The sequence below is a fragment of the Psychrobacter sp. CX97 genome, from assembly GCF_057396285.1.
The window spans coordinates 1-57,671 of record NZ_JBXYJE010000003.1 but is presented as its reverse complement, the minus strand read 5'-3'; the positions used below and the strand labels follow the sequence as shown (position 1 = coordinate 57,671).

At 39.8% G+C, this 57,671-nt stretch carries 56 protein-coding genes, 1 tRNA gene, 1 pseudogene and 1 riboswitch; of the genes and pseudogenes, 23 read left to right on the top strand and 35 right to left on the bottom strand.

Going from position 1 to position 57,671, the window contains the following annotated elements; translation table 11 throughout:
* Nucleotides 1-41: 41 nt before the first annotated feature.
* The gene (locus tag AC2SLL_RS03245) at nucleotides 42-797 is read left to right on the top strand and encodes an SDR family NAD(P)-dependent oxidoreductase (protein ID WP_486530245.1); all 756 of its coding nucleotides are present in this window, start codon (nucleotides 42-44) and stop codon (nucleotides 795-797) included.
* Nucleotides 798-833: 36 nt separating this feature from the next.
* Here AC2SLL_RS03245 and AC2SLL_RS03240 read toward each other — a convergent pair whose 3' ends face one another.
* The 6 genes from AC2SLL_RS03240 to AC2SLL_RS03215 all read right to left on the bottom strand — a co-directional run bounded on the left by AC2SLL_RS03240 (nucleotide 834) and on the right by AC2SLL_RS03215 (nucleotide 6,174).
* Nucleotides 834-1,565 (bottom strand): hypothetical protein, encoded by a 732-nt coding sequence (locus AC2SLL_RS03240; RefSeq protein ID WP_486530244.1) that lies wholly within the window; start codon nucleotides 1,563-1,565, stop codon nucleotides 834-836.
* Nucleotides 1,565-2,017: an acyl-CoA thioesterase gene (locus AC2SLL_RS03235; RefSeq protein ID WP_486530243.1), complete on the bottom strand. Its 453-nt coding sequence runs from the start codon at nucleotides 2,015-2,017 to the stop codon at nucleotides 1,565-1,567. The genes AC2SLL_RS03240 and AC2SLL_RS03235 overlap by 1 nt, the downstream gene beginning before the upstream one ends.
* Nucleotides 2,018-2,059: 42 nt before the next feature.
* Nucleotides 2,060-2,875, bottom strand: a complete 816-nt coding sequence (locus AC2SLL_RS03230; protein WP_486530242.1) for a uroporphyrinogen-III synthase — start codon at nucleotides 2,873-2,875, stop codon at nucleotides 2,060-2,062.
* Nucleotides 2,876-2,985: 110 nt separating this feature from the next.
* Nucleotides 2,986-4,002, bottom strand: a complete 1,017-nt coding sequence (gene hemC / locus AC2SLL_RS03225; RefSeq protein WP_486530241.1) for a hydroxymethylbilane synthase — start codon at nucleotides 4,000-4,002, stop codon at nucleotides 2,986-2,988.
* 150 nt (nucleotides 4,003-4,152) lie between these two features.
* Nucleotides 4,153-4,890, bottom strand: a complete 738-nt coding sequence (locus AC2SLL_RS03220; protein ID WP_486530240.1) for a LytR/AlgR family response regulator transcription factor — start codon at nucleotides 4,888-4,890, stop codon at nucleotides 4,153-4,155.
* A gap of 90 nt (nucleotides 4,891-4,980) precedes the next feature.
* Nucleotides 4,981-6,174, bottom strand: coding sequence for a histidine kinase (locus AC2SLL_RS03215; protein WP_486530239.1), 1,194 nt, complete (start codon nucleotides 6,172-6,174; stop codon nucleotides 4,981-4,983).
* 129 nt (nucleotides 6,175-6,303) lie between these two features.
* Here AC2SLL_RS03215 and argH point away from each other — a divergent pair, with 129 nt between their 5' ends.
* Both argH and AC2SLL_RS03205 read left to right on the top strand, forming a co-directional pair.
* A complete protein-coding gene (gene argH, locus AC2SLL_RS03210; RefSeq protein ID WP_486530422.1) occupies nucleotides 6,304-7,686 on the top strand; it encodes an argininosuccinate lyase in 1,383 nt (460 codons plus the stop codon).
* A 56-nt stretch (nucleotides 7,687-7,742) separates the two neighbouring features.
* Entirely contained in the window at nucleotides 7,743-8,036 is a 294-nt protein-coding gene (locus tag AC2SLL_RS03205) for an oxidative damage protection protein (RefSeq protein ID WP_486530238.1), read from the top strand.
* 122 nt (nucleotides 8,037-8,158) lie between these two features.
* On the opposite strand, the gene phoU is transcribed toward AC2SLL_RS03205, so the two are convergent.
* From phoU to pstS, 5 genes are all read right to left on the bottom strand, one after another.
* The gene (gene phoU, locus AC2SLL_RS03200; protein WP_486530237.1) at nucleotides 8,159-8,908 is read right to left on the bottom strand and encodes a phosphate signaling complex protein PhoU; all 750 of its coding nucleotides are present in this window, start codon (nucleotides 8,906-8,908) and stop codon (nucleotides 8,159-8,161) included.
* Nucleotides 8,909-9,103: 195 nt separating this feature from the next.
* Nucleotides 9,104-10,024: a phosphate ABC transporter ATP-binding protein PstB gene (pstB, locus tag AC2SLL_RS03195; protein WP_486530236.1), complete on the bottom strand. Its 921-nt coding sequence runs from the start codon at nucleotides 10,022-10,024 to the stop codon at nucleotides 9,104-9,106.
* Nucleotides 10,025-10,083: 59 nt separating this feature from the next.
* On the bottom strand, nucleotides 10,084-11,001 hold the full coding sequence (gene pstA / locus AC2SLL_RS03190) for a phosphate ABC transporter permease PstA (protein WP_486530235.1): 918 nt from the start codon (nucleotides 10,999-11,001) through the stop codon (nucleotides 10,084-10,086).
* Nucleotides 11,002-11,082: 81 nt separating this feature from the next.
* Nucleotides 11,083-12,033, bottom strand: a complete 951-nt coding sequence (gene pstC / locus AC2SLL_RS03185) for a phosphate ABC transporter permease subunit PstC (RefSeq protein WP_486530234.1) — start codon at nucleotides 12,031-12,033, stop codon at nucleotides 11,083-11,085.
* Nucleotides 12,034-12,164: 131 nt separating this feature from the next.
* Entirely contained in the window at nucleotides 12,165-13,343 is a 1,179-nt protein-coding gene (gene pstS / locus AC2SLL_RS03180; protein WP_486530233.1) for a phosphate ABC transporter substrate-binding protein PstS, read from the bottom strand.
* A gap of 735 nt (nucleotides 13,344-14,078) precedes the next feature.
* On the opposite strand from pstS, the gene AC2SLL_RS03175 reads away from it, so the two are divergent.
* Nucleotides 14,079-14,441 (top strand): septal ring lytic transglycosylase RlpA family protein, encoded by a 363-nt coding sequence (locus tag AC2SLL_RS03175; RefSeq protein WP_486530232.1) that lies wholly within the window; start codon nucleotides 14,079-14,081, stop codon nucleotides 14,439-14,441.
* 136 nt (nucleotides 14,442-14,577) lie between these two features.
* Nucleotides 14,578-14,704, top strand: a riboswitch (TPP riboswitch).
* A gap of 197 nt (nucleotides 14,705-14,901) precedes the next feature.
* Nucleotides 14,902-16,929: a phosphomethylpyrimidine synthase ThiC gene (thiC, locus tag AC2SLL_RS03170; protein WP_486530231.1), complete on the top strand. Its 2,028-nt coding sequence runs from the start codon at nucleotides 14,902-14,904 to the stop codon at nucleotides 16,927-16,929.
* 184 nt (nucleotides 16,930-17,113) lie between these two features.
* Here thiC and AC2SLL_RS03165 read toward each other — a convergent pair whose 3' ends face one another.
* The 8 genes from AC2SLL_RS03165 to hisF form a co-directional block, all read right to left on the bottom strand.
* A complete protein-coding gene (locus AC2SLL_RS03165; RefSeq protein WP_486530230.1) occupies nucleotides 17,114-18,004 on the bottom strand; it encodes a fructose bisphosphate aldolase in 891 nt (296 codons plus the stop codon).
* Nucleotides 18,005-18,378: 374 nt separating this feature from the next.
* Nucleotides 18,379-20,226, bottom strand: a complete 1,848-nt coding sequence (gene glmS / locus AC2SLL_RS03160; protein ID WP_486530229.1) for a glutamine--fructose-6-phosphate transaminase (isomerizing) — start codon at nucleotides 20,224-20,226, stop codon at nucleotides 18,379-18,381.
* Between the two features lie 72 nt (nucleotides 20,227-20,298).
* Complete coding sequence (gene glmU / locus AC2SLL_RS03155; RefSeq protein ID WP_486530228.1) at nucleotides 20,299-21,666, bottom strand: bifunctional UDP-N-acetylglucosamine diphosphorylase/glucosamine-1-phosphate N-acetyltransferase GlmU; 1,368 nt, start codon at nucleotides 21,664-21,666, stop codon at nucleotides 20,299-20,301.
* Between the two features lie 132 nt (nucleotides 21,667-21,798).
* Nucleotides 21,799-22,413, bottom strand: a complete 615-nt coding sequence (locus tag AC2SLL_RS03150) for a phosphatidylglycerophosphatase A family protein (RefSeq protein WP_486530227.1) — start codon at nucleotides 22,411-22,413, stop codon at nucleotides 21,799-21,801.
* 130 nt (nucleotides 22,414-22,543) lie between these two features.
* The gene (thiL, locus tag AC2SLL_RS03145; RefSeq protein ID WP_486530226.1) at nucleotides 22,544-23,593 is read right to left on the bottom strand and encodes a thiamine-phosphate kinase; all 1,050 of its coding nucleotides are present in this window, start codon (nucleotides 23,591-23,593) and stop codon (nucleotides 22,544-22,546) included.
* Between the two features lie 7 nt (nucleotides 23,594-23,600).
* Complete coding sequence (nusB, locus tag AC2SLL_RS03140; RefSeq protein WP_486530225.1) at nucleotides 23,601-24,317, bottom strand: transcription antitermination factor NusB; 717 nt, start codon at nucleotides 24,315-24,317, stop codon at nucleotides 23,601-23,603.
* Nucleotides 24,318-24,553: 236 nt separating this feature from the next.
* Nucleotides 24,554-25,087 carry a 6,7-dimethyl-8-ribityllumazine synthase gene (gene ribH / locus AC2SLL_RS03135; protein WP_486530224.1) on the bottom strand — a complete coding sequence of 178 codons (534 nt, stop codon included), beginning with the start codon at nucleotides 25,085-25,087 and terminating at the stop codon, nucleotides 24,554-24,556.
* Nucleotides 25,088-25,296: 209 nt separating this feature from the next.
* Nucleotides 25,297-26,070, bottom strand: coding sequence for an imidazole glycerol phosphate synthase subunit HisF (gene hisF, locus AC2SLL_RS03130; protein WP_486530223.1), 774 nt, complete (start codon nucleotides 26,068-26,070; stop codon nucleotides 25,297-25,299).
* Nucleotides 26,071-26,325: 255 nt separating this feature from the next.
* Between hisF and AC2SLL_RS03125 the strand changes: the two genes are divergently transcribed.
* The 5 genes and pseudogenes from AC2SLL_RS03125 to AC2SLL_RS03105 all read left to right on the top strand — a co-directional run bounded on the left by AC2SLL_RS03125 (nucleotide 26,326) and on the right by AC2SLL_RS03105 (nucleotide 30,399).
* Nucleotides 26,326-26,985 carry a LysE family translocator gene (locus AC2SLL_RS03125; RefSeq protein ID WP_486530222.1) on the top strand — a complete coding sequence of 220 codons (660 nt, stop codon included), beginning with the start codon at nucleotides 26,326-26,328 and terminating at the stop codon, nucleotides 26,983-26,985.
* A 221-nt stretch (nucleotides 26,986-27,206) separates the two neighbouring features.
* Nucleotides 27,207-27,371, top strand: a pseudogene (locus AC2SLL_RS03120) (NAD(P)-dependent alcohol dehydrogenase); the annotation flags it as partial.
* Between the two features lie 476 nt (nucleotides 27,372-27,847).
* Nucleotides 27,848-29,089 (top strand): homoserine kinase, encoded by a 1,242-nt coding sequence (locus tag AC2SLL_RS03115; RefSeq protein WP_486530221.1) that lies wholly within the window; start codon nucleotides 27,848-27,850, stop codon nucleotides 29,087-29,089.
* A gap of 141 nt (nucleotides 29,090-29,230) precedes the next feature.
* A complete protein-coding gene (locus tag AC2SLL_RS03110) occupies nucleotides 29,231-29,470 on the top strand; it encodes a hypothetical protein (protein ID WP_486530220.1) in 240 nt (79 codons plus the stop codon).
* 14 nt (nucleotides 29,471-29,484) lie between these two features.
* Nucleotides 29,485-30,399 (top strand): class II glutamine amidotransferase, encoded by a 915-nt coding sequence (locus tag AC2SLL_RS03105; RefSeq protein WP_486530219.1) that lies wholly within the window; start codon nucleotides 29,485-29,487, stop codon nucleotides 30,397-30,399.
* Nucleotides 30,400-30,416: 17 nt separating this feature from the next.
* On the opposite strand, the gene AC2SLL_RS03100 is transcribed toward AC2SLL_RS03105, so the two are convergent.
* The 4 genes from AC2SLL_RS03100 to AC2SLL_RS03085 all read right to left on the bottom strand — a co-directional run bounded on the left by AC2SLL_RS03100 (nucleotide 30,417) and on the right by AC2SLL_RS03085 (nucleotide 33,211).
* Nucleotides 30,417-30,965, bottom strand: coding sequence for a YchJ family protein (locus AC2SLL_RS03100; RefSeq protein ID WP_486530218.1), 549 nt, complete (start codon nucleotides 30,963-30,965; stop codon nucleotides 30,417-30,419).
* A 154-nt stretch (nucleotides 30,966-31,119) separates the two neighbouring features.
* Complete coding sequence (locus AC2SLL_RS03095; RefSeq protein ID WP_486530217.1) at nucleotides 31,120-31,494, bottom strand: DUF2147 domain-containing protein; 375 nt, start codon at nucleotides 31,492-31,494, stop codon at nucleotides 31,120-31,122.
* Nucleotides 31,495-31,834: 340 nt separating this feature from the next.
* Nucleotides 31,835-32,137: a hypothetical protein gene (locus AC2SLL_RS03090; RefSeq protein WP_486530216.1), complete on the bottom strand. Its 303-nt coding sequence runs from the start codon at nucleotides 32,135-32,137 to the stop codon at nucleotides 31,835-31,837.
* Nucleotides 32,138-32,242: 105 nt separating this feature from the next.
* On the bottom strand, nucleotides 32,243-33,211 hold the full coding sequence (locus AC2SLL_RS03085) for a DNA/RNA non-specific endonuclease (RefSeq protein ID WP_486530215.1): 969 nt from the start codon (nucleotides 33,209-33,211) through the stop codon (nucleotides 32,243-32,245).
* 271 nt (nucleotides 33,212-33,482) lie between these two features.
* On the opposite strand from AC2SLL_RS03085, the gene AC2SLL_RS03080 reads away from it, so the two are divergent.
* Nucleotides 33,483-33,573: transfer RNA gene (locus AC2SLL_RS03080), tRNA-Ser, on the top strand.
* A gap of 369 nt (nucleotides 33,574-33,942) precedes the next feature.
* Here AC2SLL_RS03080 and AC2SLL_RS03075 read toward each other — a convergent pair.
* A complete protein-coding gene (locus tag AC2SLL_RS03075) occupies nucleotides 33,943-34,656 on the bottom strand; it encodes an RluA family pseudouridine synthase (protein WP_486530214.1) in 714 nt (237 codons plus the stop codon).
* Between the two features lie 301 nt (nucleotides 34,657-34,957).
* Between AC2SLL_RS03075 and trxA the strand changes: the two genes are divergently transcribed.
* Entirely contained in the window at nucleotides 34,958-35,284 is a 327-nt protein-coding gene (trxA, locus tag AC2SLL_RS03070; RefSeq protein ID WP_486530213.1) for a thioredoxin, read from the top strand.
* 895 nt (nucleotides 35,285-36,179) lie between these two features.
* The gene (gene rho / locus AC2SLL_RS03065; protein WP_486530421.1) at nucleotides 36,180-37,448 is read left to right on the top strand and encodes a transcription termination factor Rho; all 1,269 of its coding nucleotides are present in this window, start codon (nucleotides 36,180-36,182) and stop codon (nucleotides 37,446-37,448) included.
* Between the two features lie 215 nt (nucleotides 37,449-37,663).
* Here rho and ypfJ read toward each other — a convergent pair whose 3' ends face one another.
* Nucleotides 37,664-38,545 carry a KPN_02809 family neutral zinc metallopeptidase gene (gene ypfJ / locus AC2SLL_RS03060; protein ID WP_486530212.1) on the bottom strand — a complete coding sequence of 294 codons (882 nt, stop codon included), beginning with the start codon at nucleotides 38,543-38,545 and terminating at the stop codon, nucleotides 37,664-37,666.
* Nucleotides 38,546-38,874: 329 nt separating this feature from the next.
* Here ypfJ and AC2SLL_RS03055 point away from each other — a divergent pair, with 329 nt between their 5' ends.
* Nucleotides 38,875-39,234 carry a hypothetical protein gene (locus AC2SLL_RS03055; RefSeq protein WP_486530211.1) on the top strand — a complete coding sequence of 120 codons (360 nt, stop codon included), beginning with the start codon at nucleotides 38,875-38,877 and terminating at the stop codon, nucleotides 39,232-39,234.
* 222 nt (nucleotides 39,235-39,456) lie between these two features.
* On the opposite strand, the gene AC2SLL_RS03050 is transcribed toward AC2SLL_RS03055, so the two are convergent.
* The 5 genes from AC2SLL_RS03050 to rpmI all read right to left on the bottom strand — a co-directional run bounded on the left by AC2SLL_RS03050 (nucleotide 39,457) and on the right by rpmI (nucleotide 44,641).
* Nucleotides 39,457-39,756, bottom strand: coding sequence for an integration host factor subunit alpha (locus tag AC2SLL_RS03050; RefSeq protein WP_486530210.1), 300 nt, complete (start codon nucleotides 39,754-39,756; stop codon nucleotides 39,457-39,459).
* Nucleotides 39,757-39,865: 109 nt separating this feature from the next.
* A complete protein-coding gene (gene pheT / locus AC2SLL_RS03045; RefSeq protein ID WP_486530209.1) occupies nucleotides 39,866-42,280 on the bottom strand; it encodes a phenylalanine--tRNA ligase subunit beta in 2,415 nt (804 codons plus the stop codon).
* A 146-nt stretch (nucleotides 42,281-42,426) separates the two neighbouring features.
* Nucleotides 42,427-43,437: a phenylalanine--tRNA ligase subunit alpha gene (gene pheS, locus AC2SLL_RS03040; RefSeq protein WP_486530420.1), complete on the bottom strand. Its 1,011-nt coding sequence runs from the start codon at nucleotides 43,435-43,437 to the stop codon at nucleotides 42,427-42,429.
* Between the two features lie 554 nt (nucleotides 43,438-43,991).
* Complete coding sequence (gene rplT, locus AC2SLL_RS03035; protein WP_486530208.1) at nucleotides 43,992-44,348, bottom strand: 50S ribosomal protein L20; 357 nt, start codon at nucleotides 44,346-44,348, stop codon at nucleotides 43,992-43,994.
* 95 nt (nucleotides 44,349-44,443) lie between these two features.
* On the bottom strand, nucleotides 44,444-44,641 hold the full coding sequence (rpmI, locus tag AC2SLL_RS03030) for a 50S ribosomal protein L35 (protein WP_011961529.1): 198 nt from the start codon (nucleotides 44,639-44,641) through the stop codon (nucleotides 44,444-44,446).
* A 576-nt stretch (nucleotides 44,642-45,217) separates the two neighbouring features.
* Between rpmI and AC2SLL_RS03025 the strand changes: the two genes are divergently transcribed.
* The 8 genes from AC2SLL_RS03025 to AC2SLL_RS02990 all read left to right on the top strand — a co-directional run bounded on the left by AC2SLL_RS03025 (nucleotide 45,218) and on the right by AC2SLL_RS02990 (nucleotide 51,873).
* Complete coding sequence (locus AC2SLL_RS03025; protein WP_486530207.1) at nucleotides 45,218-45,652, top strand: thioesterase family protein; 435 nt, start codon at nucleotides 45,218-45,220, stop codon at nucleotides 45,650-45,652.
* 229 nt (nucleotides 45,653-45,881) lie between these two features.
* Complete coding sequence (gene hisIE / locus AC2SLL_RS03020; RefSeq protein WP_486530206.1) at nucleotides 45,882-46,766, top strand: bifunctional phosphoribosyl-AMP cyclohydrolase/phosphoribosyl-ATP diphosphatase HisIE; 885 nt, start codon at nucleotides 45,882-45,884, stop codon at nucleotides 46,764-46,766.
* 88 nt (nucleotides 46,767-46,854) lie between these two features.
* Nucleotides 46,855-47,106, top strand: a complete 252-nt coding sequence (gene tatA / locus AC2SLL_RS03015; RefSeq protein ID WP_486530205.1) for a twin-arginine translocase TatA/TatE family subunit — start codon at nucleotides 46,855-46,857, stop codon at nucleotides 47,104-47,106.
* Between the two features lie 147 nt (nucleotides 47,107-47,253).
* Nucleotides 47,254-47,958 carry a Sec-independent protein translocase protein TatB gene (tatB, locus tag AC2SLL_RS03010; RefSeq protein WP_486530204.1) on the top strand — a complete coding sequence of 235 codons (705 nt, stop codon included), beginning with the start codon at nucleotides 47,254-47,256 and terminating at the stop codon, nucleotides 47,956-47,958.
* Between the two features lie 140 nt (nucleotides 47,959-48,098).
* Nucleotides 48,099-48,824, top strand: a complete 726-nt coding sequence (tatC, locus tag AC2SLL_RS03005) for a twin-arginine translocase subunit TatC (protein ID WP_486530419.1) — start codon at nucleotides 48,099-48,101, stop codon at nucleotides 48,822-48,824.
* Between the two features lie 279 nt (nucleotides 48,825-49,103).
* On the top strand, nucleotides 49,104-50,606 hold the full coding sequence (locus AC2SLL_RS03000; RefSeq protein ID WP_486530203.1) for a UvrD-helicase domain-containing protein: 1,503 nt from the start codon (nucleotides 49,104-49,106) through the stop codon (nucleotides 50,604-50,606).
* Nucleotides 50,607-50,762 (top strand): hypothetical protein, encoded by a 156-nt coding sequence (locus tag AC2SLL_RS02995; protein ID WP_486530202.1) that lies wholly within the window; start codon nucleotides 50,607-50,609, stop codon nucleotides 50,760-50,762. It begins immediately after the preceding gene.
* Nucleotides 50,763-50,904: 142 nt separating this feature from the next.
* Nucleotides 50,905-51,873, top strand: coding sequence for a tRNA dihydrouridine synthase (locus AC2SLL_RS02990; RefSeq protein ID WP_486530201.1), 969 nt, complete (start codon nucleotides 50,905-50,907; stop codon nucleotides 51,871-51,873).
* A gap of 40 nt (nucleotides 51,874-51,913) precedes the next feature.
* Here the strand turns inward: AC2SLL_RS02990 and AC2SLL_RS02985 are convergent, their stop codons facing one another.
* The 4 genes from AC2SLL_RS02985 to AC2SLL_RS02970 form a co-directional block, all read right to left on the bottom strand.
* Nucleotides 51,914-52,339, bottom strand: coding sequence for an MAPEG family protein (locus AC2SLL_RS02985; RefSeq protein ID WP_486530200.1), 426 nt, complete (start codon nucleotides 52,337-52,339; stop codon nucleotides 51,914-51,916).
* 137 nt (nucleotides 52,340-52,476) lie between these two features.
* Nucleotides 52,477-52,893, bottom strand: coding sequence for an OsmC family protein (locus AC2SLL_RS02980; protein WP_486530418.1), 417 nt, complete (start codon nucleotides 52,891-52,893; stop codon nucleotides 52,477-52,479).
* Between the two features lie 227 nt (nucleotides 52,894-53,120).
* Complete coding sequence (locus tag AC2SLL_RS02975) at nucleotides 53,121-55,061, bottom strand: autotransporter domain-containing protein (RefSeq protein WP_486530199.1); 1,941 nt, start codon at nucleotides 55,059-55,061, stop codon at nucleotides 53,121-53,123.
* Nucleotides 55,062-55,354: 293 nt separating this feature from the next.
* A complete protein-coding gene (locus AC2SLL_RS02970; protein WP_486530198.1) occupies nucleotides 55,355-55,699 on the bottom strand; it encodes a hypothetical protein in 345 nt (114 codons plus the stop codon).
* Between the two features lie 356 nt (nucleotides 55,700-56,055).
* On the opposite strand from AC2SLL_RS02970, the gene AC2SLL_RS02965 reads away from it, so the two are divergent.
* On the top strand, nucleotides 56,056-56,577 hold the full coding sequence (locus AC2SLL_RS02965) for an RNA pyrophosphohydrolase (protein WP_486530197.1): 522 nt from the start codon (nucleotides 56,056-56,058) through the stop codon (nucleotides 56,575-56,577).
* Nucleotides 56,578-56,747: 170 nt separating this feature from the next.
* Here AC2SLL_RS02965 and AC2SLL_RS02960 read toward each other — a convergent pair.
* Nucleotides 56,748-57,671: calcium-binding protein (locus AC2SLL_RS02960; protein WP_486530196.1), on the bottom strand; the 924-nt coding region annotated here is incomplete at its 5' end.

Genomic DNA, 57,671 nt, shown 5'->3' with positions numbered 1-57,671 from the left:
GATAACTCAACTTAACAGACAATGATTAATAGGGATTTAGCATGATTATATTGATAACAGGTGCAAGTGCAGGGTTTGGCGCAGCTTTAGCTAAAAAACTGGTTGAAAAAGGTCATAAAGTTGTCGGCTGTGCTCGTCGCATTGGGAAACTTGAATCAATGCAACAAGCATTGGGAGATAACTTTTTTCCTTTGCAAATGGATGTTTCGGATACCGCATCTATTAAAAAAGCACTGCAATCGCTACCTGCAAGCCATCAGAAAATTGAGGTTCTGGTTAACAATGCTGGGCTTGCACTTGGTACTGAGCCAGCATATAAGGCAGATGTAGATGATTGGATGAGAATGGTTGACACGAATGTAAAAGGGTTAATAGCACTTACTCACGCCGTACTTCCTGCAATGGTTGAGCGTAATGAAGGCTATATTATCAATTTAGGCTCTATTGCGGGTAGCTGGCCATATTTTGGCGGAAATGTTTATGGTGCTACCAAAGCGTTTGTGAAGCAGTTCAGTCTAAACTTGCGTGCAGACTTGCTTGGTACTAAAGTACGAGTGACCAATCTTGAACCGGGTAACGTTGGGGGCACTGAGTTCTCTTCTGTGCGCTATCATGGTGATAATGAAAAAGCAGCTAAAGTTTACGAGGGCTTTAAAACCATGAGTGCTGAGGATATTGCAGATATTTTACTATGGCTTATTGAGTCGCCATCTCATGTGAATGTCAACTTCTTGGAAGTCATGCCCGTTGCGCAAACTTATAACGGACTCACTATTGCCAAAGAAGATAAAGGGTAACCTTAGGCATAATCAGATGTCATGCTTCTCTCAAGACTAGCTAATGTCATATAAGCGCAGTAGAACTGGTGGAAATTTTCTCAGGTTATTTGTTGTGATAACCCCTTGCTCATTAACTTTTTTCTCAGTGATCAAGCGCAAAGATTTAAAGTCTAAAATCATCACCTCATGACGATACCGCTCTGAGGTGCGCTTATTATGCTTTATTGCAAATGCTTTAACATTATCACTCTTCACAGTAAATTGATTCACAATGATGGATCCACAACCTTCCTGTTGCTTGTGACCCACTAAATTGACTGTACGGTGAGCTTGCTCTATAGCAACATAGGGGCTAAGTGTCGATATAATGAGTTTTTCTTGACGAACCGAAGCGGGAATATTGCTGCCACAGAACAATACCTGACCTTTTGGCAAGCGCTGAGTATGGCGCATCAGCTCGTGGCGCAGCAAGTCTGGCATATCTGCATTGAAAACATCTTCAGTTTGACGATAAAATGCGCTGAAACTGCGTTGAATATATCTGCCAAAAACAGTGAAATTTACCCAATGCTGATAGACATCATTATCTTGTAATAGGTCGCTAAATTCTTTGAAACCTAAACCGTCATGACTGTTATTATCTTCAATACCCTCGACAGCTGCAAGCAGTAGCTCACTAGGCGTGGCAAAAACTTGCGCCTGCACACTTATAGGATACAAACTCTCATCCAGTTTGGGCAGTTGCGGAGGCTGACTGCTCGTTTGACGATTGAATATGGATAACATCAGTATTGCGGGGTATGACTAGCCGACTTTTCATGCGCTAAAATCTTATCACGCTCTTCGGCTGTCCAAGCAACTTTTGTAGTAGCGTCTTTATTAAACTGAACCATAACAGCTTCTAATGTAGCAACAATGGTTTGCTGAGCCTGACTAAAATAGCTGTATTCTACAACCAAACTGGTAGTGCCAAGCTTTTTGGTACGCACCCCAATGAGCAGCGTATCAGGATAAACAACTGGGGCTAAATAATCACAGCTTGAGTGGGCGAGAATAATGGTTATGTCGTTATCAAACATACCGAGTTGGGCTAAATAGTTTATACGAGCAGTCTCTGCGTAACGATAATAAACGACATTATTAACATGATTAAAGGCATCCATGTCATTCCATATAACCTCTTGTTCAAACACGCTCGCAAATCCCTGTAAGGCGTCAGGTTTATTAGTATCTTTCATCGTTCATCCTACTGTGATTCTTAATATAGTGAGTGGTTCTAATTATTGATGTGATTTTAGCGCAACCACACCACGCCAAACCTCTTCATCAAATAAACTTTCAATACGGACATATTCTAAATCTAAAGCCATCAAAGTATCACTAAGACGCTGACCAAAAGTTAAATAGCGAAAATCTGTTAGACTGTATTGCGGTACATCACTCTGTAATTCATCGATCTGTAATTCATCGATTAACCAACGCCAATTAGTAAAGGCTTCACCACTACTAATCAATACGATACTTTTGCCTTGGTTAGTATGTCTATTTTTATCACTAGAGAAGTGAACAATTTTTGGCACTATAGCCTTAAACTTAGACTTTAAATTTTGGGGACATTGACGCTGATACCATGCAATGGCATCCACTCGCACACCATTATCCTGTAAGTGACTTACTAACAGACGTCGACCCCCGCGGCCACGCCAAATCAACACATGATGACCCTGACTAAGTTTTGCCAACTCAGCCATACGCATCATACCTTCATTGCTTGACTCCTCTGGACAATGCACATCCCACCCTGCTTTTTGTAACACGGTAGCCGTCGCTTGTCCCACTGCAATAACCGCACAATTTGGAACAAACCCTTTTGGACACGAGGCCAAACCTAATCGAGCCGCACTTGGACTGACTACGACCATTGCTTGATAGTGATGAGTCGAGGTAAAAATCTGCTGGTAATGTTGCTCGCCTTCACTGATAGCAAGCGCTTTTAGTTCAAGCAATGGCAACTCTAGTACCTTTAAGCCACGAGCTTGCATCGCTTTTGTCAGACTCTTTGCTCGATTTGCTGGACGCGTATTGATAAATATCATTACAACATCCTTAGTTATATACGATGTGTTATATACGCTTAGTTCTATAGACTGAGTTATAGGTACAAACTAAGTGATGGATACAATATAAGTTATAGGTAAAATATAAGTTAAACGCTTTTATTAACTGTATAGATAGCCTGTAATATTTTATCTGCCCCTAACTCGAGCAACTGTTTCGCCACATCTATGCCGAGTTGTTGGGCTTGCACCTCTCTATCCGCTTGATTGCCAGTTAATGCAATACGTTTATCTGCCTTAATAAGCGTTTGTCCATCTTCTGAACCCACTCTACCACGCAACCATAACGACTTACTATGTTGCGAGGCTCCAGCCTCTTCATCAGTATCAATAACCGCGAATGCAGCGATAGGCACCTGACAGCCGCCTTCAAGATGACGATTGAGGGCACGTTCTGCCATTAAACGTATGCGGGCTTGACCATCATTCAGCGGTTTTAATAGTTTTAATACAGCCTCATCATCACTGCGACACTCAATAGCCAAAGCGCCCTGCCCAACAGCTGGTAGGCAAATTTCAATATCCAACTCTTCTCGGATGCGGTCACTTAGCTCAACGCGCTGTAAGCCACTGGTTGCCAAAATAATAGCATCATATTCACCGGCATCCAGCTTACTGAGACGGGTTTGTACGTTGCCTCGTAACGATTTAATAACTAGGTCGGGTCGATACGCTTTTAGCTGACATTGTCGACGTAGGCTAGCAGTACCGACTACAGCACCTTGTGGAAGATCATCTAATTTTTCATAACTGTTTGAAACAAACGCATCTGTTGGGGCAGCACGTTTACAATAGACACCCAACATCAGACCTTCTGGTAATACCATTGGAACATCTTTTAATGAATGAACAGCAATATCAGCCCGTTTATCATAAAGTGCTTGTTCAAGCTCTTTAACAAATAACCCCTTACCGCCAATTTTAGCGAGTGGGGTATCTAAAATTTTATCGCCTTTCGTTACCATAGTAACTAGATTAACACTTAAATCGGGGTATAAAGACTCGAGCCTCGATTTAATATGTTCTGCTTGCCACATGGCTAATGGGCTTTTTCGAGTCGCTATATTAAGCGTATTTGGCGTCGTATGTTTAGGAGGTGTGGTCATATAGTTTTTATACTTAGATATTGATATTAAGGTAATTGGAAAAACACCCTTATTTAATATTTAATCATAAATAAGGACGTTTTACAGTGAGCATATGTATATTGCTGAACCTGCTAAATGTATTGTTATAGTCGATCAGATGACCAGTGCTTACATATTTTGAATCTTTTCACGTAATACAGGCACATGGCGCCTGCTGACAGCTAGTTTTTCATCGATTCCTTTGAAGCAGACTTGATACTGTCCTGAATCAACGGTTTCTAATAGCTCTAGATAATCAAGATTAATCAATGCATTGCGATGGATACGAAATAAGTTATCTGCAAATTCTTGCTCTAACTCTTTTAGCGTCTCATCAATTAAAACAATACCATCTTTGTGGCGAACTTTAACGTACTTTTGATCGGCAGAAAAATAGTAAATATCATTCAGGGCAATTAGCTCCACACCTCGATGCGTACGTGCTGAGATGTGCTGGCGAGCTGGGCGGGCTGTTGGATCGCTTAATTTGCGTAACTCATTTAATTGGGCAATATTTAGGTGGCTGGCTTTCGTCAATGACTTTAATAGTTCATCTTTATTGGCAGGCTTTAGTAAATAACCGATGGCATGCGCTTTGAAAGCAGCAATAGCATAATGATCATATGCCGTAACAAAAATAATAGCTGGCGGGTGCTCAAATTTATTCAACTCTTCTGCACAGCTCACACCATCCATTTCTGGCATTCGAATGTCGAGTAACAGAACATCTGGCTGATGCGTTTTTACAGCTTTTAATGCTTCTAGCCCTGTACCAGCTTGTGCAACAACTTCGTGCCCTGCATCGGTCAAAATCCTTATTAACCTCGCTCTTGCTAAGGCTTCATCATCACAGACCACTAACCTCATTGCTCACTCCTTAAATTTTATTTTTATAACTTATCTTTTTTATATAATTTTATTCATCACTATGCTGTGAATTAAATAAAATCCACAGTCTTAGCTGACCAGTGCATCGTGCAATTTATAACAAATAGTACTGATAACTTCATGAGTTTTGCATTTCATCGTAATGTTAGCTGATTCACCAAAGTGCGCTTGTAAATAATTTTCTTGAACCCGAAAATTAATTCGATTGGCAACGTCATAATGATCAATCAAAACATTTTTTGATGTTGTCGCTGATACCTCAATATTAACAATATGATTTTCCCACTTAATCTCAATACAGATGTATACGGGTTCTGTAGTTGCCTCTACCACATGCAGAACTGTCTGCTCTAACACGGTTTGCAAAGTTAATGATGTTATACTCATATCATAGAGGATGTCTTCATCAGGCAGATCCCACTTTACCGTTAGCTTATCTTGTAAACGATAGCTCTCTATGGCTAAATAATGCCGACAAATCTCTAGCTCTTCCTCTAAACTGCTTTCAGTTGGCTCATCAAAAGTAGTCCGCATTAAATGCGAGACATGCTGCAACATATCGTTGGCTTCATCTCTATCGGTTTCAATCAATGACGACAAGGTATTTAATGTATTAAATAAAAAATGCGGTGCCAGTCGAGCTTGAATGTGTTGATTAAGTCTATCTAGCTTTTGCTCAAAAGATAAATGTAAAGCTTGAAGAGCTTTGTAGTTACGCCAATAGTAGACTAAGATAACACTTGTACTCATTATTACAAAAATTTCAAACAACAAAATGTCGAGAAGCAATCCTTTAATGGTTAGCGAATAAAAGCCTAAGAGCTTAGCTAAAAACAAAACGGTTATAATAGCGCATGCTCCAGTAAACATCATTGTCGCTATTAGTTTGCTACATGCCACGAAAAGTTTTTGCGTTTTTAAAGTCTCTCGCTGTGAATCGATTAAATAAAGTGCGGGTACGGTTGTCAGAATAATTGAAAACAAATGCAATACGTAAAAGCCCCACAAAGTCTGCCAATCAAAGGTCTCATACCAACTGACCATTCCTAGCCCATGAATTTGGCAAGTTACTTTTAATCCAACAATGAAAAGTGTTAAACCAGCGATATATAAGATTACTTCAAGAAGCGTAAAACAATTACTAAACCTTGGGACAAAAAACTCCAATCGCTCAGCTAGCATGGCAACCTCGTCCTTTGCTATACTGGCATTGTTATATTTTTGACGGGATTTAGTTTTATATGATTGCCACCACTTACTCACAAAACAATTACCTTCAATAATAGATTCAAAACCTTACTCCCTTAATATAGGCTCTTCCATATGAATAATAACAATACCTCTGCTGATTCTACCACATCTGATGCTACTCAGCAGGGCAAAACACAGCAAATGTGGGGTGGTCGCTTTAGTGAAGCCACGGATAGCTTTGTTGCAGCCTTTACTGCATCCGTAGGATTTGACCGACGTTTTGCCAAGCATGATATTGCAGGATCCATTGCACATGCGACCATGCTTGGACGCTGTAATATATTAACGAATGACGAAGTCAGTACTATTATTGAGGGACTACTAAAAGTCCAAAAAGAGATTGATGACGGGCAGTTCGAGTGGTCAGTTTCACTTGAAGATGTTCATATGAATATCGAGTCTCGCTTAACTGATTTGATTGGTACTGTTGGGAAAAAATTACATACAGGACGCAGCCGTAACGACCAAGTGGCTACTGATATTCGTTTATGGTTACGAGAAGAAACCGATAACATCATCGAACTGTTGGTACGCCTGCAGTCAGGCTTATTAGATTTAGCTGAGCAGAACACCAACACCATTATGCCAGGATTCACTCATCTGCAAACTGCACAGCCTGTTAGCTTTGGGCATCATGTCATGGCTTGGTTTGAGATGCTAAATCGTGATACTGAGCGTCTAATAGATGCGCGACGCCGTATAAATCAGATGCCACTTGGCAGTGCTGCACTTGCTGGTACAACCTTTCCTATTGATCGCACTATAACTGCCGAGCTATTAGATTTTGAAGGTATCTGCCAAAACTCACTAGATGCTGTGTCTGATAGAGACTTTGCCATTGAATTTACCTCAGCGGCTGCTATCCTTATGATGCATTTATCACGCATGAGTGAAGAGATTATCTTATGGATGTCAGCACAATTTGACTTTGTACAAATACCAGATAGATTCTGTACTGGATCTTCGATTATGCCCCAGAAGAAGAATCCAGATGTACCTGAGCTTGTTCGTGGTAAAGCAGCTCGTGTGTTTGGTCAGCTTACAACCCTGCTTACGTTGATGAAAAACCAGCCATTGGCATATAACAAAGACAATCAAGAGGACAAAGAGCCATTATTTGATTGTGTTGACACCTTAACAGGGTCGTTACTTGCCTTTGGGGATATGTTACCTAATATAGTTCCTAATAAGGGTAATATGCGCGCTGCCACCATGAAAGGCTACGCCACGGCAACGGATTTAGCCGATTACTTAGTGCGCCAAGGCGTAGCGTTTCGTGATGCCCATGAAGTTGTGGGAAATGCAGTGGCTCTGGGTATAAAAGAGGGCGTTGATTTGAGTGAATTATCACTCGAACAACTACAACAATTTAGCAGTGCTATTGGTGATGACGTTTTTGATTACCTTACCTTAGAAGGCTCGCTTGCCGCACGTAACCATCTTGGCGGCACAGCACCAAACCAAGTATTAAATGCTGTGGGTCGTGGGCGTCAACGCTTAGATAAATTTAGAAACTATAAATAATAAAATAGTTATCTTAAAAGAAATTAACGATTTGCTATATAAAAAAGGATAATAAAATGACTGCTACTTTTGATCCAAGATCTAATATGGTGTTTTGTCGAAAATATCAGCAAAACTTGCCAAAAATGCAAAAGCCTCCCTTTCCAAATAAATTAGGTGAGGAACTTCAAAACACGGTATCCAAAAAGGCATGGGATGAATGGCTTGAGCATCAAACTATGTTAATTAATGAGAACCATCTCAGTATGATAGATCCTGAAGCTAAGATATTTCTTAAAGAGCAAAGAGAGAAGTTCTTAGACAATACTGATTATGAGCGCCCCCAAGGCTGGACTCCTGTAAATAAATAATACGGCTTAGTTTTATTCACTACCAACAATATGAGTCAGTATGAATTAGAAAAGGCTTGTTAGTATAATTACTAACAAGCCTTTTCTAATTCATACCAATTGCAATATTCTTATCGCAAGCATTAATCGTCATCTTTGCGAGCGGCAATATTCTCAGAAGCTTGTTGAACTGCTTGCTCAACTGTTAAAAAATCGGTATGCCGGATATCTTTACCACTTGTACAATAAATGACTAACTCTCCAATATTGCGCGCATGATCGCCTACTCGCTCCAAAGCACGCAAAACCCACAAAATGTTAATGACTTTAGATACATGTCGACTGTCTTCCATAACATAGGTCATTAAAGATCGACTAGCAGACTGATACTCCAGATTAACCCCTTCATCACTTTGTAAAACGGATAATGCCTGCTCAGGATCCATTCTTCCAAACGCGTCTAAAGCATCCAGTAACATCAAACGCACTTGATTAGACAAGTGTTGAACTTCTGAATAACCTCTGGGTGCGGGTGCGGCACCATCTTTTATTAATTGACGCGCCATACGGGCAATTTTGGAAGCTTCATCACCGACACGCTCTAGATCAACCACTCCTTTTGCTAAGGCCATAACTAAGCGTAAGTCAATCGCAGTTGGCTGTCTCTTTGCCACCAATAAAATAATCAGTTCATCAATTTTTATTTCCATCTGATTAATCAGGGTATCGTCTTGAATTACCTTATTGGCTACCTCATCGTTGCTGTCTATTAAGGCATGAGTAGCCTTGGTAACTTGCTCACTAACCAAGCGACCCATTTCCATAAATAAATCGATTGAATGCTGTAAATCTTTATTATAACTTTTAGATGAGTGCTTTTCGCCAAGTATCATAGTCACTTTCCTTGATAATATTTTTATTATCTTGATAATGCACTTATTATTTATGTCTAATCCAAACTCATATATTTTAATTTTTTATTATTGGCTACTGTAAAATAACAATGCCAGATTTGCACTTATTTATGCAACTATCTGGCATTATTTACCACACACTAGTATAAGTTTGTATCAATAACCAGTAAACAACTAGCCATAACGACCAGTAATATAGTCCTCTGTCGCTTTTTGCGATGGATTAGTGAATACTTGATCAGTTTCGCCCATTTCAACCATATCACCCAAATACATATAAGCGGTATAATCAGATACACGGGCTGCTTGCTGCATGTTATGCGTTACGATTGCAATGGTGTAATCATGCTTTAAGTCTTCAATCAGATCTTCAATAGCACCTGTCGAGATTGGATCAAGCGCTGAGGTTGGCTCATCAAGTAATAATACCTCAGGCTTAGTGGCTACAGCACGTGCGATACATAAACGCTGCTGCTGCCCCCCTGATAATGATAACCCAGATGCTCTAAGCTTGTCTTTTACCTCAGGCCATAAAGCAGATTTTTTAAGCGCCCACTCTACCCGTTCTTCTAGATCTGATTTGCTTAACTTTTCATATAAGCGCACACCAAACGCAACATTATCGTAAATTGACATTGGAAATGGCGTTGGCTTTTGAAATACCATACCTATACGGGCACGCAGTAGGTTAACATCGACATCTTTTGCTAAAATATTTTTTCCGTCAAGATTAATTTTACCCTCAGCACGCATACCAGGGTACAAGTCGTACATGCGATTAAAAGTGCGTAACAAAGTTGACTTACCACAACCAGATGGACCAATAAAAGCCGTGACATTTCTTTCAGGAATATCAATATTAATGTCTTTAAGCGCTTTAAAATTACCATAATAGAAATCTAAATCACGTATTTGCATTTTTGCTGGCGGCATATTAGCTGGCAAATCAGCAATTGTTTGCTTAGTAAACGTTGCAGTATCAGGTTGCTCTTGCTGATTACCCGTTTGCATCGGCTTTTCTAAAATGCTGGTATCGTTACCGGTACTTGCTTTAGTTTTTTCAGTCACTGGTTTTTTCTCTAACGTGTCAGTCATGACGGTACCCTTTAATATCTTTTTAAAAGTGATTATCTATAGTAAGAGTGCTAGTTTATTTATCGAGTTTTGTTTTTTTCTCTGCCGATAATACGAGCAATAATGTTCAGACCTAATACTGAAAAGGTAATTAACAAAGCGCCTGCCCATGCAATCATATTTTGAGTATCATCTGGTGCTGCAGCAAATTGATAAATGGTCATAGGTAAGTTGGCCATTGCACTACTCATATCCCAACTAAAAAATCGATTGTTCAATGCAGTAAATAGTAAAGGTGCAGTCTCACCTGTAATACGTGCGAAACCTAAAAGAATACCTGTGATTAGACCTGTCTTAGCAGCACTCATCGTAACAGAGGTTACTACCTTCCACTTAGGCGCACCTAGGGCATAGGAAGCTTCACGAAGCTGGTTGGGGACGAGATTAAGCATCGTTTCAGTACTACGCACCACAACGGGGATGATAATAAGTGATAATGCAACAGCACCTGCCCACCCCGAGAAGCTGCGATTATTTACCATTAATGTAAAAATAAACAAACCAATAACAATAGAAGGTGCTGATAGCAGGATATCGTTTATAAAGCGTGTCGCTTTGCCAAGCCATGAGCCTTGAGAAAACTCTGCTAAATAAATACCCGCTAATAAACCGACTGGTGCGCCTATAACTAGACCAGTACCAGCAATCATAAACGAGCCGACAATCGCATTTCGTAGACCACCAATTGAATTTGGGGGTGGTGTATCAGCGGTAAAGATAGGCATCGTAATCATAGCCTCCATACCGTTACGTAGTAGGTCAAACAAGATCCAACCTAGCCAGATTAAGCCAAATGCCATAGCACACATCGCAAAAACAAGACCGATGACATTGTACATTTTGCGTTTTGAATACAGCGACTTATTCATACGTTGCTCAAAGCTGATTGAGCTTGCTGAATTCTTTGACACTGATGTTGAACCTAGATTTGTTGTCATAATATACTTCCTGCCAAGTAACTATTATTATCTGCTATTCTCTGCCAATTATCCGAAAACCACTTACTAATACCCTATAAGTTAGTTACCCGCCTTTTTATCAATTCGTGACAACATTATTTTAGATATTGATAAAACAACAAAGGTTATAACAAATAGAATCAAGCCTAAATGCAGTAATGTGGCAACATGCATTTCACTTGAGGCTTCGGCAAATTCATTAGCAATGGATGATGTAATCGTTACCCCTGAGCCAAATAAATTAGAGTTAATATTATAGGTGTTACCAACCAAGAAAGTGACCGCCATTGTTTCACCGAGGGCACGGCCCAAGCCAAGGATAATACCGCCAACAACACCTGCCTTAGTATAAGGTAAAATAATTTTATACATCACTTCCCAAGTGGTTGCGCCTGCACCGTATGCCGACTCTTTTAATAATTCTGGCACAACTGAAAAAACATCACGCATGGTTGCCGCAATAAACGGGATAATCATGATTGCTAAAATTAAAGAAGCAGTAAAGACACCAATCCCTAATGGCGGTCCACCAAACAGGCTGCCTATCATAGGTATAGGACCAAAATATTCAATTATGAATGGCTGAACGTATTTGGCAAATAAAGGGGCCAATACAAAAAAGCCCCACATCCCATAAATAATTGAAGGAATACCTGCTAAAAGCTCAATAGCAATACCCAGTGGCCTGCGTAGGAATGCAGGGCAAAGCTCTGTCAAGAAAATAGCAATACCAAAACTTACGGGCACAGCGATTAAAATTGCTATAACCGATGTGACTATCGTACCGTAAATAGGCGCTAAGGCACCATATTCATCATTTACTGTACTCCAATCTGAGCTGGTATAAAATCCAAAACCAAATTCTTTGATACTTGGCCAAGCACCAATAACCAGCGATATCATGATACCGCCCAAAGATATCAATACTAGCCATGCAAAGAACTTTGTCAAGTTAACAAAAAAGAAGTCATTTCTTTTTTGTTTTGCTAGTTGAGCGTGTAAGTCAGACATTGTAACCCCAACGTATTTTTATTTTTTAGGATAATACTTTCTTGCCATTTATAAGATTAAAAAGGCAAGCAAATGAACTTTCATTTACTTGCCCATTGTTTAAATAATCGTTAACGGTAACAAGCTAAAGATTATTTTGGCGTGTAAACTGGTTTGCCATCAGTACCAACTACTTGCTTCCACTCTTCTTTAAACAACGCAACCGCTTCATCTGGGAATGGTACATAGTCTAGGTCTAAAGCAGCTTGATCACCTTCGTTATATGCCCAGTTAAAGAAGTTAAGAACACCAGCAACTTTCTCTGGGTTTTGTGGGTTTTTATGAACTAGAATGAACGTTGCAGCAGCAATCGGCCATGCATTTTCAGTTTCAGAATTAGCGATAACTTTATAGAAACCTTCAGCTTTCGACCAATCAACATTACCAGATTCAGCAAATGATTCAGCCGAAGGTAGAACGGTATTACCTGCAGCGTTGACCATAGCAGCATAAGACATATCGTTCTGTTTAGCATAAGCATACTCAACATAACCAATTGAGTTAGGGGCCTGTTCAACCATACCCGCTACGCCTTCGTTACCTTTTCCGCCAACGCCAGTACCTAATTTATCAGTTGGCCATTCGACACTCTTATCAACGCCCACAGCAGACCAATCTCCTGAAACTTCGTTTAAATAATAAGTGAAGTTAAAAGTAGTGCCTGAACCGTCAGAACGATGAACCGTGGTAATTTTAGAATCAGGGAGTTTGAGACCTTCATTTAATGCAACAATTGCAGGATCATTCCATTTAGTGATTTTACCTAAGTAGATATCAGCAAGCACTTTACCACTCAATACAAGTTTACCTGGCTCTACACCTTCAACGTTAACAACTGGTACAACACCACCGATTACTGTTGGGAACTGAATCAAACCCGCTTCTGTTAATTCTTCTGGCTTAAGTGGTTTGTCTGAAGCACCAAAGTCTACAGTATTAGCTTTAATTTGTTTAACACCACCAGACGAACCAATAGAGTTATAATTTACTTGGCCTCCAGTTGCACTTTGGAAGTCAGCAGACCACTTTTGATAAATAGGCGCTGGGAATGAAGCACCAGCACCACTGACGTTCATTTCTACGCCTTCTATATCTTTATAGCGTTCCGTGCTACCAGTGGCTGACGAACCAGTAGTATTCTCAGCCGGTACTGTAGTCTCAGTAGTGTTTGCTTGTGTTTCACCAGTTGTTGCAGTGTCATCAGTTTTTTTATCGCAAGCAGCTAAGGTTAATACACTTGCTACTGCTACTGCCAATAATGAATAACGCATGGTCTCTCCTGAAGAGTTAATTAGTTATGAATATGATAATTGTTATAAGTAATGGGACTAAAAACACATCTACGAATGACTGGTATTAGGATCATATATTGTCATTAAACAATAATTAATGAACGCACTGTTAATAACAGTATTCTTCTATGCCCTATTGATATTGAGCACATTTTGACGCTTTAATATGACAGTTTGATGAAATGAAGCGTTTTTTGTTAAAACCTTGTAACCAAAGTTAATGACATTAAAAAATGCCAAGAAAGATTGAGAAAACATTAATAGCTTAAAACATTTTATATAATAATTTTTAGTTGGCTCAAAAGCACCGCTAAACCTTATTCAACTAAGGGTTCTGTGGGCTCAAATCTAGCTTTTGATATAGTAAATGTGGGTTAATAATTGGGTATTAAGCTTGTTTTCAGTGTAACATTATATAAATATTTTGATGGTAAAGAAGCGGGTTCATCTGTCTTCTATTTCACGCGCAGATTTAAACATGTGCGTATCCACCAGCGTCTATCTTCACAGTAACAAATGATACACGATACAAACTCCTAAGACATAAAAGGTCATTACTTTTAATATAGGCTACACTGTCAGAAAATTAGTTCAAAACAAATTAGTTCAAAATAAGTTATAATCGTACTTCGCTGTTTTACTGTTTGTTATTCTAAACTCAAAATATTCTTAGGAATGTTTCGTCTAAATATTAACAGATAAAAGGCTATACCCATGAAGAAACTTCTCAAGCCATTCGCTGTTGCGTCAGCCATTTTGCTCAGTATTCCTGCAAATGCGGGACTGGCCTCTTGGTACGGACCTGGCTTCCATGGCAAAAGAACGGCGTCAGGGGCAATATATAACATGTATTCGATGACTGCTGCACATAAATCTCTGCCTTTTGGTTCTAAAGTAAAAGTGACTAACCTGAAAAATAAAAAGTCCGTTGTTGTAAAGATTAATGACCGTGGTCCATTTACACCAGGCCGAGTCATTGACTTATCGAAAAAAGCAAATCTCGCCCTCAAATGTAATTTATGTAAAGTAAGCGTTGAGGTACTTAGTCATGGAGATGGCAAATATCGTAAAGAGTAAAAAAGTAAAAAAAAATAGGTAATCAGCTAAATTAAGCGAATGAATCTCCGACTTAAGCCTTTTAATCCACCTCTATTCTTCATTACTGCATACCATTAGGTATTTCGATAAAACTTTGCTAGTATAGTATTGCTATAATATCGACTCGGGGTGCGATTAAATCAATTATTAGCGTTTCACTAATAATTGATTTAATCGCTGAGACATTACCCGTTGAACCTGATACGGTTAATACCGTCGTAGGAAAGTCACCTTAAACTTCCTTAATTTCTGTTAGATAGTTATAATTTTATCCCCACTAGCCTCTACACCAATGAGAGTCAGGTTAAGCTATAATAGGGGTTAGTTATTATTAACTAGCAATATTAAGGGTGTGTGCACTGTCAGCCGAGTCGTTTTTATTTGACTGTTTCAACAGTAATTTGGCACTTGCCAATAATAATAGAAATAGGACTACGCCATGACCATGCAATCTACCATAGCCGCTAATGATAACCCTATAAAAGATAAGACGATTAAAACGCCTGCCCATCGCTCTTCAAAAGATGCCCGCTTTGATGAAGAGGCACGCGATCTAACTCGCAATCTGCCTGCCTCAAAAAAAGTTTATATCGAAGGATCGCGTCCCGATATCCAAGTACCTATGCGTGAGATTACGCTTACGGATACGCCTACTGGTGGTTTCGGCCTTGAGAATGGTGAGAAAAATCCACCTTTTTATGTGTATGACACCTCAGGGGCCTATACCGATCCGAATGTAGATATTGACTTAACGAAGGGATTGCCTAAACTTCGAGAAGGCTGGATTGAAGAGCGCGGTGATACTGAGATTTTAGAGGGCCTATCCAGTCGTTATGGCCGTGAGCGGGCCAGCGATATTAAGACAGCTAACCTCCGATTTTCCCATATTGATAAACCACGCCGTGCTAAAGCTGGGCGCAATGTTACTCAAATGCACTATGCACGTCAGGGTATTATTACGCCTGAGATGGAATATATCGCCATTCGTGAAACCCAAAAGCAGCATGAACTCACTGACATGCGTCAACATGAAGGTGAAACTTTTGGGGCTAATACGCCTAAAATCATCACACCAGAATTTGTGCGTGATGAGGTAGCAGCAGGCCGCGCCATTATTCCTAATAATATTAACCACCCTGAATCTGAGCCAATGATTATCGGACGTAACTTCTTGGTTAAAATTAATGCGAACATTGGTAACTCGGCGCTTAGCTCAAACATTGATGAAGAAGTCGCAAAAATGACTTGGGCAACACGTTGGGGTGGCGATACCATCATGGATTTGTCAACGGGCAAACATATTCATGAAACCCGTGAATGGATTATCCGAAACTCCCCCGTGCCTATTGGCACCGTACCTATTTATCAAGCATTAGAAAAAGTAGACGGTGTTGCTGAGGATCTAACGTGGGAGATATTCCGCGATACACTTATTGAGCAAGCCGAGCAAGGTGTGGATTACTTTACGATTCATGCGGGCGTACTACTTCGCTATGTACCCTTGACGGCTAAACGCTTAACTGGGATTGTGTCTCGTGGTGGCTCTATTATGGCGCAGTGGTGTCTTGCGCATCATAAAGAAAGTTTCTTGTATACGCATTTTGAAGATATTTGCGAAATCATGAAACAGTATGATGTGGCATTTAGTTTAGGCGATGGTCTTCGTCCTGGCTGTATTCAAGACGCAAATGATGATGCGCAATTTGGTGAACTGCGTACGCTTGGCGAGCTGACTCAAGTGGCGTGGAAACATGATGTACAGGTTATGATTGAGGGCCCAGGCCATGTTGCCATGAACCGTATTAAAGAGAATATGGATCTGCAACTTGAAATTTGTCATGAAGCGCCTTTCTACACGCTTGGACCATTAACCACCGATATTGCCCCTGGTTATGACCACATTACTAGTGCAATCGGAGCCGCCATGATTGGTTGGTTTGGTACGGCAATGCTTTGCTATGTTACCCCAAAAGAGCATTTAGGCTTACCAAATAAGAAGGACGTTAAAGATGGCATCATTACTTACAAAATTGCCGCCCATGCAGCCGACTTAGCTAAAGGTCACCCAGGCGCTCAGGCTCGAGACAATGCGTTGTCTAAAGCCCGATTTGAGTTCCGCTGGGATGATCAGTTCAATTTAGCTTTGGACCCAGATACAGCTCGTGAATACCATGATGAGACGTTACCTAAAGACGCGCATAAATCGGCACATTTTTGCTCAATGTGTGGGCCTAAGTTCTGTTCAATGAAAATCACTCAAAATGTACGTGAATATGCTGCTGGTCTAAAAAAACCTGTAACGCCAAGCTCTGGTGACCTGAAAGATGAAGCCCATCTGATAAAAGAGGTAGATACGGAGCTAGTAGGTCAAGTTGGTGAAGCTAGTTTTGAAGAGGTTCAAAAAGGGATGGAAGAGATGACGAAAAAGTATCATACAGAGGGCCGTCAGCTTTATAAAGAAGTTTAACGGTTGATCCCACTTAAGCATATGACCTTTGTCAAACTAAGGTATAAACCAAAAAAGCTTGAATCTTCAGATTCAAGCTTTTTTGCAATAGGTTATGGTTAAACACAAATATAGTTGAAAGAATATACAGTTAAAAAAACTTAAATTGCTGTGCTTAGTTTTAAAAAAACCACTTGAGTTCAAATTAAACTTTAGATGCGGTATATATTTTTTCAATTGAAGCATTTATCGTGTCTGAGAACTCTTGATCTGTCTGACCTTTAGATAATCCTTCGGTAAAAGCACGGGAGAAGCTGGCAATCATACCTGGGTTTTGTTTTAAACGATCACACGCTTCATCTCGGCTATATCCGCCCGAAAGTGCCACAACTTTAAGTACTTTTGGATGATCAACCAACTCTTTATAAAAACCTGCTTCTTCAGGTAAAGTCAGCTTTAACATGATTTGTTGGTCATCCTCTAAACGTTCAAGATTACGTAAAATCTCTTTTTTCAATAACACTTCGCTTTGCAGTTTTTTATCGCTTTTAATATTTACTTCTGGCTCAACTATTGGCATAAAGCCTTCAGATAAAATCTGTTTAGCCACATCAAATTGTTGTTGTACCACTTTTTCGATACCACTTTGTGAGTCGGTATGTATTACTGAACGCATTTTAGTACCAAAAATAGGATAGTTTTTAGCTTTCTCTAACAGCGTACTTAGGGTAGGAATAGGTTTCATAAGCTGAACCCCATCCATCTCTTCAGCCAACCCTTTATCTACCTTTAAAAACGGTACGATATTTTTTTCTTCCCAAAGATAGTTTGCAGTTGGCTTACCGTTGACTTCACGATCCATCGTATCCTCGAACAAAATAGCACCGAGTACACGCTGACTATCGAAACACTCACAAGTCATGATACGTGTACGCATTTCATGAACTTTAGCAAACATCTGGTCATCATTTTCGTATTCATTTTCTTCCACACCATACATACGTAACGCTTTCGGTGTACTACCCCCACTTTGATCCAACGCAGCAATGAAACCAGTGTCATTTTTTATTCTTTCTAGTTGTTTTTGATAACTCATAATGTTTTCCTATAATTAAAAGGAGAGTAATTAAAATACAAAAAATTTAATACTATTTTTGATTGGCTAGCTAATGCGAATTTTTCTTTTGCTAAATTTAACACATGTTGATGACAAATTCTCTATTCTACTTGTTAGGATGTGCCTTCATTTAAATTATGAAGGTCATAATGGGATACATTATCATCAAGCACGCATGCTTTCGAAGAAAGTAGTGTCATGTTAGCTACAGAGCAGACACTATTTAGACGTTGTTAACCCGTAAAATGTACATTACTTCAAATGAGCACAAGCCATAATACACATTAATTTAAACAAAATGACTGTGTTAAACTTGGTAAATATGGCTTACTAAATATTGTAGCACTTATCACTTACTCAACAGTAACAGACTTAGCCAAGTTACGAGGTTGATCGACATCGGTGCCCCTCATAATAGCCACATGATACGATAAAAACTGTACAGGTATGCTATAAACTATGGGTGCCAGTGGTTCGTATACATCGGGTACGTTAATTACGTGTAAGCGATCGTCACTTTCTATCTTGCTAGATTCGCCTGCAAAAACAAATAGCTCACCATGTCGAGCATGCACTTCTTGCATATTGGCCTTCAACTTATCAAGCATACTGTCTTTTGGAGCAAGTACGACAATAGGCATATCTTTATCAACTAGAGCTAATGGGCCATGTTTCAACTCACCTGCCGCATATCCCTCAGCATGTATATATGAGATCTCTTTCAGTTTCAAGGCACCCTCTAAAGCAATTGGAAACTGCACACCACGCCCTAAGAATATGGTACTCTTTTTATTCTCAAATTTCTCACTCAACAGCTCAATGGATTGGTCTAATGCCAAGCTACTGTGTAATTGACCTTGCAGATTATGTAACTCTGTAATCATTTTAGAGATTTCAGCCTGCTCAATACGATTCTGTACTTTACCTAATTTAAGAACCAATAGCATTAATGCTGCCAATTGGGTTGTAAAGGCTTTAGTCGAGGCAACACCAATTTCTACGCCAGCGAGCGTCGGTAAAAATATATCGGTTTCGCGTACCAACGAAGAGGTAGCCACATTACAAAGTGCAAGGCTTACCAGACCTTTGACTTTACCTTCTTTTACACGGCGTTGAATGTCACGTAACGCCGAAAGTGTATCTGCAGTTTCGCCAGATTGTGAAATACACACCATCAAAGTATCATCTACAACAACAGGATTGCGATAGCGGAATTCGCTGGCTACCTCAACAGAACAAGGGATACGAGTAAGATTCTCAAACCAGTACTTAGCCACCATACCTGCATGATAGCTAGTTCCACAGGCCAGTACTTGGATATAACGCACATTCTTCAATTGCTCTTCATGACGAGCTAAAAACTCAACCTTAAGATCATCAGCGTCCACTCCCATCTCAATAGTTCGAGCCACAGCATCAGGTTGCTCATAAATTTCTTTAAGCATATAATGCTTAAATTCGCCCTTATCAGCATTATGTTGCTTAGCGTCAAGCTCTTTTACTGGGCGTGATACCGGTTTGCCATCAGCAAATACACTAATGATATCGCGCGTAATCAAGGCAATATCGCCTTCTTCAAGATACATAAAACGATTTGTAACGGGGAGTAGCGCCAATTGATCTGAGGCAATGAAATTTTCTCCGATACCCACACCAATAACCAAAGGTGAACCCAACCGCACCGTTATTAAAGTATCTGGCTCATCAACATGTAATACACCGAGTGCAAAGGCACCTTCTAAACGTGGTATAACTTTTTCTACGGCTTGAAACAAATTGTTGGTTTGTTTATAAGCATCAGCAACTAAATGAGCGACTACTTCTGTGTCTGTTTGAGAGGTAAAAATATAGCCTTTATCAAGTAGCTCTTGTTTTAATTCAGCGTAGTTTTCTACAATACCATTATGTACAACAGCAACTTTACCAGAGACATGAGGATGGGCATTACATTGTGCTGGCTCGCCGTGCGTTGCCCACCGAGTATGTGCAATACCTGTTTTGCCCTCGAAAAAGTCAGGGTTTTTATCTACTGCCTTGACCAGCTCATTTACCTTCCCCACTTGACGCTCACGATGTAGCTCAGAATTACGAATCACGGTCAGACCAGCTGAGTCATAACCTCGGTATTCAAGCCTCTTTAAGCCTTCTAATAAAATATGAGAGATATTACGCTCAGCAACAGCACCTACTATTCCACACATAACGAGTCCTTAATATTTTTTTGTAAATAATTACCAATACAATAACATGCCAATGTGCCTATGCGCATTATACTATTTCTTCTTTTCAGGACGTTGATAGTTGTCTTTTTGTACTTGACGACCTCTGGCAATAGCAAGCGCATTATCCTCTACATCTTTTGTAATCACAGAGCCTGCACCAATGGTCACAGTATGACCTATAGTAAGCGGAGCAACCAAACAGGAGTTTGTACCGATAAAACTATTGTCGCCTATTGTTGTCTTATATTTATTAATCCCATCATAGTTGCAGGTTATCACGCCAGCACCAACATTCACGCCAGCACCAACTTGTGCGTCACCGATATAGCTCAGATGATTAACTTTGCTTCCCTTGCCAACTTGGGACTTTTTAATCTCAACAAAATTACCTAAGCGTGCCTTATCGTCAACTATTGTTCCTGGGCGAAGATGAGCAAAAGGACCAATACTTACGTCATTACCGATTATCGCTTCATCAATGACACAGTTAGGCTTAACAGAAACATTGTCTGCTAACGTGCTATTTTTAATAACACAACCTGCTTGAATAGTGACATTATTGCCTAGAATAACTCTACCTTCAAAAATTACATTGATATCGACAAACACATCTGTGCCAACTGTGATACTACCTCGTACATCAACCCTATTCGGATCAGCAAATTGAACGCCCTGTATTTGCAAATCTGCCACTAGCTTTGCTTGAAAGCGGCGTTCTAGCTCCGAGAGCTGTTGGCGATTATTCACACCTTCAATTTCAAATTCATGCTCAGGTTCAATAGCTGTTATGGCGATACCGTCTGCAACTGCCATTTTTACAATATCTGTCAAATAATACTCTTCTTGGGCGTTATCATTTGATAGATTTGGGAGATATTTATGTAGTAGAGTATTATCCACACAATAGATACCACTATTAATCTCACGTATTTCTTGTTCTTCTTCACTGGCATCTTTTTGTTCCACAATGGCAATGATATTACCTTGAGAATTACGCTTGATACGACCAAGCCCGAAGGGGTCGCTTACCGTTAAGGTCAACATAGAAACGCCATCTTGATTGGCTTCTTTAAGCTTAGTCAGTGTCTTTGCAGTGACAAGCGGTACATCCCCGTATAGGATAAGGCTCTTGCCCTCATTTGGTAATTCATCTAAAGCCACTTTAACAGCATGACCTGTACCCAGTTGTTCGGCTTGCTCTACCCAAGTCAGCGGATAATCAGACATTGCGGACTTCACTTGATCACCACCGAAGCCATACACGACAATTGTCTTATCAACATTTATACTTTGACAGGTGTCTAAAACATGCGCTAATAATGGTTTATTTGCCAACGTTTGCAAAACTTTAGGCTTTGCTGACTGCATACGCGTTCCTTTGCCAGCAGCAAGTACTATAGTGGTAAGAGAATTTTTCATAATTATAAGTCTATTAGTTAAATTACATTTTTAAGTTATAAAAGACAAAAGACGATTCAGTTGTATCAGGAGTAGGTCATATCAAGAGTTATAAATTACCCACATCACGGTAACTAATAATATTCAAAAAAATCAGGCGGGATTAAAACTCATCACTAATGCGACAATCATAAGCCAAGCTACCATTGCCATGATACCTGCTAGAATATCATCTAGCATGATACCTAGCCCCCCGCTAACCTTTATGTCCACCCATTTAATCGGGTTTGGCTTAATAATATCGAAAAATCTAAATAGCCCAAATGCCAACGCCATACCCGACCAATAAAGCGTACTCGTTAGCTGTTGCGGCATATAAGTAATGATAAAGGCCATGGGTATAAGAGTAAACCAAATCCCCACCCATTCATCCCACACAATATGCGGGTCGTCATGAACATTCATAATTGTTGAAGTACGATGACAAATCCATACGCCTATAAGGCTGGCCGCAATTACAATATATACAAATGCTAGAAACCCTAGCGACATAATAGGAATAGCAACAATTAAACCGGCTAATGTTCCCCATGTGCCAGGAGCACGCTTGGGAAGACCACTGCCGAAACCAATACCAAGTAGATACACCATCTTATTAAAAAGACTAGCGTCATGTGGCAAAGGAGGACAAACATTTGCTTTGCGGATATCAGGTTTTTGATGGGAAAGGTCTGGAGATGATTCAGGATTTGAAGGATTATTATTCATGAAGTGAATACCAAACTGCAATAGCAGACTTTTATAGAAGCTTAACTAACTAGCACGATGGATACTATTATGTTTTTATAATAATGAAGTGACATTAATAACACATAGAATAATAGCATATGGGATTTAGTCAAAAATGTTGAAACCCTTTTAACTCAGGTAATGATTTGAACGGATAAGGACTGTTTTCAGTAACCATACTGCCACGATAAACCATATGTATATTTGTCTTACTATCTACGACAGTATTATGGGCCACTACTTCACCGATACAGGTAACTTTCATATTTAAGTCTTTACTTAAGTCAATACTCAACCCACTAGGCTGTGACTCATTGACAGGTAAAGTAAAAGCCAGCTCGTAGTCATCTCCGCCCGTCAGCTGGCAACGAAGCCTTTCTAGGAGCTCAACCTGCTGTAGAGGATCGCTACTAGGTAAGTGCTCTAAATTAAGCCGCATCGCAACCTTACTTTGCTGACAAATATGATTTAAATCTTGTGCTAGCCCATCTGACACATCAATCATAGAGGTAACGTTGCCTAATTTAGCTAAAGCCTGACCAAGATGTATGCGCGGCGTAGGCATGTGCAAACGGTGTGCTAATTGCTGACCTATAGCTCTGTGTGGATGATTAAGCGCATAACAGGCATCACCTAATGTTCCTGAGACATACACTTTATCGCCTACTTTAGCCCCATTTCGATAAATAGGCCGAGTACCGTTTTCTATAATGCCATTGGCAGTCACACTCAACACTAACTTATCATGTCGTGTGGTATCGCCCCCTATTAAGCGTACATCAAACTGACGGCAAGCATGATGTAAGCCTTTGGCGAACGTACGTAGCCATTCTTCATTTGCCAAACGTTTAGGTAGCGTTAAAGCTAATAACAAACTATGAGGCTTTGCACCCATGGCCGCAATATCTGAAACATTCACTGCCACTGCTTTATAACCGATAGAAAAGGCTAACTCATTAATTTGATTCCAGTCATCACTAAAATGGCGACCTTGAACCAGAGTATCTATACAGGTAACCATCTGGCTATTTTCTGAGAACCCAACTACCGCAGCATCATCACCTATGCTTTTAATAATAGAAGCAGAAGATGTGCTAGAGGAAGACGGTTTGTCTTCCTCTAATTTAAAATAACGATATATCAAATCAAATTCAGTCACTTGAATATCAATCGCCAGCTTTACTTTGTGTCACAGACTTTCGGCCAATTCTTGGTTTTGAAACATTTTTAAGGGTTTCAGCATGATTTTCTTCTGGTTTAACTGGCTCAGAACCTAAGTTAGGCTTAGCATTTGCATCCAAAGATGCTTTATTATGAGCCGCTTTCTCGGCGACTTTATCTTTATGCTCGGTATCTGCTTCAACCTCTAAAGTGCGTAATTCAGCCGCTAGCTTATCCATTACAGCATTAATTAATTTATGAGCATCCGTTGCTCCAAAATGCGTATTGAGTTTCATTGCCTCATCCAGCACTACTTTGTAAGGAATATGCAAACTATATTTAAGCTCGTATGCACCAATCAATAATACCGCATGTTCAACCATATCTATTTGATTAATATGTCGGTCAAGATGTTGAGAAATTAATACCTCAAGTTCCTCAATCTGCTCAGGAATATCACGCATCATTTCATGATAGTAACCTAAGTGCACAGTGTGCATGGCATTATTTGCTCTTGTACGTGCCGCAATATCGTGCGGGGCATTTGATTGCCACTCGCCGTGCCCTGTTTGCTCAAAACGATGGTCCGTCATCAACCATTCATACAAGCCCTGTAACGCAAAACGGCGGGCTTTGCGCACGGCAGTATGGCTCGTTTTATAGCTTGATTCTTTAATGTCGAATTGATTGCTGTCAGCTTTTACCGGATTCTGCTTACTCATGGATGGATGCTCTTAAAGATGGATGCTATTACTTGAAATTATCTTGTGCTAAAAGACTGAAGGCTTTTAAAGATCTTCTGAAAAATTACCTATGACTAAATCAAGGCATTTATTATAAAAAGTGTTGATTATAAAAGGCATGTTGACAACCGCCGATAATCCCGACGATTGCTCTATATTTTGTTAATATACATAATACTATGGTCCACTATAACAATTTGATTAATAGCACCCCATTAATCGTCATCATCGTCAGTGCCATATTCATAATCTGCTTCAATTTGAGACAATACAGCGATCATTTCAAGCGCTACCATAGCTGCCTCAGCACCTTTATTACCTGCTTTTGTGCCCGCCCGCTCAATGGCTTGTTCGATACTATCTGTCGTCAAGATGCCGTTAATAACCGGAATATTATAATCCATCGCCACGCTATTAAGGCCGTTAGCAGACGTACCAGCCACATATTCAAAGTGGGGTGTACTGCCTCGAATGACGGCACCAAGGGCGACAATAGCATCAAATTTATCTGACTCAGCAGCACGCTGCGCTGCTAACGGTAATTCAAATGCGCCTGGCACTCTAATGACACTAATATTACTGCCCAATACACCGTGGCGTAATAAAGCATCAATAGCACCTTCAACTAACGACTCTACGACAAATGCATTAAAGCGTCCCACAACAATACCAATACGGGCATGACTGTTTTGATGCAAATGGCCCTCAATGTGAGTGATGTCATCTCTTTCTTTCTGTAAGTCCTGCATAAAAAATCCTAGATAAAACCAATAGGGGTTTAAAGACAAAAGTTATAAATTTAGCGCTTATCATATGGCTAAGTTTAGTATCGCTATGATAACATTTTTTAGTATTTATTATTATTCTAGTATGTATTATTAACTGACATCACTATCTTTATAACATCAAACTTAAAAACCATTTAACGCCTCATGCTATGTGATCATCTACAGCAAATCTATATCAGCCTCATTTCAATGCCTTGACCAGTCATAAACTGCTTAGCCTCAGTAATTGTATATTCCCCAAAATGGAAGATACTGGCTGCTAGCACTGCATCGGCACCACCTTCAAGAACACCGTCTGCCAAATGTTGCAAGGTACCCACACCACCCGAGGCAATAACTGGCACATTTACCCTGTCAGTTATCGCTTTCATCAGCTGTAAGTCGTAGCCTTTTTTAGTACCATCACCATCCATTGAGGTAACCAGTAACTCGCCGGCACCAAGCTCAGCCATCTTTTCGGACCAAGCCACGGCATCAATGCCGGTAGGCTTACGGCCTCCATGGGTAAATATCTCCCATCTGGGCATACCATCGACATCGTCGACACGTTTAGCATCAATTGCCACAACAATACATTGACTACCAAACTTTTCTGCTGCTTCGCCAACAAACTCCGGTGTAAACACGGCAGCTGAATTTATCGCTACTTTGTCGGCACCAGCATTTAGCAAGTTACGAATGTCCTCAATTTTACGTACTCCACCGCCCACTGTCAGCGGTACAAACACTGTTTCTGCAATACGTTCAACCATATCGTAAGTCGTATCACGACCATGATGAGTGGCGGTAATGTCTAAAAAAGTAATCTCATCGGCTCCTTGCTCATTATAACGACGAGCCACTTCTACAGGGTCGCCAGCATCTTTAATATCAACAAACTGCACCCCCTTTACCACACGCCCATTATCTACATCTAAACATGGAATGATTCGTTTCGCTAACATGCGTTTGTCCTATTGAGTTATGCTTATTGTTTCATCGCGGTTAATTTAAGCGCTGTCATTATGCTATATACCATTGTTGCATTTTAGCAAAATTCATAGCCGATTTTATGCTAATCTGAGATAACACTTTTATTTATTATCTAAGAAATTTCAACAAAACTGGTTTTATAAAATTGCGAATATTGGCATGGTCAGCCAATAACCTTTTTTGCATGCGTCCATTTCATTCAAGCTCGTTCTTTTCTGGATTTAATTATGACTTCACACACTTGGCTATTCTATTTTCTAACGGTGCTAATATTAACCGCATCACCTGGACCAAGCACACTGGTGTGTATGACAAAAAGCATTGGTTTTGGATTACGCGCAGGCGTTGTTACCGCATTAGGTAGTCTAACAGCCATTACGATTATAATGACATTGTCATTTACTGGACTTGGCGTTATTGTGGCTTCATCTGAGATTATTTTTAATATCATTAAATGGTTTGGCGCAGGGTATCTAGTTTATCTTGGTTTGAAGGCGCTTTTGTCTACTCAAACAACCTATGAGATTGGCCAAAGCCACACGCTATCAGACTCTTTAGCGATGTCAAACAAACGTCATGTGAGGTCATCTTATAAACTTTATTTGAATGGTTTCCTTGTGGGGGCCAGCAATCCTAAAGCAATTGTATTTTTTACGGCACTCTTCCCACAATTTATCAATCCAAATGCCAATATGCTACAACAATATTTGGCGTTTGCCACCACCTTTGTTTTATTAGAGTTATTCTGGCTATTAACCTATGCCTATATGGGCGCAAAGTCCTCGAAATGGATCATGAAATCTGGACGTGCCACTTTTTTTAATCGACTAACTGGTGGTGTGTTTATAGGTGCAGGTTTGTTGCTATCAACATCAAATAGGACATAATTCAGATCCATTACTTAGGCTATTCCTATCGATGACTACCTTGTAGCGATCTATTGAAGTCCTCTAAAATTAACAAGACTATCTGGCCTTCTCCTACCTCGCCTCTTTAATAATTGCCCTATCTAAAACATAGAGCGTCCTTAGGCCTGTTTTTCACTCCGCTTCTACTTATTCCACTGCCTTATTAATGACGAGTGGTGATAGCGATTACTCTCAAGACCGCACCACAGAAACTTATTCCTGAGCTGGTAGATTTATACCAAAAGGGTAAATTTCCGTTTGATAAACTCGTTAAATTCTACGAGTTTAATGATATTAACCAAGCGGCTAAAGACAGTGAAAATAGCATCACGTTAAAGCCTATTATTAAGATTGCTTGTCATTAAGTAAAATTCATTAAGTAAAATAGAGCTAATTTTAAAAAAATTAATTAGCCGCTTAGCTGGAATTATCAAGCACCACTTATGTCAAGGTACAACGATCGAGTGTGATGTATACGGCTCATGCACTACGCTCGATTTTTATCGTGTTTATATTAGGGTAAGCTAAGTATACGTTGAAGTATAGAAGATATGCGTGGTTTTTAGATAAAAAGCTTTTAGGTTAAGAAATAAGTATAGGAAAATAGTTATAGGAAAGTAGGTATATAACAGCCATTTGGCGGCGCTTAACGCCTAGAACTCCATTAATTTGGCTCATCATAACAAGACAGCATATTAAAAGAACGCATGACTCAATATGCCAATGATCCTGTAAATATTAATACATTAGATATCTGTTGCTTTATTTTCGGTATAATAAGTGTATAGAGTGCCTTGTTGTGCGAATAAACTTATTTAAAAAAACCAATTAAGAGAACCACATGTCTGTTTATACTCATCTGTCAGAAGACCAATTTACTGCTTTTTGCCAAGCTTTTGGCGTGTCATTTAGCAAGGCTATTCCCATCACTCAAGGGGTAAAAAACTCCAATTGGTTTATCCAGACGACCGAAGATGACGAGGGTGAATACTCTTATGTCTTTACCTTATTCGAAGAGCGCCCACCAGCAGACATCGAAAAAATGGCCTCTATTTTAAATATCTTAAAGACGCAACTACCTGTAGCGGCACCACTGGCTAAAAAAAGTGTTAAAGCAAACGCAGATAACGAGTATTTAATTCATTATGAAAATAAAGCCATTACACTTGTGCCTTGCCTCTCTGGGACGCATCCTAAAAAGACCACAGCCCATATGTGTCATACGATGGGTAAGGCTTTGGCAAAGCTACATGATACGCTGCAAAGCTTAACGCCAGCAGAAGACTATGGTGTACCTTTATACCCTTGGGATAAAGTCCGAGATCGTGAAATGCAGTTTATGCCTTCTGATGAAGCACAGCTTATGCGCGCTATTTGGGAAGGCTATGAAGCACTACCGTTAGATAGCTTGCCTAAAGGGTTATGCCATTTAGATATGTTTGCCGATAACACCTTATGGAACTTAGGTAATGACCAAGAGACTTTAACAGGTCTTCTTGACTTCACTGAGGTCAGTATCGAGCATTATGTCATGGATATTGCCATTACCATTAATGACTTCTGTACTACTTGGGGAGATGCAGGAGATGGCGAATCCGTCAATTTCGATACGCAAAAAATGTACGCTTTTATTGAAGGCTATGAAACCATACGCTCGTTAAGTGAAAATGAAAAACAAGCGTTACCCATCATGTTAGCGATGGCAGCCGTTACCTTTTGGCTGCTGCGCCTCAATGTCATTTACTACAATCGTGAGCAAGGTCGAACTGGCGATAATATCATGGTAAAAAATCCCGATCTAATGAAGCGCTTAGCCGCTTATCATTGGAGCGAGGTTGAAAAATTACGCAGTAATCAACAGACTGTTTATGTCTTAGAGCATGCCCGCTTTAAAAATGATAACAGAGAAAACGACGTTGAGGATTTTAAGCTCATTGGGGTATTCGCTAATGAAGCTGAAGCACAGTCAGCAATTGAACAACTAAAAGACAAACCCGGCTTCAAAGATTACCCCAATGGATTTCATATTGATGCCTATCCAGTGGGACACATTAATTGGGCCTCTGGCTTTGGCGATGTCTAGGAAATTCAACTCAAAACTGACACATTAATTTTTTGAATGTTTCACGTGAAACACGTCGTCTGAATGCAACTAACATCTTATAAAAAGATATTTCATAGAAGTTCAAAAATTGCCACTGAAAGCACAAAACAAGGAATGATTATGAGTAATCAAGTTGATGACTGGCACAAATTAGCAAGTTACGATACCAATATTCAGGGTGAATTGCATGCCAACTTATTGCGAAATAATGGGATCCCTGTATCGATACAAGCACTAAGCGCCATACCTGGAATGAACTCAGGAGCCGTCTTATGGGTACAAAGCGCAGACTTAAAAAAAGCAACACAACTCTTAGACAGTATTGATGTCGAACACGTTAATGATGCTAAAAATGGATAAGGGGTAAGCAATCTATGTGTCAACTCCTTGGTATGAATGCCAATACGCCAACCGATATTGGGTTTAGCTTTGCAGGGTTCCGCAAGCGCGGCGGTAATACAGATCATCATAGTGATGGATTCGGTATTGCCTTTTTTGAGCCAAGTTTGTGTGAGAACAATGGTAATGATCCCGCTCAAAATCGAGGGAAAGGCCTACGCTTGTTTCATGACGATAAGGCCAGTTTTGAATCACCCATTGCAGAGCTGGTAAAAAATTACCCAATCAAAGCATTGAATGTGGTGGCGCATATACGTAAAGCAACTCAAGGACATAACTGTTTAGCGAATACACATCCTTTCGTCAGAGAGGTGTGGGGTGAACAATGGGTGTTTGCGCATAATGGACAGATGAATGATGGCTTTATACAGCGCTGTCAACGCCTGCAGGATAATGGAAATGCTACTCATTGTCGGCCCGTAGGAACAACTGATTCTGAAGTGGCATTTTGTTATCTCATCAACCGTTTAAAATCCACATTTAAAACTCGCCCACCAAACGACGATTTATTTAAATTCTTAACGGCTCAATGTCGCTATTTAGCCGCTAATGGGCTATTTAACTGCTTATTATCCAATGGCGATTGGCAATTGGCTTATGCAAACTCTCTGTTATTTTATTTAACCCGTAAAGCACCATTTGGTAATGCTAAGCTTGCTGATGAAGACTTAGCAATAAATTTTGGCGACGTGACCACTGATAATGACAAAGTCACTATTATTGTGACCATACCCTTGACAGAAAACGAAAAGTGGCAACAGCTCGCAGTAAATGAATGTTTAATATTCCGAGATGGCGAGATTATTTATCAGGATACACCGAGTCAGCGTAAATATTTGACTATAGAAGAAGGCGTTGCTATTGCCAAAGACGTAGGGGCAAGTGTTTAATGACCTCGATATTAACTCTAAATAAACGTCCCACAGCAGTGCTTGAACTTATCTCCTGACCCACAAATACAAGGTTGCTTTTGCGTCAACCTCATTCTTACTGTCGGGTCTAAAAAGTACCAGTACCACTTTGGGTCTGCTGCACTAGGTTTGGCTTTAACGAATACTGACAGCTCATGGTGGGCTAATATCTCTCTGCTTAAATCAAGTTTATTATTAGTCTCATCATTATGAGAACCCTCATGATAATATGCTTTGAACTCCACCTGTGCATGCCGTTTACCTACCTTTGGCAGGTACTGTAATACCTCCAGACCTGCCCACCGTGTCTTTGCTGCCCAATCAATGATCTCTTTTTTGTCCAGCAGATGCTGTTGGGCTGGTAACGTCGTCTGTACAATGAAGTCAGACCGTTTTAATACGAAAGCTGAATATCGAGAGCGCATAAGCTGTTCAGCTGTTTCAGCAGGCTTAACCCCTTTATGTAATGGGTAACAACAATCAGTATAGAGTTGCTGCTTTAACTCAGACATTAACGTTTGGCAGGGACAAATGTTCATTGGCATCTCTTGACACTCTTTGACTAACTCACTTTGAATGAGGAATGCTTTAACCGATTATCCCTAGAGCCGCAAAAAGCCCACATCGTCTTTAAGATAATGTGGGCTTTAAACAGGAATAAAGAAATAATATTAAAACACTAATATTTTTTAGTATAACTTACTTCTTCTTCCATGTTTGGCTTCGAGAGAATGGACCTAGATGTCCTTTCAACTTCAAGCTATTACCGTTCAAGTTAGCCGTTAGCCGGTAAGTTTTGCCATTTTCGGGATCAGTAATTTTACCACCGCTATATTTTCCACCACCATCTGCTTTTAGGCCTTTGATAACTGTAGAGCCAACATGTTTACCAGTCTTAGTAGACACAATAGTTCCAGTCAATACACCACCAGACTCAGTAATTTTAACAATGGCTTTTGGTTGTCCATTATCATATGTTTGCCAATTAGTATTGGCAAGCGGATCTGCTGCCATAGCTACGGTTGCTACGCCTAATACAGAGAGGGCTAAAACGGATTGATTTAATAACTTCATAAAGAGATTCCTTTCAAAATAAAATAAACAACCTAATAGTAAGTCCTAGCTTGGTTATTTATCATCAAATTATATCATGCCAAACTGATTGAATATTCGTCTTCAATGTTGAGTCTATTGCCTTTCAGTTCTACTTGCAGAACTTATCTACTTGCAGAACTTACCATGCGTTAGACTCTATACTAAAACTAAACGTATTATAAAACTATATAGATAGGCTTAGAATAGGTTTAGAATTTCTAAAAGCGACATGTGTTCTATTCTAATTATAACGATAAGTTTGTAGAAAGCTAGACATAATTGAGTCAAATATTGCACTTACCTTGTTTAATGGTATTAATTATGAAAATGGATTCTTAACCATTTTGACACTGTTGCTCTGTTCAAGCATATCTTCGCCCTGCTGCATAGTTGAATCGTGACTTCGTTCTTGAGAGTTATTTGAGCTCCCCTTATTTAGGCTATCACTCAGTTCACTGACTATATTAGTAAATAGCCTTTGTAATCTTTGCGCATGCTCTAGCCCAGTTTGAGTTTTGACGATATCAATATCCCCATAAACCGTGACTTTATCAGTTTGATTTTCGATAATGAGCTCACCTACTTGCATGCTTTGATGATCATTCTTGAATGGCTCAAACATAACGTAACCCTCATTCATTTATATATAAGCACTGGTCATTTTTATTTCTGTGGCTAGACCAATCTATCCTGCATCATCGCACATCATATTATGGGTATGCATAATCTACCTTGATATAATGTTATTTGCTAGCCAATGTAACACCTCAATAAAAAGTCTTAACCACAAAGGGGTTTCTTTACTGTCCAAATCACTTTGTCTTTCTCTCTCTTCGCCGATATAAACCGGTAAAAACAGGGTAGTAGATTTTGCTTCCATACTAACCGCTGGAAACGCATCTATCCCTGTTCGCAGTGCTAGCTCGTCCAAGCTGATGACCTCTATACGCTCAGTGCTATCATTTGGCGTATAGTAGGCGGCAGCTTCACCTATTTTGGGAATATAAATCGCTTTAAATACATGTGTCGGTACCAGAACACGGCCGTTTAGCGATTTAACGCTCTCACCGATATAAGCAACACCAGTTATCACATATATCTCTCCATGTTTTTTAGCTAAATATCGAGTCATAGACTCTATATTACGCCATACGTAGCGATTGTTTTCTGGTACTTGTGGAATGATATTAGCAAGGCTAAAACTGTCATACTGCTGATTAAGATTAGCCATATCTGCATTTGGTGCAAGATGACCACGATCATAACCTGACCCTTTATAATCAGCTAATTGTGACCTTTTTTTACTGGGTATGCGACTCTCTATATGAAAACTATCCTCTCTTGGGAGGGTATCTGCTTGAGAGAGTCTATCTCGAGTTAAATGTTCAGCTGACCATAATGGCGTACGAGAAATACCAGAGTAGAGTGTCGCAAAGCCATGAAAGCATAGTGCTTCACTTTGAATCAATAGCTTTGGTTCAATGTAATCTGGTTCAGTAGCCTCATAAAAATGCTGATTACAATCACTAAAGCCCTCCGCCCATGCGATAACTGAAAGAAAAGGGGGTATCATGAGAACCACTAATAATCGACAAATACTCGTCAGCACCTGCCCTGTTTTTTTAATTTGAGATTTATATTGTAACATCAGAAGCTGCGCTCTAATTGAGCGCGGAATAATACTATTTTTAAACACTATTTGAGTTAACCTTGAACCTCCTAAGAGGTTACCTTTGGAGCAGAAACATGAAGCAAAAATACTTTTGCATAGGAAGGAGAGTAATAAAAAACGCTATGCTACCAATGACTACCTAGTGTGTAAAGTGTATAAGCAAAATTTACGACAGAGATGGTCGTCTAAAGTCAAAATAATAGAGTAGAAAATAAGCCATACCAATCTAATAAACAAAAAGATCAAGGTATTGATGACAATGAGCCTACCTTTGGTTATACTATACGCCCTAAACGGTGAAGTGGCTGAGTGGTCGAAAGCGCACGCCTGGAAAGTGTGTATACGTTAATAGCGTATCGAGGGTTCGAATCCCTCCTTCACCGCCAATTTTATTCTCATATCCTGCACCCCTCTCACAAACTCCGAAAACCTAACTATATCAAGGCTTAAGCGCGAGGCTTTTATGTCTTGACTTCGTCATTATTTCTATTAAAACCGACCTAACCTTAATAACTTAACTGAACTTACCTAATCCAATTGAGCAATATGAACGATGCTATTGATCAACCATTGGTAGGGAATTTGGTAAAGACTAATGAGCGGCTTATTAGGCTGGGAAACTCATACTACTATAAGTCGAATAAATTCGCTGACTCTAGCTTGAGTTTTTTATTTTAAGTTAGGTATACCCCAAATTTTATCTTAGAAAAGGGCGGGTTTTGGCTAATTTGAGTAATTTGGCTAACTAAAGCTAACTAAAAAGGTACTGGACTTTCCCACGCCATCCATGCATTCATAGTAGGGTGCTTCAATCGCAGCTTATGGGCATGCAAATTTAAGCGTGATGACAACTGTAAAGCTTCACCTTCAGCGTAAATTGGATCCCCTATAATGACATGTCCCAAATGCACCATGTGCACACGCAGTTGATGACTACGTCCAGTCACAGGATGCAATGCCACACGAGTGACAGGTTTGCCATGCCGCAGTTCATGATGAAGGACTTCATAATGGGTAAGCGCGTGTTTTTTCCATTTAGGATCTACGACATGTTTTGGCTTAATACTTGGTTCATAACGCACAGGAATATTGATGTCGCCTTTCTTTCCCGGTGTGGCTAATGTACCCGACACCACTGCCTGATACTCTTTTTGCGGAATGCGCTCGATAAACTGCTTGCTGATATGTGTTTGAGCCGCCTTATTTTTAGCAAAAATCATTAATCCAGATGTATCCATATCTAAGCGATGAATAAGCTTCACATCAGGATTGACACGCGTCAGCCTTGACAATAAGCTTACGCTAAGAGTCTTACCATCGGTACTCAAAAGCCCCGCAGGTTTATCAATGATTAAAACATCGTCATCTTCATATAACGTAATATTGTCTAAGAAATCTTTGAAAAACGATTGTCCATATTGAGTTTCTTCAAAGTTTAACTTATCAATAATCTCTGGGGATATTACCATAATAAATCGCTAAAATAATTGGGTTTTGAAAGTTTATATGCCTCAAAGTTTGACTAAAAGCTAAACCTGATTAAAATAATAGAATTGCCCACTGAGTATACCATCAATCATACTGATACCAATCATTAACCATATTTAACTGGCTAAAAACAAATCATAGGGAAATAAATGCTAATATAAGGATAAGGTAAATTGGTTATCTCTTATTAGTTTTTTGCAAACAACCTATTTATTTAACACAGTTATACTTTAATATGAATTTGATACGCCCATCATTGAACACTCACAAAAGGATAATATTATGTCAGATTTAATCGTCAACTCTTCAGATGCTAATTTTGAACAAGATGTTCTGAAAGCAGATACACCTGTATTAGTCGACTTTTGGGCAGCGTGGTGTGGCCCCTGTAAAGCCATTGCTCCAGTTTTGGAAGAACTCGCTGATGACTATAAAGATAAAGTAAAAGTCGTTAAAATTGATGTGGATGACAACCCTGAAATTGCTAGCCAGTTTGGTATTCGTAGTATTCCCACAATAATGATATTTAAAGAGGGTGAGAAAGTTGACATGGCTATGGGTCTACAGCCTAAAGACCAGTTAGTTGCTTTGATTGATAAACACGCTTAATTTTCGCATTCCGCGATCTCTTCGCTGCACTAGATTCTATGTATAAAACGGCTGTCATTTTGATAGTCGTTTTATGCTTTATAATGTCCGAATATTTTATCTGAATTTATCCGGTTATTTTGACCTTTTATTAAAAACAGACTATAAATTAAGGGTAAAGTGGTCAAATAACCCAATGTGCCTGTTAAAAACTAATAAAATTATTGACAGAGCAAGGTTAAACACCGTATAGTTTGACTTCTTAATAGGCCTGTTGTCACAGTGCGGGGTTTCATTTAGAATTGTCTATATATCTTATTCCTCATTCGATGTATTGAACGTTGCTTATTAGCTCGTATTTTTTAATTCATCACTCGTACTTCAATAATTATTTCACAGTTCATTCGCTATTTTTTAGCCCTAGTAATGGCTAGTACGTGTTATGAGTTATACGTAAAAAAGTTGACAACCCAATTGTTCTTTCTTGCATCTTAGTATGCTCTATCAATACTCGTTAAACATACCTTAATTGATTGTGATTTTTTAATTGGCTTAATGCTTATTATTAAGGGAAACCCTTATAGAAACCTTAATTTTACTAAGTAAGCACCCTGTTTGTACGGTTCATCTTATTCTGTAACCGACATACCAATCAGCCTATATACACGATTATTATTTTAATATGTGGCCTAGTTGTATTACCTGACAGCGGTAAAGATCTTTTTACAGCATGCAATGACTTTGATTTATTAAAATCAGTATCTATGTGACTAATTTTTTAACCCGACTTCAACGCTATATTGAAAGACTGCCAATTCATACCTTACCTATAAACAAATACCCATTAATCTATTTTCTATAGTTTCCTCTGTAATTCTGACGACTTACTATGACTCAACCTGCAAATGAAACCTCTATGAACTTAACTGAACTGAAAAAAAACTCCGTTTCTGAATTACTTAACATTGCTAAAGACATGGGGCTTGATAATCTGGCGCGTAGTCGTAAGCAAGATATTATTTTTGCAATCTTAAAGAAGCATGCCAAAAACGGTGAAGCGATTTATGGTGATGGTGTTCTTGAAGTCCTGCCCGATGGTTTCGGCTTTTTACGATCATCTGAAGGATCGTATTTGGCTGGACCTGATGACATTTATGTTAGTCCAAGTCAAATTCGGCGCTTTAGCTTAAAAACAGGCGATTCAATTGCAGGAACCATCCGTCCTCCAAAAGATTCTGAACGTTATTTTGCGTTACTAAAAGTAGGCGAAATTAACTTTGATACACCTGATCGCTCGCGTCATAAACTCATTTTTGAAAATTTAACGCCCCTGTTTCCTACTAAGCAGTTAAAACTTGAACTTGGTAATGGTACTACTGAAGACTTAACAGGCCGTATCATCGATTTGATTGCACCGATTGGTAAAGGTCAACGCTCGATTATTGTTGCCCCTCCAAAAGCAGGTAAAACTGTATTACTACAAACGATTGCCCAGTCTATTACCCGTAATCATCCGGAGTGTTACTTGATTGTCTTGTTAATCGATGAGCGCCCTGAAGAGGTTACAGAGATGCAGCGTACCGTACGCGGAGAAGTTGTGGCATCTACCTTTGACGAGCCCCCTCAACGTCACGTGCAAGTAGCTGAAATGGTTATTGAAAAAGCAAAGCGGCTCGTAGAGCATAAACAAGATGTGGTTATCTTATTGGATTCAATTACCCGATTAGCCCGTGCATACAATACCGTTATCCCGTCATCAGGAAAAGTGTTAACTGGAGGGGTAGATGCTAATGCTTTAGCTCAACCCAAACGATTCTTTGGTGCAGCGCGCAACATCGAAGAGGGGGGTAGCTTAACCATCATCTCTACCGCACTAATTGATACAGGTAGCAAAATGGATAGTGTTATTTTTGAAGAGTTTAAAGGTACCGGTAACCAAGAAATTACCTTAGAACGTGATCTGGCTGAGAAACGTATTTTCCCAGCAATTAACATCAAAAAGTCTGGCACTCGACGTGAAGAAAGACTTTTAGATGAAGAGACTCTGCGTAAGGTATGGATTTTACGCAAGCTTCTGCAGCCTATGGATGGGTCACAAGCAACTGAGTTTTTGCTTGATCGATTAAAAGAAGCCAAAACAAATGATGACTTCTTTGATCAAATGTCCAGTAAGTCAAAGAATTAAAGAAGGCTTCCGCAATAAAAAGACTGCTCTTGGGCAGTCTTTTTATTACTAAATTTTAGTGCGGATCTAATTTTAGTGCGGATCTAATATGATTAAGTTAATAAAATAAGCATGACTAAAGGGTTCGATAATAGGTAAATATAGACGTTAGACGTAAAAAGTTGTGCTCAACGAGATCAAAGCTTAGTAAAGTTATAATGGCTATATCCGCGCTATTAAATACTGCCACTAAACGTATCACAACTACGTATGTCACCTGAGTTTAACCCTTGGGTAAACCAACTCACACGCTGCTGACTCGTCCCATGAGTGAAATTGTCTGGTACAACAGCCTGACCTTGAGAGTGTGCTAAACGGTCATCACCAATTTGACTGGCTGCGTGCATCGCTTCTTGGATGTCACCCTCTTCTAGAAACTGCACACGTTTTTGATTCCGATTTGCCCACACTCCTGCATAACAGTCTGCCTGTAATTCTTGACGCACTGACAGCTCATTCGCTTGAGATTTAGTTACCTGACGGCGCGCTTCGTTTACTTTTTGAGACGTGCCTACCAGAGTTTGAACATGATGACCTACTTCATGTGCTATAACATAGGCTTGAGCAAAATCACCTGCTTTTCCTTGATTTTCACTCTCGCCAGAACCCTGCTGATCACCAGTTATCCCTAAATTACGACGCATTTCGGCAAAAAAACTGGTATCTAAATAAACGGTCTGATCGGAAGGACAATAAAAAGGACCTGTTGCTGCACTCGCACTACCGCAAGCAGAATTAACTGTACCATTAAAGACGACCAAAGATGGCTCTTTATAAGTACCGCCTAGCTCTTGAAAGACTTCATGCCACACGGCTTCAGTATCGGCTAATACTACTGATACAAACTGGCTATCACGGCTATTATCATCAAGTGGCTTCGTTTGAGATGACCCTCCTCCAGCAGTAACCGATTGACCTGCCTGGAAGGCTGACATTGGATTCATACCAAAAACAAGCCAAAGAATTAAACCAATAATAATACCTAAAATACCACCACCAGCAGCTTTACCACCGCTCATTCTAACATTTGCACTGCCTTTTCTATCTCGCCACTTCATAGTGCCTACCCCATACGATTACTAAAAAACAACCAAATTCCTTCTAAATACCAGTAGGTATAGTTTAGGGCTTAGATTATCATATTTACAGTAGTATTAACCATGGTGATGGTTAAATTACGTAGCGCTTAAATAAACATTTGCGAGTTAAAATCGTTACTTTTTGTATCAAGCATTAATATTGATATATTAATGATATATAATATGCCAATGAATTTTGGCTCAGCGATTACTAATGTAAAAGTTTAGTCAGGCGCATGTGTCAAATGATACTGCATTTTCTAATAATGAACTGCTTTTCAGTTCTATTTTGCTTTTTGGAGAAATATATGAAACTTAAATTAATCGCATTATCAGGTTTAATGGCTGCTACTATGGGTCTGGCCGCTTGTGACAGCAATAAAGAAAACGCTGTGGAAGATCTTAACGACGCTAAAGAAGAAGTGAAAGACGCTGCTGCTGAAGTACAAGAGGCTGCTGCTGAAGGCGAAACTGTTGCTAACGAACAAGCTGCTGTTGCTGATGCTGAAGCTGCTATAGATAAAGCAGAAGCTGCTGTTATGGCTGGCGATGAAGAAGCGAAAGAAGAGTCTAACACTGTGGCAACTGATCAAGCTGACGCTGCTGCTAATGAAGCTATGGGCGCAGCTGATGACACTGCAACTGCTACTACAGAAGAAACTAAGTAATATTGAGCAAACGCTAATATTATTCTATTATATTGGCTTATAGATTATATAATATTAAAAAAGAGAGCAATTGCTCTCTTTTTTAATATCAGTCGTTTTTAACGATTAAATATAAAGCGGATAAACATATTTATATGTTTACCAAACTATTAATCTGCTGTCCTTTATAGTTGTAGTCATTATTCTATCTAAATTCATTGATATTAGTTAGCAAGAGCCCGACTAATCTTCCACAAACTGTAATGCTTCAACTTGTTGACGCAGCTTTTGTCCTGCCTTAAAGGTTACGACACGACGCGCGGAAACCATAACCTCTTGTCCTGTTTTAGGATTACGACCTGGACGGCTTTTTTTATCTTTTAATACAAAATTACCGAACCCTGATAGTTTGACATCACGTCCTTCTATTAGATTTTCGGAGATTTCATCAAAAAATGAGTCGACAACCATACGTCCTTGTTGCCTAGTAAACCCTAAATTAGTAACAAGGTGGTCTACCATATCTGCTTTTGTTAATGTCATAACTGTGGCTTCCTTATCATCTGATATCCCTTTGATTATAAATTTCGCTCTTCCTGAGCGTAATAATGTTGCACCTTAAAAAATTTTCATCTACTGTGTCAGATAGCCATTAACTGTCACGAAGCGTAGCGCCGTGCTCGTCATGTAATGCTTTAATGACTTTATCCACTGCAGCGTTAACTACATCGTCTGACAATGTTTGATTTGCATCTTGCCATATTAAACCAAAGGCGACTGAACGTACACCTTCTGGCGTATTTTTGCCCTGATAAACATCGAATAACCAGTGATGTTGCAATAAACTTCCGCCAGCCTTGCTTATCGTTATAGATAAATCTTGCTTAGGTATATCTTTATCAACAAGTAATGCGATATCTCGACGCACTAGAGGGAATTTTGAGGGGGTGTTAATCTCACTCTCTGCACGATTTACTGAAAAAATGGGCTCTAGAGCAAGCTGTGCTACCCACGTCGTCGGTAAATCAAGCTGAGCAGAAACGCTAGGATGCAGCTGCCCCATCCAGCCTACGACCACACCATGCAACAATAGCGTAGCACTCTGACCTGGATGCAAAAATGCAAGGGTACTCCGCTCATAGGTCAGCTCAGAATCATCTATGTTATTAGGAAAGAGTTGCTCTACATCACGTTTTAAATCATAAAAGTCCATCAAACGATTGCTATGTGCTTGCTCAGGGTTGACTTCCCCAGTAGCAACAATAGCGATACTTGGCGTTTGCACAAGCTCACTCACAGTTGCACCGACAAAGCTCAGTCCTGTTTCAAAAAAACGCACACGCGTTTGCTGTCTATTTAAATTATGCTGCACACAAGGGATTAAGCTTGATAATAATGTACGACGCATAACTGCTAAATCAGCTGAAATAGGGTTGGCAAGAGGTAGTAAATTTCCAAGCGCATCATCACTTAAGATATTTTCATACTTCTCATCACTAAAGCTAAAGCTAATGGCCTCCATATAGCCTGCTTCTACCATTGCCAGCTTTAAGCGATACGTTAAATCTGCCGAATCATCATAGCTCATGTCTACACCGAGATTTGGCAAGGTACTTGGAATATTATCATAGCCATAGATACGGGCAATTTCTTCGATAAGATCTTCCTTAATCTCAATATCAAAACGATGGCTAGGGGGACGGCAGTTAAGTACAACGTTTCCATCCTGCTCGATTTCGTTAACTTCAATTTCAAGTTGCGATAAAATATCAATAATACGTTTTTTCTCAATATCAATACCAATAACTTCTGCAACTTTGGGCAAAGGGAGTTTAACCGCTGGGCGCTTAGGTAGCTGCTCAATACTCTCAATCACGGTTATATTACCCGCTTGGCCCTTAGTTACCCGACTGATTAAATTAACCGCACGGTTTAATGCAGTTGATGGTAGTTCAAAATCTACCCCTCGCTCAAAGCGCTGAGAAGCATCGGTATGTAAGCCAAAGCGACGAGCCCGCCCTGCAATAGCTATTGGATCAAAGAAAGCACTCTCCAATATAATATTTTTTGTGTCATTAGTAACGCTACTGCGTAGTCCACCCATGATACCGGCGAGTGCTAAGATACCTTCATCATCAGCAATGACCAACTCATCACCATGCAAGGTAATGTTTTGTTCATTCAGTAACTCTAATTGTTCGCCTTTATTGGCAATACGCACTGTAATAGCGCCAACGACTTTGTCAGCATCAAAAGCATGTATAGGTTGACCAAGTTCTAATAGGACATAGTTGGTCACGTCTACTAAAAAGTTATGCAATCTTTGTCCGCTATGCAATAAAGACTTTTGCATCCAATCTGGCGTCTCGACACTTCGATCGATATTCATTACTGGCTGAGCTAAATAACGTGGACAAGCGTCAGAAGCTTTAACAACAACGTCTTGAGTGGCATCAACCTCCCCTGCTTGAGCAGTAATATCTGGTGCTGCGATAGCCATACCGTTTAAAACGCCTATCTCACGTGCAATGCCACGCACACTAAAGCAATCACCACGGTTTGGGGTAATAGAGATGTCGAGTATTTTATTGTCCAAACCTAAGTATTCACGAATATCTGTACCAATTGGAGCATCATCCGGTAACTCAAACAGTCCGTCGACCACATCAGGCAAATCAATCTCAGAAGCTCCGCACAACATACCCTGAGACTCAATACCACGCAGTTTGCTCTTCTTGATTTTAAAACCTTTGCCATCTTCAGTTGGTAACTTAGCACCAATTGTAGCAACTGGCGCCTTCATTCCAACGTGCACATTTGGCGCCCCACAAACAATCTGAAGTGGCTCAGAAGTCGACCCAATATTAACCTTGGTGACTCGCAGTTTATCGGCATCAGGGTGCTGCTGAACATCTATCACTTCGCCCACAACCACACCACTAAACTCTGCTGCAACCGAGGCAATATCATCAATTTCTAGTCCTGCCATCGTTAACTGATTGGCAAGGGCTTGCGTATCATTATTGGGGTTTACCCAGCTGCGTAACCACTGTTCACTAATTTTCATAGAAGTCTCAAAAGGTATTCAATTATTATATAAGTCGTCGTATTGATCTTTATATGAAACCAAGTATGGGGCTAACTCATATCGTATAATCCGCCAAAAAGTATAGCCGATAGTATAACGTGCTATTTTATTACCTGACATTGTCTTTAACCAAATTGACGTAAGAAGCGTACGTCATTTTGGAAAAATAAGCGTAAATCATCAATGCCATAATACAGCATGGCAAAACGCTCAATCCCCATACCAAAGGCAAATCCAGTATATTTATCACTATCGATACCGCAGTTAGTCAGTACCTTAGGGTGTACCATACCGCAGCCCATAACCTCTAACCACTTACCATTATCATCTAATATATCAACCTCTGCCGAGGGCTCTGTAAACGGAAAAAAGGAGGGGCGGAAGCGCACAGTAAGTTTTTTACCAAAGAAGGCTTCTAAAAACTCATTTATTAAGCCTTTTAGCTCAGTAAATGTTGTGCGCTCAGTGACCATTAAACCTTCTAGCTGATGGAACATTGGCGAATGTGTTTGATCTGAATCGCAGCGATAAACACGACCAGGACAGACAATACGAATAGGAGGCTTATTATTTGTCATCGTGCGAATTTGTACAGGGCTGGTATGCGTACGTAATAAATAATGCGCATCAAAATAGAAGGTATCATGCATGGCTCGTGCAGGATGATGTGATGGGATATTAAGCGCCTCAAAATTGTAGTAATCACTTTCAACTTCTGGCCCGGTCGCTACATTAAATCCCGCTTGCATAAAAAACCGCTGCATACGCTGAGCAGTCATAGTAACTGGATGAAGTTGCCCTTTTCTCTGACCACGCGCTGGTAATGTAATGTCAATGCGCTCAGTAGACAGCTTGGCATCTAAGGCTGCTTGATCAATAATAGCTTGTTGTCTATTTAAGGCATCATTAACTTTAGTTCGTACATTATGCAACCAACCGCCTTTCATCTTCTTATCATCAACACTCAGTTTACCCATCTGCTTCGACCAACCAGTAAGCGCACTTTTTTTACCTGTCAAGTTAACTCGCATTTGCTGTAAGTCTGTAGCCGTTGCAATGTCGCCTAGCGCCGACTGAATCGCTGCCACATAATCCTGTAGTTGACACTCTGTCAACTCACTCAAAGCGTTTGTCATTTCAGGCAAGCTAGCCATAATATCTGCGACACTGCGCTTTGAGGCCTCTTGTACTGAATTATTTGATGATGAATTGGTCGATAAAATTTCAGATTGAGTCATGTGAGCATTCTCAGAGTGTATTTGCTATCAGCAATTTGCCAAAATAAATTTATGGGATGGGTGTACTATGAGTAAGAAAAATCTTTCAATACGCTGATCCGTCAACGCTCAGCGCTAATTATTTCATAGTGCTTAGATACTTTATTTTATAGAGTTTAGATGCTTTATATACTGATTATATATCGTGTCTACTATAGTCGCACTCAAATAATTTCTCTACAAGGCGACCAATCTCAAATAGTAAAATGAGTATATTCAGGGCGCTCAACACCGTAGTGGATTTATTTGAGACAAACTATAAGCTATAACAGCCTCTGTAATTAGCTTACATAAGTAAAACAAATACTTAATATAGACCTACTTTAATTGTAAGCAAATAAAACTAAAAAAGCCATCGAATATCGATGGCTTTCTGAATAAGGCAGGAACCTCATTAAATTAATAATGACTCATTAAGCCAAAGCAGCTTTCGCTTTTTCCGTCAATGCAGTAAAAGCAGGGGCATCATGCATAGCGATATCCGCTAAAACACGACGATCGATTTCGATATTTGCTCTTTTCAAACCATTGATGAAACGGCTATAAGTTAAACCATTTAAGCGTGCGCCAGCATTTATACGTGCAATCCATAAACGGCGGAAAGTACGCTTTTTATTGCGACGGTCACGGTAAGCATATTGACCAGCTTTAGTAACTGCTTGTACAGCGACACGATAAACTCTTGAGCGAGCGCCATAATAACCTTTAGCACGCTTTAAAATTTTCTTGTGACGACGATTTGCTTGAACACCACGTTTTACACGGGCCATAAAATACTCCTAAAAAAATTGATTTGCCTGAACTTATATTCTTAAATAAAACTAATTATAAAAGGTTATACAAGGTCGATAGAAATTAAGTGGGTTTAGATATATGGACACATACGGCGAACCGCAGCTACATCAGCAACGTGTACCAGTTTCGTACCACGTAATTGGCGAATACGCTTAGGAGACTTTTTGGTCAGAATGTGACGCTTAAATGCTTGCTTACGCTTAAAACCGTTAGCCGTTTTTTTGAAACGCTTAGCGGCACCACGTTTCGTTTTCATTTTAACTTTCATAAGAACCTCTTATCTTTGTTGTTAGTATCAGTTATCACGAATGTAACCCATCTAACAGCCAAGGGAAAACCTGTTTGTCAGCATATTTCATTATGATTTTTTTAGGTAAATTACCTAGTTTAAAGCCATTAAATATGTGCCTTGAGGTGGGAAGCGCGCATTATAGCAGATGTTTTACGGTTAACCAACACCTATTCTCTATATTATGATTATGCCAATATTTAGCAAGCACTTTATACAAATTCAATGTTCAATCAAATCATTTAGCAAGTAAAAAAGATATAAGAAGACTTGATAAGAACAAGTTTGCTATCAAAAAAACGACTTATTTATGAATGTTTCCCGACTTACGGTCGATTTTTCCGACTTAGGCGTATATTTAATGTAAAATAACGAATATAACTCTTTTTAATTACCTACGCCTAAATCCTAAAACTAATCTGATAAGATAGATAATTAGTGCTAGCTTTAAAAAGGAGAGCCTTAACAAATTTAACAAAGTTAGGGCGTTTTAAAAAAAAAGTATAATACCTGTAAATTAATCATACTATGGTGTAAGCCTTAGGAGTAACCCATATGGCTAGAATCAATATTGATACGAGTAAAGGCAATTTTATTTTTGAAACTGTGATGTCTGTGCGCCATAATGAAATTGATGTTGGCGAACTAATTACAATCGATTCATTGACCGCCTTGCTAATTGAAGCAAGAGCGCGTTTTTTTTTCTCTCGAGGTATTAAAGACATCAATGATGAGTTTCACGCGCTGATCGCCAACGATATAATTATTAACATTGTACGTCGGGCACGGGTACGTCAAAAGTTATTGTTTGAAGTTGGTGTGAGCAATCTTGCTCGAGATGGCGGTGAGCTGCTGATTAAAGTGTCTAGTATGTACGACAATGCTGTTGTGGCTAAAGCCCTTATTAATTTTGTTAATTATGATTACCGTGCGAATGAAATTACCCCCATGAGCCCCTCTGTCATTCAGGCTTTAGATGTCCGTTCGTAAACGTTTATTTTATGATAAATTAATGCTGATTTGTCGGTAAGTCTATATACTGGTTAATGAATATAGCTAAAATTAGATATCAACGTAATATCTGCTATATTTACTGCTGAAATAAACTGATATTCTTTAACATAAAATTTTAGTATTGGGCCGTGCCATCCGCTAAATTTGACGATTATAATACGATCTATATAACCGATGGCACGCTCTAGAACTTAGGGTGCACAAAATGTCCAACCCCGCCTCAGATCCTACTCATAAAACCAATACTACATCTCATTGGCTCGAAGAAGTTGCCTTCAATAAAGATGGATTAATACCTGCTATAGCTCATGATAAACAAACAGGCGACATTCTAATGATGGCTTGGATGAACGCGGAATCACTACAGCAAACAGTCCAAACCAAAACTGCCGTTTATTATTCACGCTCTCGTAACAAACTCTGGCACAAAGGGGAAACTTCGGGGCATACGCAGTTAGTACATGACATTTTTTTAGATTGCGATGCCGATGTTATCGTTTTGTCGGTCACTCAAATTGGTGGAATTGCTTGCCACACTGGCAGAAAGTCGTGCTTTTTTCGCCGCTTAGACATATCAGATAGTACTTCCCCAAACTGGGAGGTTGTCGCGCCAGTATTAAAAGACCCTAAAGATATATACAGCCCTACAGAAAATACAGTATCTGATAATGTAAAAATAGCACATACTGATGACATCAGTAACGATGTTGGCAAAAATAAAGTTCTTGATGCGCAAAACCTTTTGCGTCAATTAGATGCCGTATTGTCTGAGCGAAAACAAGCGGATGCTGACAGCTCATACGTCGCAAGCTTATATGCGAGAGGTATTAATAAGATTTTAGAGAAAGTTGGCGAAGAGTCAGTTGAAGCCATTCTTGCGGCTAAAGATTTGGCTACTGCAGCGCAAGGGAGTAATCAAACTACTGATGCTACTTTAGTTAATGATCTGGTATACGAAATTGCCGACTTGTGGTTTCACACGTTAGTCACATTAGCGTGGTTTAATCTCGACTCGAATATGATTTTAACTGAATTAGCACGACGATTTGGGCTATCAGGTATTGAAGAAAAAAACAGCAGAATAGCTTAATACATTATCTAAGACAAACCATTAACTAATTTTAAGCAGTGTTAACGTAACATACGGTTTTTAAATCTAATTTAATCGACAGGATACGATGATGAGCCTATCTCCAATGCAGTTATTAATTATTCTTGGTATTGCCCTTCTAATTTTTGGTACCACAAAGCTTAAGAATGCTGGAAAAGACCTTGGCGGTGCGGTTAAAGGCTTTAAAGATGCCGTTAAAGATGAGAATGAAGCACACGCTAATAAACATACTGTCATTGACCATCAAGCCAGTGTGGACAACGATGTTGATGTTAATGCAAAAGTTGAGGAAGTCAAAGCTAAAGACCATCAATTATAGGCGCTGTGATTTATTACCTAACTTTTACACTTTAACAAAGCATTGACTTGTTTCGTATAGTCTACTAATTTTAAAAACGGTTTGATTATAGTCCCAACTCTGCGCCTTAGAGTGGTAGTAGATCATGGCATAGGACAATGGGTAATTATGTTTGACTTTAGTTTTTACGAACTTATGGTATTTGGGATAATTGCGCTCATTGTCCTTGGACCAGAGAAATTGCCTCAAGCTGTACGCACAGCAGGTACTTACTATGCTAAATTTCGTCGAACAGCGAGCACCTTAAAAGCTGAAATGGAAGCTGAGCTTGACTTAGCCGAAACCCGACAGCAACTGCAAAAAGAGCTTGAAATGATTCGCCAAGCTGAAGCTGAGATGCAAAAAGAGATGGCGCAATTACGCGGTAATATGGAGACTTTTAAGAAACAACAACACTCAGAATTAAATGAAATCGAAGACTCTTTTACCAAGATGGGAACCGTTGACACTGATCACGTTGACACTGATCATAGTACAATTCAAACCAACCCCCCAATAGTACCGGTGAACATTTCAAAGTCGCAAAAAAATAGTAGGCAACTAGACAGCGAGCAGCTGGATAATACGGAAGCAAGTCCTACCGCTCCGCATACGCTATCTCGTATTGAATCAGATTATCTACCCTCTGTAGCAGTAACACGACCATGGGAAAATATGTGGTTTTTATTGGGCGACTATGACAAAAAACGTCGCTTGCCCCCTGCCCCTCTGTTGCCAGACTACAAAGCCACCTCATTGATGAACGCTGGTCACTCTGCTGATAGTCGTGCTGATAAAAAACTGCCTCCTAGCAATCCTAAGGTGGCATCATGAGTTTATTTAAATCTGACAAAACCAACCCAAAATCCACGTATCCAGATAGCGTATCACAGCATAAATCTGACCCAAGCACTGCTGAACACAGCACCTCTGAACAGCCAGCTAAATCAGAGGGTCTGGATAGTCTGACTGATATGCCAATCACTGAGCACCTCATTGAGCTGCGCTTGCACTTAATTAAAATCATGGTAGTGGTTGGTATTATCTTTTTGGTGTTGGTAGGTTTCTCTCGTGAACTATACGATTTTATTTCACAGCCTTTGGTAGATATTTTGCCTGCCGCCTCCACCATGATTGCGATTGATCCTGTTGCCAACTTTATGGCACCCATTCGCCTAACCCTTCTAGTGGCGGCATTCGTGGCCATGCCCTTCATTTTATATCAAATTTGGTCATTTGTTGCGCCAGGATTATATAAGCATGAAAAGCGTATTGCAGTACCTATCTTATTGTCTTCCATCTTACTGTTTTACACGGGTGTTGCCTTTGCTTATTTTATTGTTTTAAAACGAGCACTTGGCTTCTTAATCGCCTTCGCACCTTCTAGCGTACAACCGATGACAGACATTGAAAGCTATTTAAGCTTTGTTACTAAACTGCTTATGATGTTTGGTATTACCTTTGAAATTCCCGTTGTGGTTCTCATCCTGGTTATTACCGGTATTGTTTCTGTTGCAAGTTTAGCCAGTAAACGCCGTTATGTGATTGTCGCTTGCTTTGCTGCTGCTGGCGTCATGTCTCCTCCTGATGTGCCTTCTATGTTTTTATTGGCACTACCTATGATACTGCTATTTGAATTCGGCTTATTAATGGCACGTATGTTGGTTAAAGAGAAAAAGTCTGCAGTAACCGTTGATTAAAGTTGCTTTGTAGACGTCTCAAATTACCCCAAATATCTAGCATTGGGTATAGGTATTTAAGATACTGGTATTTAAAATATAGGAAGCCTTAACTGGTATAATGAAATCAAAGGGATATCAAGAGCAAACGCTAAATATTTATATCGGTTTATGCCATCAAATTATGGCTTTTTAGACCCTCCATAAGGTTAACGATTCAATTTAGAGTGTTTTGTTATGATTTTGCCATTGCCTCGTCAATGGCTTTTTTAGCGATTTAAGAAATAAACAGGTATAGATATGTCTGCAAACGCACCAATGCCCGCCTATATGAGCGACCCAACTGATGAACAATTGGCTGCGCTGAATATGGCAATGGATGGTAAATCATTTAAAGTAGTGGCTTATGCCGGAGCGGGTAAGACCACGACTTTAAAACTTATTGGTGAAAGACTGCGCGGAAGAGGCCTTTATTTAGCCTTTAACAAAGGCATTGCCACAGAAGCCAAGCAGAAATTTCCAGGACATGTTGATTGCCGTACGTTTCACTCATTGGCCTATCGTCATGTACCTCGTGATATAACCGCCAAATTGTCACTACCAAGATTTTCTCCCAAACGTTTGGGCGATGATTTAGGATTGCGCACGGTACAAGTGCGGCGTCAAATGGATGGCAAAAGTAGTTATGTGAATCTGACGCCTGCCCGCCAAGCCCGTTTTGTCAGCGATGCGGTCAGCAACTTTTGTAGTACTCATGCCAGCTATCCTGCCCCGCGCCATATACTGTTACCCAGCTGGATGAGCGAGTCTGATACCGAGCAATTACGAGAGGCTCTGTACCCTGCTGTGGAACAACGCTGGCTGCAATCTATTGACCCACGCCATCCTGCAGGCATCGGTCATGATATTTACCTGAAGCTCTGGGCGTTATCAAAACCTGCTATTCCTGCTGATTTCATTTTATTCGATGAAGCGCAGGATGCTGACCCATTAATGATGGGTATCTTGACTCAACAGCCTCGCCAAGTCATTTATGTGGGTGATGCGCATCAGCAGATTTACGAATGGCGTGGCGCAGTGAATGCCATGAAGAAATTACCGTTACCGCAAACTCTGTTGACTCAATCTTTTCGCTTTGGAGAGCCGATTGCTGAGGTGGCGAACCTACTATTAAAGGCGTTGCAAGAAGACGTCCCTTTAAAAGGCAATCCCAATAAAAAATCTGGTACGGCTAAATCATTATTACATGGCAAAAAAGACGCCATCTTATGTCGGACCAATGCCTCAGCCATGGCACAATTATTGTCTGGTCTAAAAAATGGTCACAAGGTTGCCTTGCAAGCCGATGCCGATAGAATGTTGAAGTTCTGTAAAGCAGCTGAAAGCCTAAAAGCAGGAAAATCTGCTTATGGCGTTCCAGAATTAGCCTATTTTTATCAATGGGCAGATGTGCAAGATTACGCCGAAACTAACGAAGGTAGCGATTTAAAAACTTTGGTAAAATTGGTAGACGACCACGGTACAAATGTCTTAACCAAAGCGGTAAACAGTTTGACAGATGTCAAAGATGCCGATTATGTCATCTCTACTGCCCATAAAGCCAAAGGACTTGAATGGTCTCGAGTGCAATTGGATGATGACTTTTATTATGATGTGACAACTAACGGTGTAAAAATTAGCCCAGAAGAGCTGCGTCTTTTATATGTCGCCTGTACCCGAGCGCAAGATAACTTAGATATTCATAATATTAGTGATTTGATATCAGGTCTTAAGTCGGGTAAAAAAGTGATTTATGGGTCTTAATTGCTAGTCAAAGACAATGCACTTATTGAAGCCAGTTATACGCTTGGGTTAGCCGAACAAAATAAATATTCTAGCCATTATAAAGTAAAGTGTGGTGGTATACCAAACTGGGCTGCTTATGATATCGGCGACTACCTTATAGATATTTATCTATAAGATTCGGAGCAAACCGCCAATGAGTGTCATGGTACTAAAAGTACGGATATACAAACGTTGCTAAGCGAATGCGCTGTCATTAAACACTACAACTTTGGTATTGCAAACCTCCTCTAATGTAAGATCGTTATGTGTGACCTTTATGTCATTTTCAACTCAGTTTTTCTCAACCCCTGTACGACTGCTCGCACCAATGGAAGGTCTATCTGACCCGTTAATGCGGCAGATACTCACTCAGATTGCCTATGACTTAGGGCGTCCTTACGATTGGTCGGTCAGTGAGTTTATTCGGGTTACTCAACACGTGTTACCTAATCATGTGTTTTACCGTTATGTTCCAGAGCTTAAAACCGAAAGCAAGACTCAAAGTGGCACCCCAATCCATGTTCAGCTTTTAGGCAGTAACCCTGAACTCATGGCAGAAAACGCCTTAGCCGCTTGTGAACTGGGTGCCTTAGCCATTGATCTAAACTTTGGTTGTCCTGCTAAAACAGTAAATAACCATCGAGGTGGTAGTGTATTACTGGATGAGCCAACATTAATGCGAGATATTATCTCTGCGGTACGTACTGCCGTTCCAACCGACATTCCTGTATCCGCTAAAATACGCTTGGGCTATACCGATACCACTAACATGGATGACATTCAAAAGGCCATTACTGATAGCGGTGCTGACTGGCTAACCATTCACGCCCGTACCAAGACTCAAGGCTATAAACCACCTGCCTATTGGGAGAAAATAGCCCGTTTTAATGACTTACCTATTCCCATTATTGCAAATGGCGAGATATGGAATACGGAGCATGCACAAAACTGTATGATAAAGGCGCAAACCCCTCATTTGATGCTTGGTCGTGGCGCAGTAACACGCCCAGATTTAGTGGCTCAAGTTGATGAATCCAGTGCAGAATTAGCATGGCAACAGCTACTACCCTACCAAATTGCATTTTTGCATGGTGACGCTAAAAACGACACCGTTTTAGTAGGCCGTTATAAACAATGGATTGCTATGCTGTCTAAAGGATATGTTGAAGCGAAGCAAACATGGGACATCATTAAACGAGTTAAAGACAAGCAAGTCATTATTAGAGCATTGGAAGATTCTATTTAAGTTTGCTCAAAATAAAATTAGTCCGACAATCAGGAAATAATTAACTACTGACACGAATGGCTAAGTAAAATAACATAAAACAACAGACCATGGATAAGCCCCATAGAATGGAGCGGAATGTTGGTAAGTTAATAATGTAGGCAATGCCGTAAGCGATTCGAATCACGACATACATCACTGCTAAGTTATTAATGACAACTTGAGGCACAAAAAAGAGCATAGCGACAATTACTGAAGCTAAAAACACAGGTAAGGTTTCAAAGCTATTTTGTTGAGCAGCATTAGCACGAGCTGCCTTACCACTAAACTTAGCAACCGTTTCGCGCGGATGGGCATTATCTGCCATATGAAACTCGCCCAAAACCTTTGCCAACATCGCAAAAAAAATGGGTAGTATGCTGGCGGCCACCATTGCCCAAATGGCCACACTAGCGGACTGCGGTATTAATACGAAAAACCAACTCATTTTACTTTCCTTCTAATGCTCGTCTTTGGCTTATCTTGTTTTTCTTATGTTTATATAAACATCATTTGGTTAAGTGATGGAACAAAGTTATATTCTAAAGCAAGTTAAACTTACCTTTTTACCTTTGAGGGCAGACCTTAGCCTTCGCTGGCATCTACTTCAAAGCTATGAGTGATATTAACCCCACCTAATGCTAACATTCGACTGGCCGAGCAGTATTTTTCCGCAGATAATTCGACCGCTTTTGCCACTAGGCTTTCTTTTATATTTTTACCAGTAACGACAAAGTTTAGATGAATATCTGTATAGACCGCAGGCACGCTATCGGCACGAATGGCAGACAATTCACAACGAACGTCTTTAATATCCTGACGCCCTTTTTGTAATATACCGACGACATCATAACTGGCACAGCCTCCTAACCCTAACAAAATGAGCTCCATTGGGCTTGCACCAGCTATTTTATTGGCATCAATATCTACTGTTTGTCCAGATGGCGCTGTTCCTAAAAAATGCTTGTCTTCTTTCCATACTACGCTGCCTTGCAGTGGCATATCTGCTGGTGTTTGAACAGGTGTTTGGTTGCTCATGCGGTTATCCTTATTTATTGCGTTTGTCTCAAGATTTTTTATAAAAGGTAATCTTAAAGAGTTTGCGGCACCCTAAAGTATATGATGGAACATGCCAAGCACATATCCACGCTTGGCATGTTTTAAAGGTAATGCTTAGCTTTCATTCTAAGACTCTTAGTCCAAAAATTAAAACCTTTAGAGGTTACGGGTTAAAACGCTCTACTGAATCCAACAAACACACTGGTTGCATCATCCTCTTTAGCGTTTTTATGAGTCACACCAGCGTTAGCGTTAAACGGACCAAATTGACGAGACAAACCCACAGTCATACCAAAGCTATCCTCATCTAATGCTGGCTGAGGCGTGGTAAAACTATTATCTGGCAAGCTATTTAATCGGGCAGTGACCGCCTCCTGATCATCAGATAGCTGCTTTTGATAATAAACGTCCCCAAATAAATTCAGGGTCTCACTAAGGTTTCTATTTCCTTTTAGCCCAATCTTGCCATAGCTGGTAGTGTATTCTTGCTCATCAAACTGCATAGCTATACCCGACATTTCGACTTCTTTTAGCGCATCTATATTAACTCGGCTAACTGATGCACCCAGATATGGCGTCATTGTTGTATGGCTAAACTGCATAGGGTAGCCCGCTTGCAAATTGGCATAATACCGCTTTCCATCAGCGTTCGACTTAAACTTTTGCGTATAATCTCTTAGTGTCACAGCTCGGGTAACATCCATATCCAGCTTACCAAATCCTAATGCACCATTAACTTGTATACCGCCAAGATTATCAAATGTATTGCTGTGATAGACGCCAACTCCAAACTCATCTAGTTCAATATCACTAAGCCCAGAGACGACATTGTTATTATTAAATTCTTTTTTAGTGATATTAGCGTATATTCCCGTCACTGCATGTGCCGAATTAGCGTAGGCAAAATCCATACCCACTAATAATTGAGCATTACCGCTACTTTCAAGATTATCAATATCTTGGCCTTGAACATCGCCCGTTGCCCAAACGTTACGTGTCGCTCTGATAGCGCTGTTATTTAAAGAGTTAGTCGTTAAAGAGCCATTAGCGCTTTGGGTCTGGTTGATATGTGACTGCAAGCGCTCATTGGTAGCAAATCCTGCTGTGGTTGCTAAATGCGGTAAAATCGCCATCTGGTTTGGTGCAGTAACGACAGCATTGGCATAATCTGCAATCATTTTATGAGCTTGCCCAGTTGGGTGAACGCTATCAGCAAAAAAGTAGGTCTCATTGGCATCTGCTGTTACTCGCGCTGCTTTTCCGCAAATTAAGGAGCTGTCAGTCAAACATGCCTTGTCTGTCACATTGTTGAAGCCGTATGTTTCAGGCGATGCTGCAACCTGCTGTAGCAAGCCAAAAGTGTCTAGCGGTATGACATTTGCATCAATGTTATCAGCACCCTCTAACATAGCTTGGTTAAACTGATTGGTAACATAAGTGCTAGGCCCTTGAGCAGCAGTTCCTACCACATCAGGCGTCAAGCCAATATCTGGAATATTAGGCACTAAAATATACTTTGCCCCCTTATCACTCAGCTTTTTGATGTTCATAACCTGACTATTAACCGCTGAACCTATGATGTTTCGAGCATTGGCACTATCTTCTGAAGCGGCAAGCAGATCATTTGCACCTGCCCACACCACATATAAACCATTAGGGTCTATTTTATTATTGGCTAAATACTGGTCTATTTGACTACTGGCAGAAGCGACGGGAATGTCAAAGCCAAAGTTACTATTGGTTACTTCCACACCCGCTTTTGCCCCACCGATGGCATAGTTATTAATTGCTTGGTTATGAACAGCTTGATCACCTGTTTGGTCACCAAATGTATTGGCCAAAGAGGTAAGACCCTGCTGATGGGCAAAAGGGGTTGCCCATGTATCGTCTGGATTGGTAGTAAATTGTCCTGATTCAGTCACACCAGAAATTTGTTGCGTCACTGGTGAAAAGTAACCCCCGTCAGTTAGGCTATCGCCAAAGAAGGTAATACTGTTGTAATGACTATCCGCATGTGCAGGACCTACCACTACTGCATATAATGCAATGGTCAACATACTTTTAGTGAGCATTCTAGGTGCGTTGTAGATAGGCGTAGTAGTGTGGGGCATTGTGGCTTCCTTGGTAACTTGCTTGATAATTTGTTTAATACTGTATTTAATATTTTGCTGAGTAACTTGGTTGATAGTCTACTGGGTAGCTTCCATGTCGTATATACAAGCGGTTTATAAAGTTTAGTGTATAGCGTTTATAGTGGGCTGGCAATTGATTTGCTGGGCAAAATTAAAGGACAACGTATTTGATTCTATGGCAGTTTTAGGACGTTAACAACTCAGCAGGCCTGACTGCAAAAAGATCAATACTTCCCGACAAAGCAATGCTTATTCGAACCTCATTTTATTCTTTATATTATATCGTTAATAAGCAGTAATAAATCTGTGTTGTCTATTTTGATATTCATTTGGCTGAGCAAGGTAGTTACCTGACGTCTGTGATGGGTGTAATGGGTATGATGATTAAAAAAATGCGGTACTAAAGAGCTAAAAGGCTTGGTAAAGTGATAATGGTTAGTATTTAGATAGGTTAGACCCACCTTATAATCTGAATCTGAATGTTTAGTGTCGTTAATAAAACTCGCTATAATCCTATCAAGTAGTGCTCGGTTAAGTCTATCGCTTTCTAAAGACTTATAGAAAGTCTGATCTAGTGTATTTGGCTTAGGCAACTGAGATAACTTAACTAGTGACACTGCCTCACTAAACCACGCAGATACAAGCGAATGGCGGGATTGGCTACTGCTTTATTAGAAGGTATGGTTGGAAGTAATGATTAAAGCCCTTTTTCAAAAATACTCCTACCCTGTTATAAGCCACTTAACCTAGCTTAAGTGGCTGAACTGGCTTAACTTTATTTAGTTGTACTTTAAAACAATGTAAAACAATTATTACCAAAATAAATTACCAATTTACATAATTTACTGGTTTAATAGTAGCAACGATTCTCAACCTACTATTTCATGATTTTTTAATAGATATTAGAACGATAAAAGTAACGTGTTGACAGTAGGTGTTTTTTAATTTTCGACAATTTTTAAAGGTTTAAGTCATGATTGATGCAGACGGCTTTCGAGCCAATGTCGGTATCATCTTGGCAAATACACAAGGACAAGTTCTATGGGCGAAACGCGTTGGTCATAATTCTTGGCAGTTCCCGCAAGGGGGGATAGATGTTGGCGAAACCCCCATCGATGCAATGTATCGAGAGCTCTGGGAGGAGGTAGGATTATATCCTCGCCACGTTCAAATGTTAGCCGTCACGAATAATTGGCTAAGATATCGCTTGCCTAAACGATACATTCGTCATGGGCAACACCCTTTGTGTATTGGACAAAAACAAAAGTGGTTTTTGCTCCAGCTAGATGAACCGAACACCGAACATATCCGCTTTGATACATCTAAACCAGAGTTTGATCATTGGAGATGGGTCAGTTACTGGTATCCGCTGGGTCAGGTGGTTCATTTTAAACGAGGGGTTTATCGCCGTGCTTTGCACGAATTAGCACGTGAATTACCCCTGAAACCAGAGTTAGTCATTCCTGAGCAAACCAACCATTTGATTCAGGTATAATAGTTACTCTTAACTGCTTAAAATGAATTTATATTAGCACTTTATTAATAGAAAAAGCCCGTATCCAGTGTGAACTGACCCCCATAAGTTGTGTCCAACTTTTGGGGGTCAGTTCAGTGATGCGGGCTTTTTTGTTAGCTATATTTACAGGGTGATTTGCTTATCTTAGCTTAAATAATCGTTCCGCCGACCATCGACTCTAAGTCCATGCGAGTCCAAACATTACCGTTATCGAAGTAGATATTATCGATACCTAAATCTGCAAACTGACTTCCTATATTAATAGTACCACCATTTACCTTAACTTCTAGGTTACTATCTTGTCTTACTAACTCTATTTGAGAGATATCAAAGCCCTTCAAGTCCAGTATGTTCGAACCATAGTTATCAATGATATGTAGATAAGATGATGTTTGGAAATTATCTGAGCTAATGACATAAGTATCATTTCCTGCACCACCATTAAACAACTTGTATGATGTAGAGCTCTGCCCATGAATTAAAGTATCGTCACCCCCTTCACCATATAGGTTATCACTACCTCCCTGAGCTATTAAAATATCATCTCCATTACCACCGTAGATGTACTCGTCATTTACTCCTCCTCTCAAACTATCATTACCTTCTAGTCCATATAAAACTGTGTAATCACTATTTGATTCGAAAACATCACTTTCTTGACTGCCAACCCATTTTCCACCAGTCAATTTATCAATTTCCTTTCTATCCCATATTTCACCGTCATCGAAATAGATATTATCGATACCTAAATCTGCAAACTGACTTCCTATATTAATAGTACCACCATTTACCTTAACTTCTAGGTTACTATCTTGTCTTACTAACTCTATTTGAGAGATATCAAAGCCCTTCAAGTCCAGTATGTTCGAACCATAGTTATCAATGATATGTAGATAAGATGATGTTTGGAAATTATCTGAGCTAATGACATAAGTATCATTTCCTGCACCACCATTAAACAACTTGTATGATGTAGAGCTCTGCCCATGAATTAAAGTATCGTCACCCCCTTCACCATATAGGTTATCACTACCTCCCTGAGCTATTAAAATATCATCTCCATTACCACCGTA

Coding starts and splice junctions, on each gene's coding strand:
- AC2SLL_RS03150 (WP_486530227.1), bottom strand. CDS start 22,413: ATGAATAATAATCCTTCAAATCCTGAATCATCTCCAGACCTTTCCCAT.
- AC2SLL_RS03115 (WP_486530221.1), top strand. CDS start 27,848: ATGTCTGTTTATACTCATCTGTCAGAAGACCAATTTACTGCTTTTTGC.
- argH (WP_486530422.1), top strand. CDS start 6,304: ATGTGGGGTGGTCGCTTTAGTGAAGCCACGGATAGCTTTGTTGCAGCC.
- AC2SLL_RS03175 (WP_486530232.1), top strand. CDS start 14,079: ATGAAGAAACTTCTCAAGCCATTCGCTGTTGCGTCAGCCATTTTGCTC.
- AC2SLL_RS03235 (WP_486530243.1), bottom strand. CDS start 2,017: ATGAAAGATACTAATAAACCTGACGCCTTACAGGGATTTGCGAGCGTG.
- AC2SLL_RS03105 (WP_486530219.1), top strand. CDS start 29,485: ATGTGTCAACTCCTTGGTATGAATGCCAATACGCCAACCGATATTGGG.
- AC2SLL_RS03075 (WP_486530214.1), bottom strand. CDS start 34,656: ATGGTAATATCCCCAGAGATTATTGATAAGTTAAACTTTGAAGAAACT.
- hisF (WP_486530223.1), bottom strand. CDS start 26,070: ATGTTAGCGAAACGAATCATTCCATGTTTAGATGTAGATAATGGGCGT.
- AC2SLL_RS03110 (WP_486530220.1), top strand. CDS start 29,231: ATGAGTAATCAAGTTGATGACTGGCACAAATTAGCAAGTTACGATACC.
- pstS (WP_486530233.1), bottom strand. CDS start 13,343: ATGCGTTATTCATTATTGGCAGTAGCAGTAGCAAGTGTATTAACCTTA.
- pheS (WP_486530420.1), bottom strand. CDS start 43,437: ATGACAAACGCTTTGAGTGAGTTGACAGAGTGTCAACTACAGGATTAT.
- pstA (WP_486530235.1), bottom strand. CDS start 11,001: ATGACAACAAATCTAGGTTCAACATCAGTGTCAAAGAATTCAGCAAGC.
- AC2SLL_RS02990 (WP_486530201.1), top strand. CDS start 50,905: ATGTCATTTTCAACTCAGTTTTTCTCAACCCCTGTACGACTGCTCGCA.
- AC2SLL_RS03220 (WP_486530240.1), bottom strand. CDS start 4,890: ATGAGGTTAGTGGTCTGTGATGATGAAGCCTTAGCAAGAGCGAGGTTA.
- AC2SLL_RS02975 (WP_486530199.1), bottom strand. CDS start 55,061: ATGCCCCACACTACTACGCCTATCTACAACGCACCTAGAATGCTCACT.
- trxA (WP_486530213.1), top strand. CDS start 34,958: ATGTCAGATTTAATCGTCAACTCTTCAGATGCTAATTTTGAACAAGAT.
- AC2SLL_RS02985 (WP_486530200.1), bottom strand. CDS start 52,339: ATGAGTTGGTTTTTCGTATTAATACCGCAGTCCGCTAGTGTGGCCATT.
- AC2SLL_RS03125 (WP_486530222.1), top strand. CDS start 26,326: ATGACTTCACACACTTGGCTATTCTATTTTCTAACGGTGCTAATATTA.
- glmS (WP_486530229.1), bottom strand. CDS start 20,226: ATGTGTGGAATAGTAGGTGCTGTTGCTGAGCGTAATATCTCTCATATT.
- AC2SLL_RS03090 (WP_486530216.1), bottom strand. CDS start 32,137: ATGTTTGAGCCATTCAAGAATGATCATCAAAGCATGCAAGTAGGTGAG.
- thiC (WP_486530231.1), top strand. CDS start 14,902: ATGACCATGCAATCTACCATAGCCGCTAATGATAACCCTATAAAAGAT.
- hisIE (WP_486530206.1), top strand. CDS start 45,882: ATGTCCAACCCCGCCTCAGATCCTACTCATAAAACCAATACTACATCT.
- AC2SLL_RS02965 (WP_486530197.1), top strand. CDS start 56,056: ATGATTGATGCAGACGGCTTTCGAGCCAATGTCGGTATCATCTTGGCA.
- AC2SLL_RS03095 (WP_486530217.1), bottom strand. CDS start 31,494: ATGAAGTTATTAAATCAATCCGTTTTAGCCCTCTCTGTATTAGGCGTA.
- AC2SLL_RS03205 (WP_486530238.1), top strand. CDS start 7,743: ATGACTGCTACTTTTGATCCAAGATCTAATATGGTGTTTTGTCGAAAA.
- pstB (WP_486530236.1), bottom strand. CDS start 10,024: ATGACTGACACGTTAGAGAAAAAACCAGTGACTGAAAAAACTAAAGCA.
- rplT (WP_486530208.1), bottom strand. CDS start 44,348: ATGGCCCGTGTAAAACGTGGTGTTCAAGCAAATCGTCGTCACAAGAAA.
- ribH (WP_486530224.1), bottom strand. CDS start 25,087: ATGCAGGACTTACAGAAAGAAAGAGATGACATCACTCACATTGAGGGC.
- AC2SLL_RS03000 (WP_486530203.1), top strand. CDS start 49,104: ATGTCTGCAAACGCACCAATGCCCGCCTATATGAGCGACCCAACTGAT.
- ypfJ (WP_486530212.1), bottom strand. CDS start 38,545: ATGAAGTGGCGAGATAGAAAAGGCAGTGCAAATGTTAGAATGAGCGGT.
- AC2SLL_RS03165 (WP_486530230.1), bottom strand. CDS start 18,004: ATGAGTTATCAAAAACAACTAGAAAGAATAAAAAATGACACTGGTTTC.
- pstC (WP_486530234.1), bottom strand. CDS start 12,033: ATGTCTGACTTACACGCTCAACTAGCAAAACAAAAAAGAAATGACTTC.
- AC2SLL_RS03240 (WP_486530244.1), bottom strand. CDS start 1,565: ATGTTATCCATATTCAATCGTCAAACGAGCAGTCAGCCTCCGCAACTG.
- AC2SLL_RS03025 (WP_486530207.1), top strand. CDS start 45,218: ATGGCTAGAATCAATATTGATACGAGTAAAGGCAATTTTATTTTTGAA.
- rho (WP_486530421.1), top strand. CDS start 36,180: ATGAACTTAACTGAACTGAAAAAAAACTCCGTTTCTGAATTACTTAAC.
- pheT (WP_486530209.1), bottom strand. CDS start 42,280: ATGAAAATTAGTGAACAGTGGTTACGCAGCTGGGTAAACCCCAATAAT.
- hemC (WP_486530241.1), bottom strand. CDS start 4,002: ATGACCACACCTCCTAAACATACGACGCCAAATACGCTTAATATAGCG.
- AC2SLL_RS03055 (WP_486530211.1), top strand. CDS start 38,875: ATGAAACTTAAATTAATCGCATTATCAGGTTTAATGGCTGCTACTATG.
- AC2SLL_RS03050 (WP_486530210.1), bottom strand. CDS start 39,756: ATGACATTAACAAAAGCAGATATGGTAGACCACCTTGTTACTAATTTA.
- rpmI (WP_011961529.1), bottom strand. CDS start 44,641: ATGAAAGTTAAAATGAAAACGAAACGTGGTGCCGCTAAGCGTTTCAAA.
- tatA (WP_486530205.1), top strand. CDS start 46,855: ATGATGAGCCTATCTCCAATGCAGTTATTAATTATTCTTGGTATTGCC.
- glmU (WP_486530228.1), bottom strand. CDS start 21,666: ATGAAAAATTCTCTTACCACTATAGTACTTGCTGCTGGCAAAGGAACG.
- nusB (WP_486530225.1), bottom strand. CDS start 24,317: ATGAGTAAGCAGAATCCGGTAAAAGCTGACAGCAATCAATTCGACATT.
- phoU (WP_486530237.1), bottom strand. CDS start 8,908: ATGATACTTGGCGAAAAGCACTCATCTAAAAGTTATAATAAAGATTTA.
- AC2SLL_RS03230 (WP_486530242.1), bottom strand. CDS start 2,875: ATGATATTTATCAATACGCGTCCAGCAAATCGAGCAAAGAGTCTGACA.
- AC2SLL_RS03100 (WP_486530218.1), bottom strand. CDS start 30,965: ATGCCAATGAACATTTGTCCCTGCCAAACGTTAATGTCTGAGTTAAAG.
- tatC (WP_486530419.1), top strand. CDS start 48,099: ATGCCAATCACTGAGCACCTCATTGAGCTGCGCTTGCACTTAATTAAA.
- AC2SLL_RS02980 (WP_486530418.1), bottom strand. CDS start 52,893: ATGCCACTGCAAGGCAGCGTAGTATGGAAAGAAGACAAGCATTTTTTA.
- tatB (WP_486530204.1), top strand. CDS start 47,254: ATGTTTGACTTTAGTTTTTACGAACTTATGGTATTTGGGATAATTGCG.
- AC2SLL_RS03245 (WP_486530245.1), top strand. CDS start 42: ATGATTATATTGATAACAGGTGCAAGTGCAGGGTTTGGCGCAGCTTTA.